Annotated in this window: 46 protein-coding genes and 1 tRNA gene; 35 read left to right on the top strand and 12 right to left on the bottom strand. The window is 44.4% G+C overall.

All coding sequences use genetic code 11. The annotated features are described in order from the left end of the window. The 13 genes from AB6D07_RS15530 to AB6D07_RS15470 form a co-directional block, all read left to right on the top strand. On the top strand, nucleotides 1-961 hold a 961-nt coding region (locus AB6D07_RS15530; protein WP_371692852.1), incomplete at its 5' end, for a chemotaxis protein CheW. A 70-nt stretch (nucleotides 962-1,031) separates the two neighbouring features. Next, nucleotides 1,032-1,526, top strand: coding sequence for a chemotaxis protein CheW (locus tag AB6D07_RS15525; RefSeq protein ID WP_009848530.1), 495 nt, complete (start codon nucleotides 1,032-1,034; stop codon nucleotides 1,524-1,526). Beyond that, nucleotides 1,526-2,038 (top strand): DUF2802 domain-containing protein, encoded by a 513-nt coding sequence (locus AB6D07_RS15520; RefSeq protein ID WP_009848529.1) that lies wholly within the window; start codon nucleotides 1,526-1,528, stop codon nucleotides 2,036-2,038. The genes AB6D07_RS15525 and AB6D07_RS15520 overlap by 1 nt, the downstream gene beginning before the upstream one ends. 278 nt (nucleotides 2,039-2,316) lie before the next feature. Next, nucleotides 2,317-2,934: a cytochrome c biogenesis heme-transporting ATPase CcmA gene (ccmA, locus tag AB6D07_RS15515; RefSeq protein WP_009848528.1), complete on the top strand. Its 618-nt coding sequence runs from the start codon at nucleotides 2,317-2,319 to the stop codon at nucleotides 2,932-2,934. A gap of 1 nt (nucleotide 2,935) precedes the next feature. Then, nucleotides 2,936-3,604 carry a heme exporter protein CcmB gene (ccmB, locus tag AB6D07_RS15510; protein WP_009848527.1) on the top strand — a complete coding sequence of 223 codons (669 nt, stop codon included), beginning with the start codon at nucleotides 2,936-2,938 and terminating at the stop codon, nucleotides 3,602-3,604. Between the two features lie 174 nt (nucleotides 3,605-3,778). Continuing rightward, nucleotides 3,779-4,519 carry a heme ABC transporter permease gene (locus AB6D07_RS15505; RefSeq protein WP_009848526.1) on the top strand — a complete coding sequence of 247 codons (741 nt, stop codon included), beginning with the start codon at nucleotides 3,779-3,781 and terminating at the stop codon, nucleotides 4,517-4,519. Between the two features lie 14 nt (nucleotides 4,520-4,533). Further along, nucleotides 4,534-4,740, top strand: coding sequence for a heme exporter protein CcmD (gene ccmD / locus AB6D07_RS15500; protein ID WP_009848525.1), 207 nt, complete (start codon nucleotides 4,534-4,536; stop codon nucleotides 4,738-4,740). Then, nucleotides 4,737-5,219 carry a cytochrome c maturation protein CcmE gene (ccmE, locus tag AB6D07_RS15495; protein ID WP_009848524.1) on the top strand — a complete coding sequence of 161 codons (483 nt, stop codon included), beginning with the start codon at nucleotides 4,737-4,739 and terminating at the stop codon, nucleotides 5,217-5,219. Before ccmD ends, ccmE begins: the two co-directional genes overlap by 4 nt. Beyond that, nucleotides 5,216-7,186, top strand: coding sequence for a heme lyase CcmF/NrfE family subunit (locus AB6D07_RS15490; RefSeq protein WP_017104009.1), 1,971 nt, complete (start codon nucleotides 5,216-5,218; stop codon nucleotides 7,184-7,186). Before ccmE ends, AB6D07_RS15490 begins: the two co-directional genes overlap by 4 nt. 5 nt (nucleotides 7,187-7,191) lie before the next feature. After that, entirely contained in the window at nucleotides 7,192-7,743 is a 552-nt protein-coding gene (locus AB6D07_RS15485) for a DsbE family thiol:disulfide interchange protein (protein WP_009848522.1), read from the top strand. Next, nucleotides 7,740-8,228, top strand: coding sequence for a cytochrome c-type biogenesis protein (locus AB6D07_RS15480; protein WP_009848521.1), 489 nt, complete (start codon nucleotides 7,740-7,742; stop codon nucleotides 8,226-8,228). Before AB6D07_RS15485 ends, AB6D07_RS15480 begins: the two co-directional genes overlap by 4 nt. Then, on the top strand, nucleotides 8,228-9,448 hold the full coding sequence (gene ccmI / locus AB6D07_RS15475; RefSeq protein ID WP_012603452.1) for a c-type cytochrome biogenesis protein CcmI: 1,221 nt from the start codon (nucleotides 8,228-8,230) through the stop codon (nucleotides 9,446-9,448). Before AB6D07_RS15480 ends, ccmI begins: the two co-directional genes overlap by 1 nt. A 118-nt stretch (nucleotides 9,449-9,566) precedes the next feature. Beyond that, the gene (locus AB6D07_RS15470; RefSeq protein ID WP_009848519.1) at nucleotides 9,567-10,352 is read left to right on the top strand and encodes a VacJ family lipoprotein; all 786 of its coding nucleotides are present in this window, start codon (nucleotides 9,567-9,569) and stop codon (nucleotides 10,350-10,352) included. Nucleotides 10,353-10,474: 122 nt separating this feature from the next. On the opposite strand, the gene AB6D07_RS15465 is transcribed toward AB6D07_RS15470, so the two are convergent. From AB6D07_RS15465 to AB6D07_RS15450, 4 genes are all read right to left on the bottom strand, one after another. Further along, nucleotides 10,475-11,749 (bottom strand): outer membrane protein transport protein, encoded by a 1,275-nt coding sequence (locus tag AB6D07_RS15465; protein WP_029223117.1) that lies wholly within the window; start codon nucleotides 11,747-11,749, stop codon nucleotides 10,475-10,477. Between the two features lie 296 nt (nucleotides 11,750-12,045). Then, complete coding sequence (locus tag AB6D07_RS15460) at nucleotides 12,046-13,314, bottom strand: outer membrane protein transport protein (protein ID WP_017099182.1); 1,269 nt, start codon at nucleotides 13,312-13,314, stop codon at nucleotides 12,046-12,048. Nucleotides 13,315-13,611: 297 nt separating this feature from the next. Then, nucleotides 13,612-14,340 carry a DUF3379 domain-containing protein gene (locus tag AB6D07_RS15455; RefSeq protein ID WP_017104011.1) on the bottom strand — a complete coding sequence of 243 codons (729 nt, stop codon included), beginning with the start codon at nucleotides 14,338-14,340 and terminating at the stop codon, nucleotides 13,612-13,614. Next, nucleotides 14,333-14,881 (bottom strand): sigma-70 family RNA polymerase sigma factor, encoded by a 549-nt coding sequence (locus AB6D07_RS15450; protein WP_029223118.1) that lies wholly within the window; start codon nucleotides 14,879-14,881, stop codon nucleotides 14,333-14,335. Before AB6D07_RS15450 ends, AB6D07_RS15455 begins: the two co-directional genes overlap by 8 nt. 559 nt (nucleotides 14,882-15,440) lie before the next feature. Here AB6D07_RS15450 and fadI point away from each other — a divergent pair. Both fadI and fadJ read left to right on the top strand, forming a co-directional pair. Then, a complete protein-coding gene (fadI, locus tag AB6D07_RS15445; protein WP_017104013.1) occupies nucleotides 15,441-16,748 on the top strand; it encodes an acetyl-CoA C-acyltransferase FadI in 1,308 nt (435 codons plus the stop codon). Beyond that, complete coding sequence (gene fadJ, locus AB6D07_RS15440) at nucleotides 16,748-18,994, top strand: fatty acid oxidation complex subunit alpha FadJ (protein WP_017104014.1); 2,247 nt, start codon at nucleotides 16,748-16,750, stop codon at nucleotides 18,992-18,994. The genes fadI and fadJ overlap by 1 nt, the downstream gene beginning before the upstream one ends. Before the next feature lie 316 nt (nucleotides 18,995-19,310). On the opposite strand, the gene AB6D07_RS15435 is transcribed toward fadJ, so the two are convergent. Next, nucleotides 19,311-22,088, bottom strand: a complete 2,778-nt coding sequence (locus AB6D07_RS15435) for an insulinase family protein (RefSeq protein WP_017104015.1) — start codon at nucleotides 22,086-22,088, stop codon at nucleotides 19,311-19,313. 304 nt (nucleotides 22,089-22,392) lie between these two features. Here AB6D07_RS15435 and sixA point away from each other — a divergent pair, with 304 nt between their 5' ends. Further along, nucleotides 22,393-22,857, top strand: coding sequence for a phosphohistidine phosphatase SixA (gene sixA, locus AB6D07_RS15430; protein WP_012603460.1), 465 nt, complete (start codon nucleotides 22,393-22,395; stop codon nucleotides 22,855-22,857). A 135-nt stretch (nucleotides 22,858-22,992) separates the two neighbouring features. Here the strand turns inward: sixA and smrB are convergent, their stop codons facing one another. Then, nucleotides 22,993-23,523 (bottom strand): endonuclease SmrB, encoded by a 531-nt coding sequence (gene smrB, locus AB6D07_RS15425; protein ID WP_009848510.1) that lies wholly within the window; start codon nucleotides 23,521-23,523, stop codon nucleotides 22,993-22,995. A gap of 62 nt (nucleotides 23,524-23,585) precedes the next feature. Between smrB and prmB the strand changes: the two genes are divergently transcribed. From prmB to hflX, 10 genes are all read left to right on the top strand, one after another. Then, nucleotides 23,586-24,518, top strand: coding sequence for a 50S ribosomal protein L3 N(5)-glutamine methyltransferase (gene prmB / locus AB6D07_RS15420; RefSeq protein ID WP_009848509.1), 933 nt, complete (start codon nucleotides 23,586-23,588; stop codon nucleotides 24,516-24,518). 274 nt (nucleotides 24,519-24,792) lie between these two features. Next, nucleotides 24,793-25,434, top strand: coding sequence for a LysE family translocator (locus tag AB6D07_RS15415; RefSeq protein WP_009848508.1), 642 nt, complete (start codon nucleotides 24,793-24,795; stop codon nucleotides 25,432-25,434). Nucleotides 25,435-25,950: 516 nt separating this feature from the next. Then, nucleotides 25,951-27,408 carry a protein adenylyltransferase SelO gene (locus AB6D07_RS15410; protein WP_017104016.1) on the top strand — a complete coding sequence of 486 codons (1,458 nt, stop codon included), beginning with the start codon at nucleotides 25,951-25,953 and terminating at the stop codon, nucleotides 27,406-27,408. A gap of 157 nt (nucleotides 27,409-27,565) precedes the next feature. After that, nucleotides 27,566-28,294, top strand: coding sequence for a response regulator (locus AB6D07_RS15405; protein WP_017104017.1), 729 nt, complete (start codon nucleotides 27,566-27,568; stop codon nucleotides 28,292-28,294). 72 nt (nucleotides 28,295-28,366) lie between these two features. Continuing rightward, complete coding sequence (locus AB6D07_RS15400) at nucleotides 28,367-29,812, top strand: ATP-binding protein (RefSeq protein ID WP_017104018.1); 1,446 nt, start codon at nucleotides 28,367-28,369, stop codon at nucleotides 29,810-29,812. 110 nt (nucleotides 29,813-29,922) lie between these two features. Then, the gene (locus AB6D07_RS15395; protein ID WP_012603467.1) at nucleotides 29,923-31,170 is read left to right on the top strand and encodes an ABC transporter substrate-binding protein; all 1,248 of its coding nucleotides are present in this window, start codon (nucleotides 29,923-29,925) and stop codon (nucleotides 31,168-31,170) included. Between the two features lie 144 nt (nucleotides 31,171-31,314). Beyond that, nucleotides 31,315-32,253 (top strand): carbohydrate ABC transporter permease, encoded by a 939-nt coding sequence (locus tag AB6D07_RS15390; protein WP_009848503.1) that lies wholly within the window; start codon nucleotides 31,315-31,317, stop codon nucleotides 32,251-32,253. After that, nucleotides 32,250-33,107, top strand: coding sequence for a carbohydrate ABC transporter permease (locus AB6D07_RS15385; protein ID WP_009848502.1), 858 nt, complete (start codon nucleotides 32,250-32,252; stop codon nucleotides 33,105-33,107). Before AB6D07_RS15390 ends, AB6D07_RS15385 begins: the two co-directional genes overlap by 4 nt. Before the next feature lie 6 nt (nucleotides 33,108-33,113). Further along, nucleotides 33,114-34,226, top strand: coding sequence for an ABC transporter ATP-binding protein (locus tag AB6D07_RS15380; RefSeq protein ID WP_017104019.1), 1,113 nt, complete (start codon nucleotides 33,114-33,116; stop codon nucleotides 34,224-34,226). 279 nt (nucleotides 34,227-34,505) lie between these two features. Continuing rightward, nucleotides 34,506-35,873, top strand: a complete 1,368-nt coding sequence (gene hflX, locus AB6D07_RS15375; RefSeq protein WP_012603471.1) for a GTPase HflX — start codon at nucleotides 34,506-34,508, stop codon at nucleotides 35,871-35,873. A gap of 95 nt (nucleotides 35,874-35,968) precedes the next feature. Here hflX and minE read toward each other — a convergent pair whose 3' ends face one another. From minE to minC, 3 genes are read right to left on the bottom strand one after another with little or no spacing between them, the layout of a single operon-like run. Continuing rightward, complete coding sequence (gene minE / locus AB6D07_RS15370) at nucleotides 35,969-36,232, bottom strand: cell division topological specificity factor MinE (RefSeq protein WP_009848499.1); 264 nt, start codon at nucleotides 36,230-36,232, stop codon at nucleotides 35,969-35,971. A gap of 6 nt (nucleotides 36,233-36,238) precedes the next feature. Further along, nucleotides 36,239-37,051 carry a septum site-determining protein MinD gene (gene minD / locus AB6D07_RS15365; RefSeq protein ID WP_009848498.1) on the bottom strand — a complete coding sequence of 271 codons (813 nt, stop codon included), beginning with the start codon at nucleotides 37,049-37,051 and terminating at the stop codon, nucleotides 36,239-36,241. 22 nt (nucleotides 37,052-37,073) lie between these two features. Further along, entirely contained in the window at nucleotides 37,074-37,736 is a 663-nt protein-coding gene (gene minC / locus AB6D07_RS15360; RefSeq protein WP_009848497.1) for a septum site-determining protein MinC, read from the bottom strand. Between the two features lie 219 nt (nucleotides 37,737-37,955). Here minC and AB6D07_RS15355 point away from each other — a divergent pair, with 219 nt between their 5' ends. The 5 genes from AB6D07_RS15355 to AB6D07_RS15335 all read left to right on the top strand — a co-directional run bounded on the left by AB6D07_RS15355 (nucleotide 37,956) and on the right by AB6D07_RS15335 (nucleotide 43,753). After that, the gene (locus AB6D07_RS15355; protein ID WP_009848496.1) at nucleotides 37,956-38,246 is read left to right on the top strand and encodes a YcgL domain-containing protein; all 291 of its coding nucleotides are present in this window, start codon (nucleotides 37,956-37,958) and stop codon (nucleotides 38,244-38,246) included. 30 nt (nucleotides 38,247-38,276) lie between these two features. Next, the gene (locus AB6D07_RS15350) at nucleotides 38,277-39,275 is read left to right on the top strand and encodes a lytic transglycosylase domain-containing protein (protein ID WP_009848495.1); all 999 of its coding nucleotides are present in this window, start codon (nucleotides 38,277-38,279) and stop codon (nucleotides 39,273-39,275) included. A gap of 152 nt (nucleotides 39,276-39,427) precedes the next feature. Then, complete coding sequence (locus AB6D07_RS15345) at nucleotides 39,428-40,348, top strand: LysR family transcriptional regulator (RefSeq protein ID WP_081324625.1); 921 nt, start codon at nucleotides 39,428-39,430, stop codon at nucleotides 40,346-40,348. Between the two features lie 205 nt (nucleotides 40,349-40,553). After that, nucleotides 40,554-41,753, top strand: coding sequence for a NupC/NupG family nucleoside CNT transporter (locus AB6D07_RS15340; protein ID WP_009848493.1), 1,200 nt, complete (start codon nucleotides 40,554-40,556; stop codon nucleotides 41,751-41,753). Between the two features lie 185 nt (nucleotides 41,754-41,938). After that, nucleotides 41,939-43,753: a sodium:proton antiporter gene (locus AB6D07_RS15335; RefSeq protein ID WP_017104021.1), complete on the top strand. Its 1,815-nt coding sequence runs from the start codon at nucleotides 41,939-41,941 to the stop codon at nucleotides 43,751-43,753. Nucleotides 43,754-43,908: 155 nt separating this feature from the next. Here the strand turns inward: AB6D07_RS15335 and folD are convergent, their stop codons facing one another. Continuing rightward, complete coding sequence (gene folD / locus AB6D07_RS15330; protein WP_017104022.1) at nucleotides 43,909-44,766, bottom strand: bifunctional methylenetetrahydrofolate dehydrogenase/methenyltetrahydrofolate cyclohydrolase FolD; 858 nt, start codon at nucleotides 44,764-44,766, stop codon at nucleotides 43,909-43,911. A 211-nt stretch (nucleotides 44,767-44,977) separates the two neighbouring features. On the opposite strand from folD, the gene AB6D07_RS15325 reads away from it, so the two are divergent. Continuing rightward, a tRNA-Arg gene (locus AB6D07_RS15325) sits at nucleotides 44,978-45,054 on the top strand. Between the two features lie 113 nt (nucleotides 45,055-45,167). Here the strand turns inward: AB6D07_RS15325 and AB6D07_RS15320 are convergent. Further along, entirely contained in the window at nucleotides 45,168-45,671 is a 504-nt protein-coding gene (locus tag AB6D07_RS15320; RefSeq protein ID WP_029223119.1) for a GNAT family N-acetyltransferase, read from the bottom strand. Nucleotides 45,672-45,968: 297 nt separating this feature from the next. Between AB6D07_RS15320 and aroC the strand changes: the two genes are divergently transcribed. The 3 genes from aroC (at nucleotide 45,969) to AB6D07_RS15305 (ending at nucleotide 48,153) form a co-directional block, all read left to right on the top strand. Next, a complete protein-coding gene (gene aroC / locus AB6D07_RS15315) occupies nucleotides 45,969-47,054 on the top strand; it encodes a chorismate synthase (protein WP_004734182.1) in 1,086 nt (361 codons plus the stop codon). Nucleotides 47,055-47,167: 113 nt separating this feature from the next. Then, nucleotides 47,168-47,770 carry a hypothetical protein gene (locus tag AB6D07_RS15310; protein ID WP_017104024.1) on the top strand — a complete coding sequence of 201 codons (603 nt, stop codon included), beginning with the start codon at nucleotides 47,168-47,170 and terminating at the stop codon, nucleotides 47,768-47,770. Then, on the top strand, nucleotides 47,767-48,153 hold the full coding sequence (locus AB6D07_RS15305) for a hypothetical protein (protein ID WP_017101983.1): 387 nt from the start codon (nucleotides 47,767-47,769) through the stop codon (nucleotides 48,151-48,153). Before AB6D07_RS15310 ends, AB6D07_RS15305 begins: the two co-directional genes overlap by 4 nt. A gap of 93 nt (nucleotides 48,154-48,246) precedes the next feature. Here the strand turns inward: AB6D07_RS15305 and AB6D07_RS15300 are convergent, their stop codons facing one another. After that, nucleotides 48,247-48,870, bottom strand: coding sequence for a trimeric intracellular cation channel family protein (locus tag AB6D07_RS15300; protein ID WP_004734183.1), 624 nt, complete (start codon nucleotides 48,868-48,870; stop codon nucleotides 48,247-48,249). Nucleotides 48,871-49,013 lie beyond the last annotated feature (143 nt).

The raw sequence follows: 49,013 nt of genomic DNA, 5'->3' as shown, positions 1-49,013 counted from the left end.
AGAGCCAGAGCCAGAGCCAGAGCCAGAGCCAGAGCCAGAGCCAGAGCCAGAGCCACAATTAACGACAAGTCATTATTCAAGCTACGCCGAAATACGCGCTGCAGAATTTGAAGTGCCGAATCTTGAGGATGTTCAGAAACTTCTGAGTCGTTTAGAAGCGACTAATGTTGTCGATGAGCTGAATCTAGATGAGTTGATGGATCGGAACACACAGCAAATTGCTCAGCAGGCAGACATGCAAATGTTTGACGCTGCAGTAGAGTCTGTTCAAGTGTCTGTAGATCCTGAAATTCAAGATTGGGATCTTCCAGAACCTGATTTATCAATTGCTGTAGAGCCACCTGTTGAATCGCAGCAAATTGAAGAGTTACAAGCTGAATCGCTGGAGACGGAGCAAGTAGAAGTTAAGGCTACTGAACCCGATCTTGAATCTCCTCAAATTGAGCCATTTACCGAACTTGAAACTCAAGCTGGTGGAGCTGGTCAGTTTACATCATGGGAAACGACGGCTAGAACTGAAGATTTTCAAGTGCTGTATTTTGATGTGAACGGTGTGACGTTTGCTGTGCCACTTGATGAGCTCGGGGGTATTCATCGCCTCGAAGAGTTAAGTCATATTATTGGCAAACCTGCTTGGTATTTGGGGTTGCAAACTAATCGAGATAGTAAGCTAGACGTGGTTGATACCGCCAAATGGGTGATGCCTGAAAAGCTATTATGTGATGATTATAAAGAAAATTATCAATATATAGTCATGCTTGGCGAAAGCTTGTGGGGGCTTGCGAGCACAGAGCTTAAAGGTACCGAGCTGCTTAATACAGATAAAGTACGCTGGCGAGAAACGGCAGGGAAACGGCCATGGCTCGCTGGTATGGTAAAAGAAAAAATGTGTGCTTTGATCCATGTTGAAGCATTAACCGCCATGCTAAATGCAGGGCTAGACGTAAAAGCATTGGGCTAGTACTACGATTGGTACAATATAAGCATCAAGTTAACAACAGTGGTCGGTAACGACGGCAAGAGGATTATCTATGTCTCATATGAGTGAAGTTGAAGTAAGAAAAGATCAAACAAATGATGAAGTACTTCAATGGGTGACATTTCAACTAGAAGAAGAAACTTACGGCATCAATGTAATGCAAGTACGTGAAGTATTGCGTTACAGCGAGATTGCTCCAGTACCGGGTGCTCCAGACTACGTTTTAGGTATTATCAACCTGCGTGGTAACGTTGTTACTGTTATTGACACTCGTTCTCGTTTTGGTTTGATGCAAGGTGAAATCACAGATAACACACGCATTATCGTTATTGAGTCTGAGCGTCAAGTTATTGGCATTTTAGTAGATAGTGTTGCTGAAGTTGTTTACCTGCGTTCTTCTGAGATCGACACGACACCAAGTGTTGGTACTGATGAAAGTGCTAAGTTCATCCAAGGTGTTAGTAACCGTGATGGCAAGCTTCTTATCTTAGTCGATCTGAACAAGCTGTTAAGTGAAGACGAATGGGATGAGATGGCTCACCTGTAATGTTTGAAGCGCTTCCTTTAAACCCTATTGCTCTGATAGTCGGAGTTGGGGTTTTTACGTTATTCATCGTGATTTTGATTAGCAAAGTAAAAAGTGCAATTCAAAAGCAGATCGATACGTCACGCCTGCAAGTTCGTAACTTGGATAAAGAGCTTCAAAAATCGAGTAAGCAATTACTTGAAGTTCGCTCTGTTGTGGTTGGCCTTGGTCAGAAAGTGACGGAACAGCAAGATCTGATAAAACACTTGAATGAACGTATTGTTGAGTTGGAACATGCGGACACCGATGGGCGTTTGTATACACGTGCAACTAAAATGGTTCAGCTTGGGGCTGGGATAAACGAACTGATCGAAGAGTGTGAATTACCTAAGGCAGAAGCTGAGCTGATGATGTCTCTGCAGAATAAGCTCGCAGGTAAGGAAAAAATCCCTTCGTTAAGAAGTAATCCTTCATCGTATGATGAACAACCTGCATCCTCTCGTGATCGTAGAGACCCGACTCGACGTCGTTAAATTTAGCGCTTACTGCGTAATGTGCAATTGATGTTCATCACGCACACCTCTTAAAAGAAGCTTCGGCTTCTTTTTTTGTGCCTGTTATACCTATATAGAACGATGTTTATAAGTGTTTGTATCTAATGCAATATCTTGTTTGTTGATGAAAATGTGTAAATTGTGATGCGGTGGTAACAGTTTCTTACGGAGTTTGTTCTTTCGAAAACGCCTAGTCCTGTTTTGTCACCTTATTGGTGTGCTACTATAGCCCTCTCATTACTCGACTAAATTTACCTATGCTAGAAGTCTCAAATTTAACTGCTATTCGTGACGACAGGGTTCTGTTTGAATCGTTGTCTTTTCAATTGAAACCCGGCGAACTGGTTCAAGTTGAAGGTCGTAACGGTACTGGGAAAACGACACTCCTTAGGATTATCACTGGGCTAGGCGACCGCGATGACGGCACTATCTCTTGGGATGGTGAATCTATTGAGTCGAATCGAGATATGTATCACCAAAATTTGCTTTTTCTTGGTCACCAAACTGGCGTGAAACGCGAGCTCAGTGCCTATGAAAATCTGAGCTTCTATCAATCGATTCACAGCAGTGGAACGAGTAAGGAAGAACTTTACAATGCATTGGCTCAAGTGGGGCTTGCTGGTAGAGAAGACGTACCAGCAGGGCAACTTTCAGCGGGGCAACAGCGTCGTGTGGCATTGGCTCGTCTTTGGTTGAGTAAGCAAATGTTATGGATTCTAGACGAACCGCTGACTGCAATAGACAAGCAGGGTGTTAAGGTTTTGGAGTCTCTTTTTTCTCAGCATGCAGATAACGGTGGCATTGTGTTATTAACCACACACCAAGATATGTTTGCTGATAGCCCGAAACTAAGAAAAATAAAGTTGGGTGAGTAATATGATCTCTTCAATGACAACGATCATCCGACGTGAGCTATTGATCGCATTTCGTCGCCAAGCCGATATCTTTAACCCTCTGTGGTTTTTTATTATTGTCATCACCCTTTTCCCATTGAGTATCGGCCCTGAGCCAAACCTACTTGCACGTATTGCTGCAGGTATTGTTTGGGTAGCGGCTTTGCTTTCTGCATTGCTCTCTTTAGAGCGTTTGTTTCGTGATGATTTTCAAGATGGCGCGCTTGAGCAGATGATGTTGATGCCCATCCCGTTGCAGTTGGTAGTCTTGTCCAAGGTCATAGCGCACTGGTTATTGACAGGGTTACCATTAATATTGATCAGTCCGTTGTTGGCGGTACTGCTATCCTTGGATTTCGATACTTGGTTATCGGTAGTCTTAACGTTATCGGTAGGTACGCCAGCATTAAGCTTTATTGGTGCGATTGGTGTGGCTTTAACGGTTGGGTTACAAAAAGGTGGTGTGCTGTTAAGTCTGCTTATTTTGCCGTTGTATATCCCAATTCTTATATTTGCTACATCAGCGATTGATGCCGCAGCGCTAGGCGTTGCGTATAACGGACAATTGGCGGTGTTAGGGGCAATGTTGATGGGCGCGATGACGCTCACCCCATTTGCCATCAGTGCAGCACTGAGAGTGAGTGTTAACTAGTTAATTACCTGGTTAAGATTAACTAAGCACTCACCAGCACTTTGCATGTTCAAAGTGAACTATTTAAAGCCTTCAAACTCCTAGAGTCACTGAAAGAAGCAGTAAGCCAAATAAATTATAATAATTATAGCTGTGATAGCTGTAAGCAATATGAAGTAAGAGTGAGATTACAACATGTGGAAATGGCTCCATCCCTACGCCAAAGCAGAAACCTCTTATCAGCTTGCTGGTAAACTTCTGCCATGGTTTTCGATCCTAGCGCTATTGTGCCTATCCGCCGGTACTGTATGGGGGCTTGCATTTGCGCCTTCTGATTACCAGCAAGGCGATAGCTTCCGAATTATCTATATCCATGTTCCGTCTGCAATCTGGTCTATGGGTGTATACATGTCGATGGCAATTGCTGCCTTTATCGGTTTGGTATGGCAGGTAAGGCTGTCAGACATGGCTGCGTTGGCTATGGCGCCTATCGGTGCTGTATTTACCTTTATTGCGTTACTAACTGGCGCTGTTTGGGGTAAACCAATGTGGGGTGCTTGGTGGGTTTGGGATGCACGTTTAACCTCAGAGCTGATTCTTCTATTCCTATATTTGGGTGTTATTGCACTGCACCACGCGTTTGACGACCAAAAAACAGCAGCCAAAGCGGCAGGCATTTTGGCCATCGTTGGTGTCATCAACCTACCTATCATTCACTTTTCAGTAGAGTGGTGGAATACACTTCACCAAGGCGCAACAATTACTAAGTTTGATAAGCCTTCTATTTCAAGTGACATGCTATGGCCGCTTCTTCTTAACATCTTCGGTTTTGCCTTTTTCTTTGGTGCTGTGACTATGGTTCGTTTTAGAAACGAAATCATCAGTAAAGAGAGTCACCGTCCATGGGTTCGCAAGCTAGCGGCTAATAAAGCGTAGTAGGGTAGGTAATTATGTATTTTGAATCTCTGAGTGATTTCTTTGCCATGGGTGGCTACGCCTCATATGTATGGAGTGCATTTGGAATCACATTCCTCGCGATGATCATTTTACTGGTCGTAAGCGTTCGTCGTGGTAAGCAATTATTAAATGAAGTACAAGCTAAGATTGACCGTCAAGCTCGTATTGATGCAGCAAAAAATATGGAGAACACTCTATGAACCCAAGACGCAAAAAGAGGCTAGGCATTATCTTAGCGATCTTTTTTGGTATCAGTGCAACTGTTGGATTGATGGTTTATGCACTTAACCAGAACATGGATCTGTTCTACACGCCAACTGAGCTCGTCAACGGCAAAGATGGTAAAAAACCTGAAGTGGGTCAACGCTTACGTATTGGTGGCATGGTTGTAGTCGGCTCTGTAAGCCGTGACAATGAATCATTGCGTGTAAGCTTCGATTTGGCTGATGTAGGCCCTAAAGTGACGATTCTATATGATGGCATCCTTCCTGATCTTTTCCGTGAAGGCCAAGGTATTGTTGCTCAAGGTGTCCTTAAGGATGCAACGACAATTGAAGCGTTTGAGGTGTTGGCAAAGCACGATGAAGAATATATGCCTTCTGAAGTTGCTGAAGCAATGAAGAAAACTCATGAGCCTTTGCAATACACGACTGAACAAAAAGAAGGAAATGCTCAATGATAGCCGAGATCGGCCATTTTGCGATGATCCTGTCTTTGGGACTTGCACTGCTGCTAAGCGTGCTCCCACTGTATGGAGCCGCTCGAAATAACACATTATTGATGAACAGTGCACGACCGCTGTCGTGGGGTATGTTCGGATTCCTAGCGATTTCGTTCTTTATCTTGTGTTACGCGTTCTACACAAATGATTTTACGATTCAATACGTAGCAAGTAACTCGAATAGCCAACTGCCTTGGTACTACCGAATTACCGCGGTTTGGGGGGCTCATGAAGGCTCACTACTGCTTTGGGTTCTAATCCAAGCGGGTTGGACGGTAGCAGTTGCAACGTTTAGTCGTGGTATGCCTCAAGAGTCTGTGGCTCGCGTACTGGCGATTATGGGTTTGATTACTGTCGGCTTCTTGCTGTTCATTATCGTAACGTCTAACCCGTTTTTACGTACATTGCCTTTCTTCCCTGTTGATGGCCGTGACTTGAACCCACTACTGCAAGATCCGGGTTTGATTATTCACCCGCCAATGCTTTACATGGGTTATGTAGGTTTCTCGGTAGCGTTCTCTTTTGCAATCGCTTCTCTAATGAGCGGTCGTTTAGATACGGCATGGGCTCGTTGGTCTCGTCCTTGGACAATCGCTGCTTGGTTATTCCTAACAGTAGGTATCGCTCTAGGTTCATGGTGGGCTTACTACGAACTTGGCTGGGGTGGCTGGTGGTTCTGGGATCCAGTAGAAAACGCTTCATTCATGCCTTGGTTAGCTGGTACTGCACTGATGCACTCACTAGCGGTTACAGAAAAGCGTGGCACGTTTAAAGCTTGGACAGTCTTGCTGGCTATCTCTGCATTTTCACTAAGCTTACTAGGTACATTCTTAGTTCGTTCGGGCATCTTGGTATCGGTTCACGCATTCGCGTCGGATCCTGCCCGTGGTATGTTTATTCTAGGTTTCTTAGTGTTTGTTATCGGTGGTTCACTGTTGTTGTTTGCTGTTAAAGGCGCATCGGTTCGTGTACGTGGTAACTTCGATTTGGTTTCTCGTGAAAACGCGCTACTCGGCAATAACATCCTATTGATTGCTGCGCTTGTCGTTGTGTTAGTCGGTACGCTACTGCCATTAGTTCACAAACAGTTAGGCTTGGGCTCGGTATCTATCGGTGCACCATTCTTTGATATGTTGTTCTTCTGGTTAATGATCCCGTTCTCGTTCTTACTTGGTATCGGTCCTCTGATCCGTTGGAAACGTGACAACCTATCTAAGCTCGTTAAACCTATGATGATCTCAGGTGCATTCTCATTGGGCTTAAGTGTGCTAATGGTGACCATGCTGGCTGACCGTTTCAGCGGTACCGCTTTTGCCGGTTGGGTAATGGCATACTGGATTATCTTCATGCATGGCTTTGAGCTTCATGAACGTGCGACACACCGTCATACATTCCTGAAAGGCCTGACTAAGCTACCTCGTAGCCACTGGGCGATGATGTGTGGTCACATTGGTTTGGCCGTGACAGTGATTGGTATTGCGATGGTGCAAAACTACAGCATCGAACGTGACGTACGCTTAGCACCAGGTGAAAGCTACCAACTTGAAGAGTACAGCTTCCTGTTTACAGGAGTTCGTGACAAAGATGGCCCTAACTACGATGGTTACATTGCTGACTTTGAAATTACCAAAGAAGGCAAATACATCAACACGCTTCACGCTGAAAAACGTTTCTACACAACCGCTAAGTCGATGATGACAGAAGCGGCGATTGATCGTGGCGTAACGCGCGACCTTTACATCGCAATGGGTGAGCGTTTAGACGACAATAAATCTTGGGCTGTGCGTATCTACTACAAACCATTTGTACGTTGGATCTGGGCTGGTTCTCTGATTATGTCGATTGGTGGTGTTATTGCTATCAGTGACCGTCGTTACCGCTTCCGTAAGCCAACGAAAAAGTCTACTAAAGAGCAGGAGGCTTAATTCGAATGAACAAGAAGATTTTATTCATTCCATTGATTGCGTTCATGGTTCTAGCTGGAATCTTTGCGACTCAATTGATGCGTAACCAGTCGGGTGATGACCCGACTAAACTTGAATCGGTATTGATTGGTAAGCCAGTACCTGAGTTCGGTTTAGAAGACTTAGAGCAACCGGGTAAGTTCCATGATCAAGCTATCTTTAAAGGTGAGCCACTGCTTCTAAATGTGTGGGCGACTTGGTGTCCTACTTGTTATGCAGAGCACTCTTACTTGAATAAGTTAGCGGGTCAAGGCGTTAAGATTATTGGCCTTAACTACAAAGATGATCGCAATAAAGCGGTAGGTTGGTTAAAAGAGCTGGGCAATCCATACTTGATCAGCTTATTCGATGGTAACGGCATGCTAGGTCTTGACCTTGGTGTGTATGGCGCTCCAGAGACTTTCCTCATTGATGCTAACGGCGTAGTTCGTTACCGCCATGTTGGTGACGTGAACCCAACTAACTGGGCATCGACGCTTGAGCCGATGTACCAAGAGTTGTTGGAGGAAGCGAAATGATTAAGAAGACACTGATTGCTCTATTCGCTACATTTGCTATTTCGGCGACTGTTTCTGCTGCGCCTATCGAATTCCATGAATTTGATACCGTTGATCAAGAACAGCAGTTCAAAGAGCTAAGCAACACGCTGCGTTGTCCTAAATGTCAGAACAACACCATTGGTGATTCGAACGCAGAGCTTGCGGTTGATTTACGCCAAAAAGTGTATGAAATGACAAAAGATGGCAAGTCGAAGCAAGACATCATTGATTACATGATTGCTCGCTACGGTAACTTTGTTACTTACAACCCGCCACTCACATTAGCCACATCAATCCTTTGGGTTGGTCCGTTTGCGGTAGTCGTGTTTGGTTTCGGTTTGATCATTTTACGAAGCCGAAAGTCAAAGTCGAAAGCAGTAGAGTCAGATAAAGACTGGGATGCAGACAAAGAAGCTCGTTTAAAAGCGTTACTCGATGAAGAGAACGACGGAGATAAGAAGTAATGACTCTATTTTGGATTTCTACCATTATCCTTTCGCTAGCAGCAATTTTCTTAATTGTTCTGCCCTTCATTAATAAGAAGGCGAACAATGATGAAATGCTTCGCGACGAGTTGAACAAAGCATTCTATAAAGATCGTCTCGTTGAGCTCGAAGTGGAAGCAGAAGAAGGTCTTGTTGATAACCAACAAGAGCTGATCGCTGATTTGAAACAGTCTCTACTTGATGATGTACCTGCGCAGAAAGAGATGAAGAAGACCCAAATCTCAACATTGGGCGTCGTAGTACCATCTATTGTCCTAGTCGTGGTTGTTACATATGGTATGTACTTTCAGTTTGGTGCTCTGGATAAAGTCCAACACTGGCAAGAAGTGAGTTCAAACCTTCCTGAGTTGTCTAAAAAGCTAATGTCATCGGAAGGTGGTGCATTAACGGATGATGAACTAGAAGATTTGACTCTGGCACTTCGTACTCGTCTGCACTATCAACCAAAAGATTCGACAGGTTGGTTACTATTAGGTCGTATTGCATTGGCTAACCGCGACGCGGAAACTGCGAAAGATTCGATGCAAAGAGCTTACAAGCTTGAGCCAAAGAATGAAGATGTTCAGCTAGGTTATGCACAAGCATTGATGCTTTCACCTGATGATGCGGATCAAAACCAAGCTCGTTTAATTTTGAGCCGTTTGATTCAAAACGACTATGTTGATCTTCGTGTGTTCTCGTTGCTAGCGTTTGATGCGTTTGAGCGTCAAGACTACCCAGGTGCTGTTAAGTACTGGAGCATCATGCAACAGATGATTGGTCCACAAGACAGTCGCTATGAAATGTTATCGCGCAGTATTGAAAGTGCGCAGAAGAAAATGGGCAATGCTATGGGCGTTGACCAAGGTAAAACTGTTGCTGTAACGCTTGAGTTATCTGGTGATGTGAATGCTGCCCCTAGTTCAGTGTTAGTTGTATCAGTGCACAGAGCTGACGGCTCACCAATGCCGATTGCTGCGGCTCGTTATCCGCTAGGAACTTTCCCTCGTACTGTCGTTCTTGATGATGGCAACAGCATGTTGGAAGGGCAGAAGTTGTCCAGCCTTGAAACTCTAATGGTTAGAGCTAGGCTTGATACAGATGGTAACGTTTCAACTCGAGACGGTGATTGGTACGGTGAAAGTGAAGTGGTTGAACTGGGTGCCCCAGTTACCATTGATATCAATAAGCAATATTAATCATTACTTTGCATAGGTGTTAGCTATTCCGATTTATTAAAAAACGGTATAGACTTACGCAACCAATTGAGGCCAGCGATTGCTGGCCTTTTTTATTATTCCTTATGGAAAAGGTGATATGTCTATCAGTGTTTTAAGACTTTCGAGTTTACTCTTCATCGCAAGCTTAACGGTAGGTTGTTCGAGCGTACCAGATGAAAGCAATGGCGGTGATAACCTCGAAACCTCTGAATATGTCGAAGAGTCCCATCCGAACGACCCTTTTGAAGGTTTCAACCGAGCGATGTGGGATATCAACTACGAGTATCTCGACCCTTATTTGGTTCGACCTGTTTCTCTTGCCTATGTTGACTATACCCCTGTACCAATTCGCTCTGGTATTTCCAATTTTTTAGCCAACTTAGATGAGCCATCAAGTATGCTCAACAATCTCATTATGGGTAATGGTGGGAAAGCGCTTGATCATTTCAATCGTTTTTGGATTAACTCTACCTTTGGTCTTCTTGGTCTGATTGATATTGCTAGCGAAGCGGGGATCACCAAATATGACGAAAAGTCGTTTTCTGATGCGATTGGTCATTATGGGGTAGGGAATGGACCGTATTTTATGCTGCCGGGATATGGCCCTGTGACGACCCGACAAGTAACAGAGCAAGTGGATAGCTTATATGTACCTTTGTCTCTGTTTACCTTTTGGGCAAAGTTAGGGAAGTGGGCCTTTGAAGGTATGGAAACACGTGCTCAGTTGGCCTCGCAAGAAGCCTTATTAGATGACTCTCCAGATCCATATGCTTTGACTCGTGATATTTACATCCAACGTCAAGATTTTAAAGCTGAGATCGAGCCAGAAGAGGTTGATCTTGAGGAGGAAGATTTCATTGATGAGTATCTCGAAGATTACTAAATACAAAGCTTAGATAAGCAGATAAGAGAAAGGCTCGATGTTAATTCAACATCGAGCCTTTTTAATGTTTTCTACTTTTCTACCTTTCGGTAAGAAGGTAAGTAGATAATTAGGTAACTAGTCTAGAAGCGGTAGTTAGCTTGGATACCGACTAACCAGATGCTGCCTGTCACTTCGCCTTCGAAGCTACCACCAAAGTAATCTGCTTTTGGATCTTTTTCATGCATTTTCGCGTCTTTCGCTAGAATGTAAGTGAAGCCAGCATCCAGAGTTAGCTGCTCAGACCATTGGTAGCCCGCACCAATACTTAACCAAGTGCGGTCTGTTTCTGGGATCGTCGCAGTACGGTGTTCTTCGCTTACCGCTGAAGTATCGTAGGCAATACCAGAACGCAGTGCTAATTTAGGTGTCATTTGATAAGTCGTACCGATTGCAAAACGGTAGTTGTCTTCCCAGTTCTCTTGCTTGATCTCTACGCTTTTCTCGCCAGGGAAATCAGCAACAAGTTCTTTAAAGCTGCTCCAGTTCGTCCAGTTAATACTTGCGTGAACCGCTACAGTGTCTGTCAGCTGGTGGAAGCTAGCAAGTTCAGCTGTTGCCGGAAGAGCGAGGTCCATTGAACCACTTTTGTGTGCTTCTGGTTTTGTTGGGTTGAAACCAAAGCCTTTTGCATAGCCTTCTAAAGTCAGGTCAACTTCTGATTTGTAGGTAAAGCCAAGGCGGTTGTCTTCATTAATGTCCCAAGCGGTACCAACTTGCCAACCCCATGCCGTGTCATCACCTTCCATGTATTTCAAAGAGGTACCAGACTTCACTGGAATAAGAGAGTTTTTAGTTGATACTGCACCAAAGCTACCTTCAGCCATGATGTAACGTACGCCACCACCAATAGAAACACTCTCTAGTACTTGATATGCAGCGTTCAAGTTCAGCTCCATAGTAGTCACACTTGCTTCGTTACCATGGTTTGCACCGCCGAAGTCTTTACCCAGGTCCGTAGCCATGCCGTAGTTAGTACCAGCGGCAAAGCCTAACGCAAATTTGTCATTGTACTTATGAGAAGCATAAAAGTTTGGAATAAAAGCACTGTGCGCGAAGTCACTAGAGTTAGATGTTGTTTTACCGCGCGGAGTTGTAGAAGTCCCTTCAATATCAATGTTTGGGTCTACGTAGATACCACCAACAGAAACCTGTGTGCCTTCTAGGTAAGTCAGCATAGCAGGGTTACGCCATTGCGTGTCTGCACCGTCAGCCATTGCTGCTTCACCAGCGTAAGCACGACCTAAGCCTGTTGCTGAGTATTCTGCTAGTTGAAAACCTGCCGCGTTAGTTACGGTAGAAGTCGAAAGTAATCCTACTGCCACTGCAGCAGATAGAAGAGTTTTATTCATTTTCATTATTATGTTCACTGAATCATAAGTATTTAGTGGCGTGATTCTACTTTTAGAGTTATTACTTTAAAAATGAAATTCGAATAAAACAGTGTTTTAGGGATTAAATGAGCAAATGTGTTTAATTATTAGAGAAATCATCTAAATGTTTCGGCTGTGTTGCGAAGTTTGAGCGTACACCTGTAGCTGTATATTTGCTCTGCAGGCTACAGTTGTAAGCTTAAATTTAGGTTGGTCAGTGGTTTAGGAAAACAAAAAAGGGTCGCACAATGCGACCCTTTGGGGTTATAGCTAACTTTATATTAGAAGCTGCGGCTGTACTGAAGACCTAATAGGATTGCATCAGCATGTGTCGTCGCTGTTAGTGGTGTACCTGAAGAGGTTTCTGAAACCTTCACATCGTCACCTAACAAGTATGTAAAGCCGAAGTCTACGTTTGAAGCAGTGTCAATGTGGTAAGTGAAACCAGCAGAGAACCACTGACGGTCTGAATCCGGAACAGAGATAGATGTCAGTTCGTCTTGCGCACTGGTGTCATACATGTAACCGGTACGTAGTGTCCATGTATCGTTTAGGTAGTAAGTACCACCAATTGCGTAGTGCCAACCATCTTGCCATTTGTATTCTTTATTGTAGCTACCATTTGCCCCACCAACTGGTGATGTTGCTAGATCTAAGTTTCTAAATTCGATCTGGTCGAAGTCACCCCAGCCGATCCACTGCACAGAGTAGTGAACTGCGAACTTAGTATCTTCAATTTTGTGGAAACCAGAGAATTCAGCGATGTCTGGTAGTGGTAGCGTGATTTCTTGGCCCTTGTCATCTTTAGCGGTGATTTCAGGGCTATAACGGTACGCTAGACCAAAACGGTTGTTTTCATCTAATTCGTAAACGGTACCAACATTAAAACCAACAGCCCAACCATCAGCTTTGTCGACGTTTAATAAAGAGGTGCCTGCCGGTGGAATTCCCTTAGATGGATTTCCTTTACCAAAACCAGCACCAGCGGTACGTTTCATCGTACCTTGACCATAAATAAGGTCTAAACCTGCACCGAAGCTCCATTGGTCGTCTAGTCGGTAAGAACCTGCAAGACCAAAGTTGACGCTCTTAACATCCGTTAAGCCACCGTATTCAGCTGCCGGGTAGTTGTCGTCAAACTCTGTTTTAGTACCGAAGTTTGAGTAGGCATTGATACCCCAAGCAAATTTATCATTTACTGGAACGATAAGGTGGATGTTAGGCGCGATTGATGTGTCACCTACATCATCAGTATTATTTACCGGAACTTTGCCACCAACGTAGTTAACGTCGTTGACTTCAATCATTGAAGTGATGCTTTCAAAACCAAGAGATAGCTCAGTTTTATCAAATAGTGCCATTGCTGCAGGGTTACGTGCCATTACTGACGCGTTATCTGCGATTACTGCATCACCAGCAAAAGCACGGCCGATGCCGGTTGCTGATTGTGCGTTAAGTTGGAAACCTGCTGCCATCGCTTGCGAAGACGCCAGTGTAATTGTTACTGCTAAAAGAGACTTTTTAAACAGACGCGTGTTGTTGGTAGTCATTCATTTATTCCTTTATATATCCGCCTCTACAGGGCGATTAATTTGAGCAATTGCTCAATGGTGGCTGATCCTATTCGGAAGTATACGATATACAAATCCGACCATTGGAAATTTTGAGGGTAAAATTATGGAAATGACGCCTATCTGGCACGAAAATGGAGAGAAATGCTGTTTTTTAGAGTTTTAACTCTAGAGGCATTGGTGTGGTGAATGGTTTTTTGGATTATTGATAAACAAAGCCCAGCAATATCAGTAGTATACTTGCTGGGCCTTTTGTTACGGGGCTTTGAGAGCAAATTAGCTCATTGGTTTGATCATTTTTGTCAGCTTTTCGGCGATTTTAGAGACATCCTCGCCATCTTCCCCTACAAGGATCAAACTGCTGCCATCGATCGGTGTTACCGAGCCTGACATGCCTTTTTCATCAAAGTCGATAGACTTGTCAGTCGGAATGCCAGTTAAAAACAGCGTGACTTTGCCTTTTTCGCCTTGGAAAACCATGTGCATTGCGTTGGATTTGCCAAAACCACAGTGGTTCAGGTAATAGACGTGGTAAGGGAAGGCTTCATCAAACTGAAAAGCAAACGGGTTCATTTTTGCGTTGATTTGTTGAGATGATACATTTTCATCAAGTGCACTAACGAAGCTCTTTTCATCAACAACATGTTTCATTGCAGTATCCGCCAAGCTTGCTTGAGCTGGAGATACCAACGCGTTGCCCCAGTTGACTTGACCAACCAATAAACCTGCAACAAATGCCACAGAAGCAGCCATTGCCATCGCTCGTCGAGCAAACGTAGGCCTTACTACTTTGCTCTCTTCGCTTGAGGTCTGATTGAACAGGATACGATCTGCCAGATCGTCTGGTACATCCACATTCAATGCTGAATGGATCTGTTTATCAAGCGATAGTACATCGTCTAAGAAATTACTATTGGCTTCACTATTCGCTGCTGCATCAATAATGTCTTGTGTACGTTGCTTAGGTTCCGACAATACACGACGACGAAATTCCAAATCATCCATTATGTTGCCCCCTCTCTGCCTCTTCTGTATCCAGCATCTCTTTCAACTGATTTCGAGCTCTGAATAAACGTGTCATCACCGTATTTTTGTTAAGATCGAGAATATCGGCGATCTCATCACCACTAAAACCACCAATCACTTGTAAGAAGAGGGGTTCACGGTATTCGACTTCAAGTTTCATGATCTGCGCTTGCAACCATTGGTGTTGATGATGTGGGTCATCACTGATGCTAGCATCGTTACCATGATCGTCGATATCAACTAGATCAAATTGTTTCCGTTCAAAACGTCGAGCATTCTCGCGGCGCAAGATAGTAATCAGCCATGACTTTGCGGCTTTTTCATCTTGTAGGCTATCGAGTGACTTCCATGCACGAAGGCAGGTTTCTTGAACTAAATCTTCGGCAATGCTTTTGTCTTTGCATAGCCAATAGGCATAGCGAAAGAGGTCACGATGATAGGCGCGCACGAGTGCTTCGTATTTTCTTTGTTTGTCCATATCAGAGTTGACCGGACGCTTGGCTGTTTTCTTTCCAAACATTTTTATTATTGACACACGAGCCTCCATAATTGCTCTGCGTATAGCTGTCTTCTATACGTTGTGCTTCGTTATATATGCTGTTTCGTTTTTAGGGCTAACGTCGGCAGGAAGTCGTAAAATCACATTAAAATTGATCTACTTCAAAATTTAAGCCCTCGAAAACGCTATAGTACACCTTGTCGTCTAGTTAGTCATTCGTGGCTAGCATGTTGAGCAAGACGACACTTCCTTTTGAAGGCTGACTTTACTTTCTCCTAATCAGGAAACTGATTATTTCAATTGGCGTTAAGTTAATTGCTTTATATACATTCCGACCACACAGTTTTGTGTGGTTTTTTTTTGCCTTAAGAAAAACATCCCTTACATAGCGATAACAGCTTTGCTTGCAATAGTTTAGTATCTTACGACAACCTTTCCCTCAAAAAGGTTCGCCTGAATGTTCAGTTAGATTTTCAAGCAGTGGGATACTCGTATCACGTTTATTTAAACGCCTGTTTGATTTAATTAACAACTTGTTTACAATACTTCAGGTCAGACCTCTTAACCTTAAGGAGAAACCATGGGCAAACAGGAAGTCAAAACGCGTTCTGGAGAACGTGTTGCCGTTGTCGCTGGACTACGAACCCCATTCGCTCGTCAGAGCACAGAATTTAGCCAAGTGCCTGCGGTTGACCTAGGCAAAATGGTGGTGAGCGAAATGCTTGCAAGAACTGATGTCGATCCTGCGCTTATCGAACAAGTCGTGTTCGGCCAAGTAGTGCAAATGCCAGAAGCACCGAACATTGCACGTGAAATCGTGCTGGGTACAGGTATGGACATTAATACTGATGCCTACAGTGTGACGCGAGCATGTGCGACTAGCTTCCAAGCTGCAGTCAACGTGACCGAGAGCATTATGGCTGGCACGATTGATGTTGGTATTGCGGGCGGCGCGGATTCTTCTTCTGTATTGCCAATCGGTGTTTCGAAAAAGTTAGCGGCGAACTTATTAGCACTGAGTAAAACGAAAACCATAGGTCAAAAACTGAAGATTCTTAAAACATTTTCAGTCAAAGATTTGATGCCAGTACCACCAGCAGTCGCAGAATACTCGACAGGTTTGTCTATGGGACAAACTGCTGAGCAGATGGCTAAGACACATGGTATTACTCGCGAAGCTCAAGATGCACTTGCTCACCGTTCTCACTCTTTGGCTTCTCAAGCATGGAAAGAAGGCAAGATTAAAGACGAAGTGATGACGGCATTCCCCGCGCCTTATAAAAAGTACCTAGCAGAAGACAACAACATTCGCCACGACTCGACGGTTGAAGGTTACGCTAAATTGCGCCCTGCATTCGACAGACAATACGGCAGTGTAACGGCAGCCAATGCCACGCCTCTTACCGATGGCGGTGCCGCAGTGATGTTGATGCGCGAAGGAAAAGCGAAAGAGCTAGGCTTAGAAGTGCTTGGTTACATTCGTGGTTACGCGTTCTCAGCGATTGGTGTTGAAACGGATATGCTGATGGGGCCGACGTACGCGACCTCTCAAGTATTGAAGAACACAGGACTAGAATTATCAGACCTAACACTTATCGAGATGCACGAAGCGTTTGCAGCTCAAGTTCTGGCTAACGTCAAAATGTTCGCAAGCGATGAATTTGCTCAGAAGAATCTTGGCCGTGACAAAGCGATCGGTGAGATTGATATGGAGAAGTTCAACGTGCTGGGTAGCTCAATTGCTTACGGACACCCGTTTGCAGCGACTGGCTCGCGTATGATGACTCAAACACTGCGTGAACTTAAACGTCGTGGTGGTGGCCTAGCATTGAATACTGCTTGTGCGGCTGGTGGCTTAGGTGCAGCAATGATCTTGGAGGTGGAATAATGTCTACGACTCTTGATGTGAAAAAAGAAAAGAAAGCAGTCAAAAAAACGGATTCAAAGCCAGTGACTGTATCTAAAAGTGACAAGACGGTTTCAAACGATGAAGCCGTAAAACTGGCGACCGCGTTTTCTTTAACTATCGATGACCAAGATATTGCATGGCTTGCGATCGATGTACCAAACGAAAAAATGAACACGCTACAAGCGGCGTTTGCCGAAGAAATGAAAGCAATCTTCGAGCAGTTGAAGGAAAAGCAAAGCCGAGTTAAAGGCTTAATCGTTCATTCATTGAAGCCAGATAATTTTATTGCTGGCGCTGATGTTCGAATGCTTGATGCCTGCAAAACGGCTGATGAAGCACAATCTCTCGCTCGTCAGGGGCAAGAGATGTTCCAAGCGCTTTCTGATTTGCCTTATCCTGTTGTTGCAGCGATTCACGGCCCATGTTTAGGTGGTGGCTTAGAGCTGGCACTATCGTGTGATTACCGCGTATGTACTGATTCAGATAAGACTCGCTTAGGTCTGCCAGAAGTCCAACTTGGTCTGTTACCAGGATCTGGTGGTACGCAACGTCTTCCTCGTCTTATCGGTTTACTGCCTTCTCTTGACCTTATTCTTACGGGTAAGCAACTGCGCGCTAAAAAAGCGAAATCGCTAGGTGTCGTGGATGCTTGTGTGCCAGAAACTATCTTGCTGGAAGTGGCTAAGAGCTTTGTTGAAAAGAACTCAGGCGGGAAAAAAGGTAAGCGCTTGGCGTCTAAAAGCCAAGCTTCGGCCAAAGAAAAACTAATTTCACGTACGGGTCTTGGTCGCAAGGTTATTTTTGAACAGGCTTCAAAGAAGACCAATCAGAAAACACGCGGTAATTACCCAGCCGCTGATGCGATTCTTGATGTGATTCGTTATGGCTTAGAGAACGGCTTTGATAAAGGTCTTCAGTACGAAGCGAAGCGTTTCTCTGAACTGGTAATGACTTCCGAATCTAAAGCCCTTCGTTCGATTTTCTTTGCAACGACTGAAATGAAAAAAGAACACGGAGCAGACGCAGAACCGAAAGCGGTTAAGCGTGTTGGTGTGCTAGGTGGCGGTCTAATGGGCGCTGGTATCAGCCACGTCAGTGTTGCTAAAGCGAAAGTACCGGTTCGTATTAAAGATGTATCTAATGAAGGTGTGCTCAATGCGCTTAACTACAACTACAAGTTGTTCGATAAGCAGCGTAAACGTCGTATTCTGAGCCGAGCTGGCCTTGAAAGTAAGATGCTTCAGCTTTCTGGTGGTATCGACTTTACAAGCTTTAACCATACTGATGTTGTGATTGAAGCGGTATTTGAAGATCTCGACCTTAAGCAATCAATGGTTGCAGACATTGAAGCCAATGCCAAGTCAGAGACTATCTTTGCGACCAACACGTCTTCACTGCCAATCCATAAGATTGCAGAGAAGGCGCAGCGACCAGAAAACGTAGTCGGTCTTCACTACTTCAGCCCAGCAGAAAAAATGCCACTGGTTGAAGTTATTCCTCATGAAACAACGTCAGAAGAGACGATTTCGACGGTTGTTGCATTAGCGAAGAAGCAAGGTAAAACACCGATTGTTGTTAAAGATACGGCTGGCTTCTACGTAAACCGTATTCTTGCTCCATACATGAATGAAGCTGCGCATCTGTTATTGGCAAATGAGCCGATTGAAAAGCTCGACAGCACGTTGCTGGACTTTGGTTTCCCGGTTGGCCCAATTACTTTGTTAGACGAAGTCGGTGTTGATATCGGTGCGAAGATCATCCCGATTCTAGTTAATGAATTAGGCGAACGTTTCCAAGGCCCTGATGTGTTCGACATTCTTTTGAATGACAACCGTAAAGGCCGTAAGAGTGGCAAAGGTTTCTACACTTACAAAGGTAAGAAGAAGGAAGTCGATAAGTCAGTTTACAAACTGCTTAAGCTGCAACCTGAACCTAAGCTAAGCGATAACGACATCGTAATGCGTTGTGTGTTACCGATGCTCAACGAAGCGGTTCGTTGTTTGGATGATGGCATTATCCGTAGCCCGCGAGATGGCGATATTGGTGCTATTTTCGGTATCGGTTTCCCGCCATTCCTAGGTGGTCCGTTCCGTTATATGGATCAAGTGGGTATTAAGTCATTGGTCGAAATGATGAACGACTTCGCTAAGAAGTACGGTGATCGTTTTGCGCCATGCGATGGCCTACTGACACGTGCTGGGTTAGATGAGTCTTTCTACAAGTAACTATTTCTATTAGTAATTTTCTAGCACTTTGATTATAAAGCCCGTATCAAGCAATTGATGCGGGCTTCATTTTTATGGGAGTATTCGAGAGGCAGGAGATTCCCGATTCAGTCGCTCCTCCTTCTCGGGAATGACGATAGAGATGTAACAAGTAAGCTCTTGTGTTGATTAGGAAGGTGGTCAACACACCTCAATCAAACTACCGTCATCTCCTAAAGCGACGAAGGAGCGTAATAGGAGATCTGCTCTTGTGCTGCATTCAATAAAAAAGGTTGATGCTTTCACATCAACCTTCTGATCTTTTTACTAAGAACGACTAACCAAGCTCACAGTCTTTAGGACGCAACTGAAACTCATCAATTGAGCCTATCTCAACACCTGCCGACAACTTCTCTTCTTCATTATGAGCATTGCCGTGGGCATGCATAATCAGACGATTCGCTGTACGAGGTTTTAGTTGGCTAACTACAAAGCGCATCATGTCTGAGCGAGTCAGACCTTTGAGCTCTTCTAACACGCGATCCCTCTGATTGAATTCCAAATCCTTATTGCCTATCGCAACCCATAAGCGTTGAGCGCGACCACGCAAGGTGGTATCTGGCGTTGAAATTTGATTCCAAAGACCGCGTTTACTGCTGTGCCATTGATAGTCGTTAAGCTCTAGCAATACCATGTAAAAGGCATTGAGGAACTCGTCTATTGAAGCCAACAGATCTGCAGGGGCTGCATTAGGCGATTGCACATACAACACAATACCTGGGTGTCGGTTAAGCGGCATATTACCAGTGCCGACCATATAACCTAGCTGCTGCTTGGTACGAATCTCGTGGAAGAAAGTGGCTGACATCAAGTGGTTGGCCAATGAATACAGCGCAATATTTGTAGGTGATATATCTGAACATTGGTAGTAAACCACGATGGCTGAATCATCTTGATTACACACCACTTCGCGTTGGAAACTACCGTTATCACCCAGCATGATTAAAGGGCGCAGTGACTCTTCGTAAGCCTGATCTTGAACACGCAATGCATCTTTTAGCGTTTCAGCCATCTTGTTCGCATCGGCTTTTTTCCAGTCACCATACACAAACATTTCGACATGCAGTTCGGCCAAAATAGCTTGAACAAAAGAAGAAAGCTCGTCGACTTCTATTGTTTCCAGCGCTTCAATTAAAACGGAATAGGGCGGGTTATTTGGCTGTAAGATTCCCGTCATCGCATTGAATAGCTGCGAGATAGGACGGTCTTGCGATGCGTTATTCCAGTTTCTGAGCAATTGATGCTTAATCGTTTCGAATCGTGTTGAACTAAAGTCGCGTGCTTGGAAACGTTCAAGAATCATATTGAGCAGCTGTGGCTGTTTTTCGCTAAATCCAGACAGAGTAAGTGTGACACCACCTTGATGGGTATACATGTTGTAGCCCATGCCAGCAATCTCAGCTTGATACGTATCTTTTTCAAGCGAGTCTAAGAACATCTCTACACACAAGCGTGTTTTAACGATGTTTCTCGGGGTGGCAACTGAGTGTGGGCTATCTATAGCGATATACACCACACCTTTAGGAACTCTAAATTGATGGTCTTGGAGGTGCCATAACTTAAAGCCGTCCAGCTCTTCTAACAGTTGTGGGTGCTTAGCGTTACCTTCGAGTTCAGCAGGGTCTAAGTCGTAGCAAATAAACGGGTTTTTGCTTGGGAGCTCAAACTGCCAGCCGGGGTTGATGCATGTAAAGCATTGAATTTGCTCAGCGCTAAATGGTGTGAGCGAATAGGGCGTAAAGTACCATTTCGCTTCTCTGTCATATTCGAACCCTTGAGCAACAACGGTGACCCGCATGTTGTCGACGGTTAAGTAAGGAAGCAGAGAACGTTGTAACTCTTCGTCGAAGTGCGACATTTTGTAATCGCCATACACCACATCTTGCTCTCGGTAATGCTGCATGTTGATAACGAGATGGCTGACGACATCAAGTGGTCTTGAGGGCTCTTGAAAGCGGAAGGCTGATTCCAAAACAGCCCGTTTTTCGAGGTAACGCCACTCTTCAATACCTTGTTGTTCAATCAACTTAATGTACTGAAACACCGCTTGGATGATGTTATCGGTTTTGGTTAAACCTTCGATGGTTAATGAGCAACTGACTGTGAAATCACGATAGTTACTGCCACTTGCGCCGCCACCGGCCGAGAGGGAAGTAATCCAGCCTTTCTCTTTGAGTTGCATCATCAAACTGCCTTCGCCTTCGTAACCGATAAGGTGTGCAAAGAACGATAATGGTTTAATACCGTAGTGTTCATCCATGCTTGGCATTGGGAAGGTTAAGATAAGTTTGCGCACTTCTTTGATCGGTTTTACGTGTACTTGTACCCCCGTGCTTAATTCGCCAACAATCGGTACTTCAACCTTCTTGCCTTGTAGTTTGTGGTTGGTAATCGAGCTAAAACGCTCCTCAACCCAACTTTGCATCTCGTCTAATGATTGATTGCCAGACAGTGTCAATGTCATTAAGTCTGAAGAGTACTGCTGCTGGTGGAAAGCCAAGATCTCTTGTCGAATCGTCTCGCCGTTTCGGTCACCCAACGTATCGATATTACCGACAGAAAACTTCGAGAATGGGTGATTGTTATTCACCAGCTCTTTGGTCACTTGGTACAAGCGCCGCGAGTCGTCGTTGAGTTTCATTTTATACTCTGAATCAACGGCTTGACGTTCTTTGTCTAAGGCTTCTTCGTTGAACAGGGGGGCAGTAAAAAATTGGCTGAAGCGATCGAGTGCATTTTCAAAGGCATTCAATTCAACATCAAAAAAGAAGCAGGTGTGTTCGGTTCCTGTCCAAGCGTTGTTGCTACCGCCATGCTGGCTGATAAAACTTTGGAACTCTCCGACCTTTGGATACTTTTCAGTTCCCAAAAATAGCATATGCTCTAAGTAGTGAGCTAAACCCTCTCGGTCTGTAGGGTCATCAAAATGCCCGACATTAACGGCGAGTGCGGCTGCAGCTTTTTGAGCGTTCTGATCGTGAACTAACAGTACTCTCAACCCGTTATCTAATGTTACGTAACGGTATTGATGTTCATCATTAGGGCTTAAATGCACAGATGCATCTCCAGAGAAGGTGGTTTTTAAATTATGTACGCGATGATTTAAGGTGCAAACCTCGCGATCATATTTTGGGATATGAAGTGCTTTTTGGCGACTTCTAAATCACTTTTATCGATTTTTATCAGTGATTTATTTTCTTTTAATAAGATTGTTAAGAAAGTCGAACTCTTTAGCAAGTGACTTGATATAATTATTTATATAGACTGCGGTTTCTCTAGTTTGAGAGCCAAACGCTAAGTAGCGTATCGCTGATATGGGATATATCGACTTTCGAAATGTTACGTAGACAGGACTGAACATGAAAATATTCATAATGCGCCACGGTGAAGCAGAACATTTTGCTAACTCGGATGCAGAACGTGCGTTAACGAAGCGCGGTAAAATGGCGTCTCTTGCGGTAGCTCAAGCTGCAAATGAGCAAGGGTTTAGCCAGTTCGATAAAGTGCTTGTGAGCCCATACTTGAGGGCACAAGAAACGTGGTTAGAAATCTCTCAAGCGTTTTCTGGAAAGAAAGTAGAAACCTGTGATGACATTACGCCTTACGGAATGTCTGACGATGTGTTTGATTTGACCATAGCAATGGCTGAAGTAGAAAAGCTAGAGACCATTTTATTTGTTTCTCATTTACCTCTAGTGGGCTATTTAACGGCTGAATTTGCGACGGGCATGGCGCCACCTATGTTCCCAACCTCAGGGCTAGCGTGTATTGAATTCGACCTTGAAAAACAAAAAGGCGAGTTGCTTTGGAACATTAATCCATAGCTGAGACCGTTTTCTCAAGATAAATAAAAGGGCACCTCATGATTATTGAGATGCCCTTTGTTGTTTCTAACGGACTATTTTTACCTAACGATAAGATGCTGGACTTACTTTTTAGAATAAAGAGCAAGTCGATGGCTATTTATCTGGGATAGCAAGTAAAACCAGTAGCGCTCCATGGCCGCCAAACTCTAAAGGCGCTTGGTGAAAGGCCATTACGTCTGGGTGCTGTGCTAACCACAAAGGCACTTTCTGTTTAAGGATGTGTTTACCAATGCCGTGCTGTACACAGGCACAAGCTACGCTCTCTTTCACGCAGTGCGCAATCATCGCGCCAAGTTCACGTTTGGCTTCTTGTTGAGTCATACCGTGCATATCAAGATACACATCAGGTACGTAGACACCACGACGTAAGCGCTTCACCTCATACTTAGAGACATCATCACGCGCATAACGTGTTGGGCCTTCTTCGCTAAGATGCGGAATGAACTCATCCGAGAAATAAAACTCGCTATCACTGGCTTGTCTTGCCGTTCGAGTAATTTCTTTTTGCTTGGCATTTCTTTTTGGCTGCTGGACTATGGTATCCTGTTGCAACTTTTTAACGCCCTTTACTGCATCGTTGAACAGGGCGAAATCGTCATCGAAGTCGGTGTCTTTTTTGCTCATCAGGTTATGAATTCTAATTAGAAACGTAATTAGCAGTATTGTAGCGCTTTTCGGAGACAATTTTGGATAAGATTTTTGTAGAAGAAGCGGTATCAGAACTACACACGCTTCAAGATGTGATTCGTTGGACTGTTAGTCGCTTTAACGCAGCGGGCCTATTTTATGGTCACGGCACTGATAACGCGTGGGATGAGGCGGTGCAACTAATTTTACCTACTCTTTATCTACCGATTGATGTTCCTTCGCATGTGATGAACTCTCGTCTAACAAGTAGCGAACGTCTGCGTATTGTTGAGCGCGTGATCAAGCGTATCAATGAGCGTACACCAACGGCTTACTTAACCAATAAAGCTTGGTTCTGTGGCCTTGAGTTCTTCGTTGATGAGCGCGTTCTTGTGCCTCGCTCTCCAATTGGTGAGCTGATCGAAGCTCAATTCCAACCTTGGTTAATTGAAGAGCCAACTCGCATCATGGATATGTGTACAGGTAGTGGTTGTATTGCTATTGCTTGTGCTCATGCATTCCCTGACGCAGAAGTAGATGCGATTGATATCTCTACAGATGCATTGCAAGTTGCAGAGCAGAACGTCCAAGATCACGGCATGGAGCAGCAAGTGTTCCCAATCCGTTCAGATCTTTTCCGTGACTTGCCAAAAGAGAAATACAACCTGATCGTATCTAACCCACCTTACGTGGATGAAGAAGATATGAACAGCCTGCCAGATGAGTTTACTCACGAGCCAGAACTTGGCCTAGCAGCGGGTACAGACGGTCTGAAATTGGTTCGTCGTATCTTAGCTAACGCACCTGACTACCTAACTGACGACGGTATTCTTATCTGTGAAGTGGGCAACTCAATGGTTCACATGATGGATCAGTACCCAGAGATTCCATTCACTTGGATTGAATTCTCTAACGGTGGTCATGGCGTATTCATGATCACTCGTGAGCAGCTTGTTGCTTGCGCGGATGAGTTCTCTATCTACAAAGACTAGGTTACTGTTAGTCGTTAGCTTAGGGATTTGGCTTAGAGATTTAGCTTAGAGGTTAGGCTGGAAACTTAAGGTTAGAACCTGATAAGACGTTCTATTTGAAACGTTTGAATTTAAACGCCATGCAGTAATGCATGGCGTTTTTTATTGCCGAAATTTAATGGATAAGTAAGCAACACAGAGTGAACGTGCTCAATATTTAGTTGCTTAATATGAATAGCTACCACATATTGGTGCTCAATATTTAGTCGTTTTAGTGAGTTAAGGAGAATTCGCGATGACCTTTGATACATGGATTTATTATTTGCTAGCGGTGTTGATCTTAACGGCATCACCAGGGCCAAGCTCTTTGTTGTGCATGACTAAGGGTGTGCAATCTGGCTTTAAGTTATCGATATTTACCGCATTGGGTAGCGTGACTGCCATTACCGGAATCCTTACGTTATCTTTTACCGGTTTAGGGGTGATCATTGCTTCGTCAGAAGTGGTGTTTAATATCATTAAGTGGACGGGGGCTGCTTACCTTATTTATCTCGGTTGGAAGTCGTTACGATCGAGTCAGCAAGATTACGACAAGTTATCGAATCAACAAGCAGGCTCTCAACCTGTTAAAGAAAGCGCTGCACAACATTATGTCAGTGGCTTTATTGTTGGTGCGAGTAACCCAAAAGCTATCCTGTTTTTTACCGCACTTTTTCCTCAGTTTATTGACCCATCGATAGCGCTATTTCCTCAATTTTTGGTGTTCGCTTTGACCTTCGTTGTGATGGAGTTGTCTTGGTTACTGGTTTATGCCTACCTAGGTGCGAAATCATCAAATTGGTTGTTTGCTAAAGGTAGAGCCAAGGTTTTTAATCGTGTGACTGGTGGTGTCTTTATCGGTGCTGGGGCGCTGCTTTCTACTACAAGCAGAGCGTAATTTTCAATTTATCAAAGGCCTGAATAGTTACAGAAAATTATTCAGGCTGTAATAAAAGGTTAATATTAATGTGCTTGCTGATATCGGCATAAAGTCGATATATTGGTGTTACACCATCACATTCTCAGGAGAGATATATGCAGCATCAAGAAATGATTCAACACAGTAATTTTGGCGTAATCAGTCGTACTTGGATTTTCTCTACCCTTTCTCTTCTGGGTATTCTTGCTCTAATGTAGTCAGCTTCATGGCTCTATATTTTCAGTTTTATTATGAATATACTTTTCAAAAAGTCTTCAAAGTTAGAACTCTTACACTCGTAAATGTGGCTCTTCTCATCAGGCTAGCCACTTAACCTTTTCTTAGCTGTACCTTCCTCTCAGTAACCTTTTTCTCTGAATAATCTCTTTGTCTCATTAACCCCTTTATCTCAATAGACTCACTGCATAACCTGATCTGAAGTTGTTATCAAACTGTGATAATCTTAAGTTATCTTTTATCTACAGTGTATCTCTCATGTCTGTCTGGGATTCTATTTCATTTAACAATCGATTTACTGCATTACCTCGACTGTTCTATACCCCAATTCAACCTACACCGCTCAGCAATGTCCAATGGCTCGCATGGAACCATAAGCTTGCGAATGAACTCGGATTTCCGCTATTTGAAGGTGCCTCAGAGGAATTGCTTGAGACGTTATCTGGCAATGTTGAGCCTGAGCAGTTTTCGCCTATAGCAATGAAATACGCAGGCCATCAGTTTGGCTCTTATAACCCTGATTTAGGTGATGGAAGAGGGCTGTTATTAGCTCAAGTTGTCGCGAAAAGCGGTGAAACGTTCGATTTACACCTTAAAGGTGCGGGTAAAACTCCATATTCTCGTATGGGCGATGGACGTGCAGTTATTCGATCAACGGTTCGTGAGTACTTATGTAGTGAAGCGATGGCAGGGCTTAATATTCCAACCACTCGCGCGTTGGCGATGATGACCAGCGATACACCCGTATATCGAGAGAAGCAAGAGTGGGGCGCATTGCTGGTGCGTGCTGCTGAGTCACACATCCGTTTCGGTCACTTTGAACATCTGTTTTATACCAATCAGTTGGCTGAGCATAAATTATTGGCCGACAAAGTCATTGAGTGGCACTTCCCAGAGTGTCTCGATGAAGAAAAGCCATACGCTGCCATGTTTAATCAGATTGTTGATCGCACTGCGGAAATGGTCGCGCTGTGGCAAGCGAATGGTTTTGCTCACGGAGTCATGAACACCGATAACATGTCGATCATAGGGCAAACCTTCGATTATGGCCCGTTCGCCTTCTTAGATGAATATGACCCTCGCTTGATCTGTAATCACTCCGACTATCAAGGTCGTTATGCCTTTAATCAGCAGCCTAGAATTGGATTATGGAATTTGTCGGCACTGGCTCATTCTCTTTCGCCGCTGGTGGATAAAGCCGATTTAGAGGCCGCGTTAGAACAGTACGAACCACAAATGAACGGTTATTTCAGTCAGCTGATGCGCCGTAAGTTAGGATTGCTTTCGAAACACGAAGGTGACAGTCGCTTGTTTGAATCGTTGTTCGAGCTGATGTCGCAAAACAAAGTCGATTACCCAAGATTCTTTAGAACGCTATCGAACCTAGATACATTGCTGCCGCAAGACGTGATTGATTTGGTTATCGACCGCGAGGCCGCAAAGCTATGGGTGGATAACTACTTGCAACGCTGTGAATTGGAAGAGAGTTCAGTGGCCGAGCGCTGTGAAAAGATGCGACAAGTAAACCCGAAATACATCCTCAGAAACTACCTAGCCCAGCTTGCGATAGGTAAAGCTGAGCGCGGTGATAGCAGCGATATTGATGCACTAATGGTGGTGCTGGCAGACCCTTATGCGGAACATCCTGACTACGAACATCTTGCTGCCTTGCCGCCTGAGTGGGGCAAAGCCATGGAAATCAGCTGTTCCTCTTAACCCTCTATGATTCTTTGAGTCGCTAAGTACAGGTAGAGGTCACTAAGATGTGATCTTTATCTGTTTGTTCGTCTAACTTTACAAACATGTCAATAATCAAATAATCGGCCAGCCTATACACTATGTGAATAAGTTGTAAATTTAATAGGTTTGGGCGATGCCAACAAATACTCGAATTCTCGTGGTGGATGATGATCAAGAAATCTGCGAGCTGCTGGAAGAGTACCTCACAAAATCGGGTTTCGATGTTTCTTCGGTGGGAGATGGTGTTGAACTCGAAACTCATCTGCAAAACAATGGTTATCCAGACCTGATTCTGCTTGATGTGATGCTACCCGGTGACGACGGTTTTACCTTGTGTCAGCGAGTCCGAAAACAATCCAATGTGCCTATCATTATGTTGACAGCGGTATCGGATGAAACCGATCAGATTATCGGCTTAGAAATTGGTGCAGATGATTACATCGCGAAGCCGTTTAGCCCTCGTCAGTTAATGGCTCGAATCAAAGCGCTATTACGCCGTGTTCAAGTGGTGGACGACAAGCCAAGTGATGCACTGCCAAAGCAGATTATTTTTGGTGATTGGACGCTCGATACGCTCGCGCACCGAATCTATCACAACGAAAATTCAGAAGAGATGGACTTGTCGGGCAGTGACTTTTCTTTGTTGATGTTGTTCTTAACTCGTCCTAACGAAGTTCTCGACCGTGACACAATATCTTTCGCTACCAGAGGCCGTGAAGCGCTGCCTTTTGAACGTGGCATTGACGTACAGCTTAGCCGCCTGAGAAGCCGACTGGGCGACAGTGGTAAATATCCTCACTACATCAAAACCATGCGCGGTAATGGCTACATTCTTGCTGTGCCGGTTCAGTATGAACACTAAGCATGACCTACTGTTAATCAAGTAACGCAAATAAAGTATTTCCAATGAAGTATTCTGGATGAAATATCTCGTATGAACTGGATGAGTTGGTTGAAACCAAATTCGTTAGTCGCAAGAACCTTATTGTTGACCCTGTTAGCCGTGGTAATAGCTCAGGGCATCGCAACGTCTATATGGTATAGCGAATCAAAACACAAAGAGCTGGAAGGGATTCGTTCTGCTTCGTCGAGTATGGCGAACATGTTTGCTTCAACGGTGACTTTTTTTCAATCTCTACCCGTTAAATATCGTCATATCGTGTTGGATCAAATCCGCAATATGGGTGGTACGCGTTTCTTTGTTTCTTTCAATAAAGAGGCTTTGATTGTCGAACCGATCCCGGATACCCGACTAAAAACCGCATCGATAGAAGCGATAGAAAGTGTTTTAAGTAGCAAGCTCAATAAAGTCGAATCAGTTCGGGTGGATTTCTCTCGCCCTGAACATCTTCGCTTGCTTAAAAATGACATCTACTTGAGCGATCTCCCGCGATCGTGGGCACATCATACTTTAACGTTAGAGCCTCTTAATCCGCCAATTCTGGTTGTTCAAATAGAATTAACCAGCCACGAATGGGTTTATATCGCTGCGTTGTTGCCAGCGCCATATGTAAAACTCGACGATACGATTCTCGGTCGTGAGCAAGTAATTTTCTTAGTTTCCTCGACACTCATTCTATTGGTTTTGACTTATTTGATGATTCGTCGTCAAGTACGTCCTCTTAAAAAGTTAGCAAGAGCGGCTAATGAGATGAGCATGGATATTCAGCAGCCTCCGCTAAACGAAGAAGGGGCGACTGAACTGGTCACCGCAACCCGAGCCTTTAATCGCATGCAGCAACGGATTCGTCGCTATGTTGCCGACCGAGAGCACCTTTTTTCTGCGATCTCCCATGACTTAAAGACACCAATCACACGTCTAAGATTGCGTGCAGAGTTGTTGGAGAGTGAAGTAAAGAAAGACAAATTTAATAAAGATCTCGATGAGCTTGAGATGATGGTTAAAGGTGCTTTGCAAGCAGTAAGAGACACCGATCTACACGAGAATAATGCCATTATTGACCTCAACGAAATGGTACTTTCTGTGATTGAATCTCATAACCAGTACCAAACGAAGGTAGAGTTCGAGCCAGTCGTCATTGAGCCATTAGTCGCGAAACCACTGGCGATTAAGCGTGTACTGACCAACTTAATTGACAACGCGGTTAAGTATGGTTCATCAGCTGTCGTGGAAGTTAGTGGTGATGAGCTTTGGGTTGTCGTGACTATTCAAGACCGTGGGAATGGCATTCCTGAAGACAAGTTAGAGATGGTTTTTGAACCCTATTTTAGGCTAGCAACGGATGATCAAGGACACGGACTTGGCCTCGGGATCTGCCGAAATATCCTGCACGGACACGGTGGAGATCTCATTATTCGCAACTCCTCTCAAGGTGGCTTGGAAGTCAAAGTCTATATCCCAACAGGCTTAGAAGTGTAGTGTAACAATCCTGTTACATTGGGCTTACCTTTTGTTTCAATCTTATCAGTCAGAATAAGTAGACTCTTTAATGAACCGGACGTCGAGTCCGCTAAACATGGAAGATAATAATGAAAATCAATAAAACCCTACTTACTCTATCTCTTCTTGCTGCCTCAACATTTTCTCAAGCTGGTGAAGTGGAAGTGCTCCACTGGTGGACTGCCGGTGGCGAAGCGAAATCCGCTGCCGTACTGAAAGAGATGATTGAACAACAAGGCCATACTTGGAAAGACTTCGCAGTTGCTGGTGGCGGCGGTGAAAGTGCGATGACTGTTTTGAAAACGCGAGCAGTATCGGGCAATCCACCTTCTGCCGCGCAGATCAAAGGTCATGATATTCAAGAGTGGGGTGGTTTAGGTTTTCTAACGTCTCTCGATGCGACTGCTAAACAAGAACAATGGGATGAGTTACTGCCAGAGGTGGTGACTAAAGTGATGAAGTGGGATGGCGAATATGTGGCAGTTCCTGTCAACGTTCACCGTGTTAACTGGCTTTGGGCTAACCCTGTTGTTTTAGAAAAATCAGGCGTGACGGTTCCAACTACGTTAGATGAGTTCTTTGTTGCTGCAGACAAGATTAAAGCGGCTGGCTTCATTCCACTGGCTCACGGTGGCCAACCTTGGCAAGACGCAACCGTATTCGAAGCGGTGGCTCTTGATGTTCTAGGCAGTGAAGATTACAACAAAGCGTTCGTTGATCTTGATATGGACGTATTATCGGGCGACAAGATGGTGGAAGTGTTCACCAAGTTCAAAAAGATGCGTGACTACATCGACAGCAACTCTCCAGGTCGTGATTGGAACGTCGCAACTTCAATGGTTATCAATGGCGAAGCCGCGATGCAAATCATGGGCGATTGGGCGAAAGGTGAGTTTACTGCTGCAGGCAAAGTGCCGGGTAAAGATTACATCTGTGCACCAGCTCCAGGTACTGACGGCCAATTTACCTTCAATATCGATAGCTTTGCGTTCTTTGAGTTAAGTGACAAAGAGAACCAAAAGGCGCAGCAAGACCTAGCGAAAACCATTCTTACCAAAGATTTCCAAGAAGTCTTCAACCTTAACAAAGGTTCAATCCCTGTACGTCTCGATATGGACATGTCTAAATTCGACCAGTGTGCGTTGGATTCAATGGCTACCTTCAAAGCGAGTGCTGAATCGGGCGATCTTGTTCCGAGTATGGCTCACGGCCTAGCGACAACAAGCTACGCTCAAGGCGCTATTTATGACGTGGTGACCAACTTCTTCAACGAGAAAGATGCCGATCCGAAACAAGCGGCAGCCAAGTTAGCAAAAGCAGTGAAAGCGGCTATCTAATCTAACTTGGTCTAACACCAAACCCCCAGGGTGGGTAGGCTCGTAGGGAGCCTATCTACTCTTCACTCCCAATTCTGATATGCGTGATGCTGATGTGGTGCCGAAAGGTAAGCCATTGGCTCGATTGTGCAACAAGGATAAGTTATGGAGCATGTTTTGACTGAGTCGACTCCAAAACCCACAAGGAGCCAGCCTGCACCGAAACCGAGTTTTGCTGACAGGTTGCAACATTGGTTACCTAAAATAGTACTGGCGCCGACCGCGTTAGTGACCGTGGTGTGTATCTACGGCTATATATTTTGGACGGCAGCGCTGTCGTTCACCAACTCTCGATTTCTGCCGAGCTTTAACTTCGTTGGTTTAACCCAATATGAAAAGCTGATGGATAACGATCGTTGGATCACCTCAATCACAAACCTCGGTGTGTTTGGTTTTCTATTCATGGCGATTGCCATCTTGCTTGGTGTTGGTTTAGCGGTATTGCTTGACCAGAATATCCGTCAAGAAGGGGCGATTCGTACCATCTATCTCTACCCAATGGCGCTGTCATTCATTGTGACGGGTACGGCGTGGAAATGGATTCTTAATCCGGGTCTTGGCATTGAAAAGCTGATGCAAGATTGGGGATTTACTGACTTCAAATTTGATTGGCTAGTCGACTCCGAAATGTCGGTGTATACCTTGGTTATCGCGGCACTTTGGCAGTCTTCAGGGTTTGTAATGGCGATGTTCTTAGCAGGTCTGCGCGGTATCGATTCTTCAATCATCAAAGCGGCGCAAATTGATGGGGCAAGCTTACCTACTATTTATCTCAAAATCATTCTGCCTTGCTTGCGCCCTGTGGTTTTCAGTGCGGTGATCATTACGTCGCACATTGCGATTAAGAGCTTCGACCTTGTGACCGCAATGACGGCAGGTGGCCCGGGTTATTCATCGGATCTTCCAGCGCTATTTATGTACGCACACTCCTTCACTCGCGGACAAATTGGCCTTGGTGCTGCCAGTGCCATGATGATGCTTGCCGGTATCTTAGCGATTCTCGTGCCTTATCTTTACTCTGAACTTAGGGAGAAAAAGTCATGATGAATAACATCAACTTTGCTCGAATCTTTATTTATTCAGCACTGCTTTTCTTCTGCTTGGTGTATTTGATGCCATTGTTCGTCATGGCGCTGACGTCATTCAAAACTCTGCCAGACATCAAGGCGGGGAACTTGATGAGCCTCCCGAAAGAGTGGGTGTTTGATGCTTGGTATAAAGCGTGGGACACCGCTTGTACGGGCGTGAAATGTGAAGGCATCAAAGGTTACTTTTGGAACTCATTCCAAATGGTGATACCTGCGGTTGCGATCTCAACATTGCTCGGTGCATTCAATGGCTACGTGGTAACCAAGTGGCAGTTCAGAGGTTCAAATCTGTTCTTTAGCTTGCTGTTGTTTGGCTGCTTTATTCCGTTCCAAGTTGTGCTGCTTCCAATGGCAACCATGTTAGGAAAAATGGGTTTGGCTAACACAACTATCGGCTTGGTGATTGTGCACGTTATCTACGGCATGGCGTTTACCACACTGTTTTTCCGTAACTTCTACATCTCGATTCCTGATGAATTGATCAAGGCGGCAAAGCTCGATGGTGCTGGCTTCTTTACGATTTTCTTCAAGATCTTATTACCGATCTCGACACCAATCATCATGGTGACGGTGATCTGGCAGTTCACCGCGATTTGGAATGACTTCTTGTTCGGAGTGGTCTATTCCGGCTCAGAGACTCAGCCGATCACCGTGGCATTAAACAACCTAGTCAACACCAGCACTGGCGTTAAAGAATATAACGTCGACATGGCTGCCGCGATCATCGCTGCACTGCCAACGCTGTTGGTGTATGTCTTCGCAGGAAAATATTTTGTTCGTGGCCTAACGGCAGGATCAGTAAAAGGATAATTACCCATGGCAACATTAGATTTAAAACAGATCCGTAAAACCTATCGCAACGCGGACAACGAAACGTTAAAGGGCATCGACATCAGTATCGATTCGGGGGAATTTTTGATACTTGTCGGCCCTTCGGGGTGTGGAAAGTCCACCCTAATGAACACCATTGCTGGGCTCGAAAATATTAGTTCGGGTGAAATCGTGATTGATGGTGTTGACGTGGCTCAGGTTGAACCTAAAGACCGCGACATTGCGATGGTATTCCAGTCTTACGCGCTTTATCCCAATATGACGGTACGCGGCAATATCGCTTTCGGTTTGAAGATTCGTAAGATGCCGCAACAAGAGATCGATGCAGAGGTAAACCGAGTAGCGGAAATGCTGCAAATCGAACAGTTGTTGGATCGTAAACCGTCGCAGCTTTCTGGTGGTCAGCGTCAACGTGTCGCGATGGGACGTGCTCTAGCTCGTCGTCCTAAGCTGTATCTGTTTGATGAGCCGCTTTCCAACTTGGATGCCAAGCTGCGTGTTGAAATGCGCCATCAGATTAAACGTCTCCACCAGAAGCTGAATACCACAATTGTTTATGTAACCCATGATCAGATCGAAGCTATGACTCTTGCGGATCGCATCGCAGTAATGAAAGACGGTGAACTGCAGCAGCTAGGTACGCCACAAGAGATCTATACCAAACCCAACAATATGTTCGTAGCGGGCTTTATGGGCTCACCATCAATGAACTTCATTAAAACCATGGTGGACTTGGATGAGGACCAGAATCCGATCATCAAAGTAACTGGCACGGCGGAGCAAGAACACCACATTCGATTGCCTCAGAGTATGCGTGACCAAGATGGCAAGGAGTTGGTCATTGGGTTGCGTCCTGAACACATTACTGAGCAAGAAGGTGATGATGTGTCGGCAACTACAAAGCTAGACTTACAATTAGAGGTATTGGAACCGACAGGACCAGATACTATTGCGATGGTTAAAGTGAACGACCAAGAAGTCGCGTGTCGTTTATCGCCAGAATTTGAAGTGTCGGTTGGGCAAATGGCACCGCTTCATTTTGACTTATCAAAGGCGGTATTCTTCGATGCTCAAACCGAAGCGAGAATCGACTTCTAACTTCTAGTTATTGAGTTAGTTTAACAATCAAAGTTCATGTCTAAATCAAAGGCAGTATCACCAACTAGTAATAAGTAAGGTGGTGCTGCCTTTTTCGTTGGCTATACTTGCTTTTTATCCCTTATAAAAACAGAGGGATAAACGATATATATGCTTCTACTGCAATAATATCGTGATTTAGTATCCCTTAGCTCTATAAAGCTGACGTAGAAACGCGTAGGATCACACTACTTTAGACCAGAAACTAGGCTGCACCTTGGTGCATAAACAGAAGAATACATGAAACTAACAGCAAAACCAGCGGCGAATAACGCTTTACTTATTTCTATTACGACACCGGATTTTAAAGGTGACGAAGCAAAAGAGTCTCTTGCCGAACTTGCTCGCTTAGTGACAACCCTAGGTTTTAAAGTCGTCGGTACACAATCGCAACACCACAGTTCATCTCAAAGACAGAATGTGTTGGGTGCGGGTAAGCTTGCCGAAATTGCACATCTAACTGGTTACCAAGGCTCTATTGAAGAAGCTGAAGATGAAGACTTTCTTGATGAGTCGGGTTTGTTTGATTCTGAAATCGATGAGCTAGATTTTGATGATCTTCCAACGGGCAACTTCCAATACGGTGCCGCTGATGTTGTGGTATTCGACTGTGATTTAAGCCCATCTCAAATGCGTACTGTTGAGGCGAGTTTGGGTGTGGAAGTATTTGACCGTACTGGCATTATCATCGAAATCTTCAGCCGTCACGCTCGTACTCGTACTGCTCGTCTGCAAGTTGATATCGCTCGTCTAAACTACTTAGTGCCACGACTTCGTGAAACGGCTGAGGGTGATAAAGAGCGTCAAATGGGTCAGGGCGCCGGTGAAACTTCACTAGAGCTAGACCGTCGTAACGTACGTGACCAAATTGCTGCGCTTAAGCGTGAGCTAGTAAGCGTACAAGATGAAATGAAGACCCGACGCACAAGACGCGCGGAGCTTTTCACTGTTGCTTTAGTTGGCTACACCAATGCCGGTAAGTCTTCGATGATGCGTGCAATGACCGCAACCGAAGTGGTGGGTGAAGATAAACTGTTCGCAACGTTAGATACGACGGTTCGTGCGCTTCAGCCGATTACTCAACCGCGTATTCTGGTTTCAGATACAGTGGGTTTCATCAAGAAATTGCCACACGATCTGGTTGCATCATTCCACTCAACGCTAGCAGAAGCGCATGATGCTTCATTGCTGCTTTATGTGGTTGATGCTTCTGACGTTTCATTCCGCGCACAACTTGATGTGGTACACGACGTATTAGCTCAAGTGGGTGTAGAAGGCAGCGAGAAACTATTAGTTCTGAATAAGTGCGATAGATTGACTGAAGAGCAGCAATTAGAGCTGATCGAAGAATTCCCAGATGCGATGCTAACGTCGACTCGAGATCCGCTGGATATCACGAAACTGCACAAGTACATCGTTGGTGTTGCTGAAGAAGGCATGATCGAAGAAGAGATCACCATCCCTTATTCAGGACAAGGCATCATCGGAGAGATTCGCTCAAACATGAGTGTGGTTAAAGAAGAGTACGATTACGAGTGCATTAAGTTGACCGTTCGCTCTAGTGAAATTGACTTAGCTCGACTGAAAAAGCGTATGCAGAATTCTTAATATTTTATAGCGTTTAGACACAAGTTAAAATACCAAAAAAGAGAGCCTAGGCTCTCTTTTTTATTGAATCGTGATAAGCACCGCTCGAGCTCTGCTTATCGGTCTTCTTCTGGAAGTTTGACGTTCAGCTCTAATACTGAGATGTCGTCATCTTTGTGTTCGAAAGTCAGATCAACCATTGATGGATCGACGTCAACGTACTTCGCAATACACTTCAAGATGTCTTCTTTTAGTTGCGGCAGATAAGACGGCGCTGGGTCGTCATGGCTGCGTCGCTCGGCAACAATGATCTGCAAACGCTCTTTAGCTAGGTTTGCGGTTGTCTTTTTTTGTGGTCTAAAAAACTCTAGTAATGACATTGCGAATTAGCCCCCGAACAGTCTTTTGAAGATGCCTTTCTTCTGTTCCGTTAAGAAACGGAAGTCCACTTGGCTACCCAGTAGTCGTTCTACAGTATCATTGTAAGCCATACCTGCATCGGTTGCTTCGTCAAAAATAACTGGAACACCTTTGTTCGACGCGTTCAGTACTGCTTGGCTCTCTGGGATGACACCCAGTAGAGAGATGTGAAGAATCTCTTCAACGTCTTCAACACTTAGCATCTCACCTTGAGTTACACGTGCTGGGTTGTAGCGAGTCAGTAAAAGGTGCGTTTTCACTGGTTCTAAGCCATCTTCTGAGCGACGAGATTTAGAATCAAGAATACCGAGAATACGGTCTGAATCGCGTACAGAAGAAACTTCTGGGTTAGTCGTAACAATCGCTTCATCAGCAAAGTAAAGCGCCATCAGAGCGCCTTGCTCGATACCTGCAGGAGAATCACAGATGATGAAATCAAAGCCCATTTCATCTAGTTCATCAAATACACGACGAACACCATCTTTTGTTAGTGCATCTTTATCACGAGTTTGAGAAGCCGGAAGAATGAATAGATTCTCTGTGCGCTTGTCTTTGATCATCGCTTGGTTCAGTGTCGCTTCGCCATTGATAACGTTAACGAAGTCGTACACAACACGACGCTCACAACCCATGATTAAATCTAGGTTACGCAGACCGATATCAAAGTCGATAACTGCGGTTTTCTTCCCTTTTAAAGCTAAGCCTGAGGCAATAGCTGCACTGGAGGTCGTTTTGCCTACCCCGCCTTTACCTGACGTTACAACGATAATGCGTGCCATTTAGTTTTCCTTTTTATTTCTCTTATATTGCGAGGACATCAACGTGTAATACATCGTTTGCCATACTGAACATGGTTTTCTTCTGCCAGTACTCGCTTTCAATTTGATCGCTGAGCCAGTAATTTCCAGCAATGGAAACCAGCTCGGCTTGTAAATCATTACAAATTATTTTTGCTTCAGTTTGACCACTCGCGCCTGCAATCGCACGACCGCGTAAAGTACCATGGATATGGATGCTGCCATCGGCTATGACTTCTGCGCCGGCACTCACATGGCTGAGGATCAATAGATCGCCATCTTTTGCATACACTTGCTGACCAGAACGAATAGGCGTTCTCACCACTTTTATCGGAGCCATCTTCGCTGGAGCTTGAGAAGGTGATTTACTGGCTGTCATCACTGCAAAACCAGCTTCTTTCGCTAGGTTCTGCATACGTTTATCCGAACAACCAGCCACACCTACTGGGATCATGCCCGCTTGAGATATACCCTCTTTCAGTTGCACAAAATCGATATCACCCGCGACTTTGCTAATATTGATAACAACAGGCGCAGCAGCGAAAAAAGTGGGAGCTTGGTTTACTTTTTCTTGAAGAAAAGACACCGCATTTTCGACTTGATCATCGGATAAGTGCAAAACAGATAGCGTAAAACTGCTACCTTTTAGATCTGGATTACTAGACATCGAAAACTACAGGACCTCAATAGCGGATTGGTACAATTTCTTTATCAATAAAATAAAGGGCGTTGCCTGAAACTTGGTTTATCATGTTATATTCCCAAACCAAGCACAGCAAGTAATCTTGTTGTCAAATGAACGTTTTGTTCCCAATATTTCCCTTAACATAAACTATTGATCTCGTAAGTGAGAGTTTTGTAGTCATAAACAATAAAAAGGTTTGTCATGCTGTGTTCTATATATAAAAGTTCAAAGAAAGAAGGAACATACCTTTATATCCCTAAGAAGGATGATTTCTCACAAGTTCCTGACGCATTGATGCAAATGTTTGGTAAACCTAGTTTTGTAATGGTAATTAAAATGGATGGCCGTAAACTGGCGCAAGTGAACATCGATAAAGTGAGAGAATCACTGAACACCGATGGTTTCTTTTTGCAGGTTCCGCCACCACCGGTTAATGAACTTGAACTTCATAAAGAGCGTAAAGCTCAGCAAAACGTTCAAGACGAAGAGTGATAGCTACCTTAATTCAGGGAGGAGTGATCGTTGAGTAAATTTTCGAAAACCATATTGGCTGTGTCGGCATTACTATTGGGTAATAGCCTGACGATTGGTTCAGTTCAGGCTGAAGAGCTGAGCTTTGAGCAATATGTAGAGAAACTAAAGCAACAAGGCCGTGCAGAAGGCATCTCTGAAACGATCATTGATCAGGCCTTTGATGGTGTGACGTTTAAGCCAAGAGCGGTGAAAGCCGATAAGAATCAACCTGAGAAAAAACTGACTCTGGATGAATACATTCCACGCGCGGTTCCAGATTGGAAAGTGAAGCAGGCGAGATCGCTTTATAAGAAGCATTATTCAGCGTTGAAGCGCATTGGTGATGAATATGGTGTTCAACCAAGATTCATTGTCGCGCTATGGGGTGTTGAGAGTAACTTTGGTAAGTTCACGGGTAACTACAGTGTTATTGATGCTCTCACGACTATGGCCTATGAAGGACGTAGAGAAGCCTTCTTCCGTAGCGAAGCGATGGCGGCGTTGAAGATTCTTGATCAAGGCCATATTGCACCACAAGAGATGAAAGGATCCTGGGCTGGTGCGATGGGGCAGCCTCAGTTTATGCCAAGCTCATTCTTAGCTTATGCCGCTGACGGTAACGGCGACGGCAAGAAAGATATTTGGGGTACTGAAGAAGATGTATTTGCTTCAGCGGCGAATTATCTCAGCCAATCGGGTTGGGATGACAAATATACTTGGGGCCGTCAAGTTCACGTACCGTCGACTGTGTCTATTGAAATGCAAGGCCGAGGCGAAGACAAAGCGAAATACTTAAAAGAGTGGTCTGAACTCGGTATTAAGCGCTTTGACGATCGCCCACTACCAACGCTTGATGAAGATATTAAAGCTTGGCTAATTATGCCAGACGATGAAACTGGCCGTTCTTACCTCATTTACAACAACTACAATGTGTTAATGAAGTGGAATCGTTCTTACTACTTTGCTTTGGCAGTTAGCCACTTAGCAGACAGAATTAAGTTTGATTAATCGACCTAATTTGATTAACAGATTTAGGTCGCTTTGAATAGCATTTGGCCTACCATAGGCAGAACGAACTAAAGGACTCTTCGGAGTCCTTTTTCTTTTATATTTCAGAGATTTTTAAAGGTGGCCTTGTGCTAACAGATAGAGCCGCACAGATGGTGATATTCCATGCGTTAATCAAGCATGAAGGCTTTACCAGTGCAGCAAAAAGTTTGAATGTGTCGGTGTCTCACATCAGTAAGCAAGTTGCTTTGCTCGAGGATTCGATAGGTATCAAGCTGGTGCAAAGAACCACACGCAGCCTGACACTAACTGAAGCAGGGGAAGTGTTCTATCAGCATTGTGAGCAGCTGTTCAATACGGTGAAAGCGGCTCAAATGGATATGGATAGCCAGCGTGACGACATTTCTGGAATATTCCGCATAGGCTTGTCTCAGTCATTTGGCACACTGCATATCATTCCAGCGATTGATCAGCTCAGACAGCTCTATCCGCAGCTGAGAATTGAAGTGCATTTGTTCGATTACAAAGTGGATATGATTGAGGAGCGCTTGGATCTTTGGATCACCAATAATGAAGACCTGCCAGAAGGTTATATAGCGCAGCGTTTAGCCGACAGCCAATTTGTGGTAGCCGCATCACCGGATTATCTGATTAAAGCTGGCACTCCTCATGTGCCATCTGATCTGATTGACCATAATTGTCTTATCTATCGCAGCCGTGAACGAGACTACACGTCATGGGCGTTTGATAACGGGCAAGAAAACCTCAGTGTCAAAGTGGCGGGCGATTACTCGGTGGATTTAGCTGAAGCGGTACGAGACGCGGCAATATCTGGGTGGGGTGTTGCTTATTTGGCGACTTATTTAGTCAAAGAGGAGTTTAGAACAGGCAAGTTAATCCAAGTATTACCAGAATGGAGAGCCAGTCAGTTGATGCCATTCTATGCCGTCTATCCGAGTCGAAAGAACATGCCAAAGAAGCTTTCAGCAGTGATTGAGTTCATCAAACAGCATGTTGGTTCGCCGACGTATTGGGACAAAAACCTCAAAACTTGCGTTGAGCTGCATCGTTAATTGTTTCCTAATTCATAAATATAATTTCCATATGGAAAAAGTATGCTTTTTGAACAAGTTAATCCATTAAAATTCAACGCTTTAATCTAACCTTGGGCAAGTTGCTGATAATCCCAACATCACATTAACAACCGCACCTTGCCGCAAACGATTTCCTCTATACAATGCGTCGCCTTTCCTACCTACAACTTTTAGGTTGACGCATATGGCTTCCCTACTTGGAATTATCACTATTTTAGTAGCCGCTTGGTTACTATCTACGGACAGAAAAAATATCCCGCTAAGAACTGTCTCTTTGGCTTTCTTACTGCAAATCTCATTCGCGCTATTGGTTCTTTATGTGCCAATGGGTAAAGAAGCGCTGAATGCAGCTACTGGTGCGGTGTCTAGCTTGATCAACTACGGTCAAGAGGGGATTAACTTCCTATTCGGTGGCCTAACGAATAACGGATTTGTTTTCGCTATTAACGTTCTCGGCATCATTATCTTTTTCTCTGCATTGATTTCAGGTTTGTATCACATCGGCTTTATGCCAAAGGTGATCAACATAATCGGCGGTGCTTTGCAGAAGTTTCTAGGCACAGGTCGTGCGGAGTCACTATCTGCAACGGCAAACATTTTTGTTGGCATGATCGAAGCGCCATTGGTGGTTAAGCCTTACCTAAAACATATGACGGACTCACAACTGTTTGCTGTGATGGTATGTGGTTTGGCTTCTGTTGCTGGCGGCACGCTAGTGGGTTATGCATCGCTGGGTGTTGACCTAAACTATCTGATCGCTGCGGCATTCATGTCGGCACCAGCCGGTCTATTGATGGCTAAAATCTTAGTACCAGGCAGCCCAGAGGATGTTCAAGAAAATATTGAGTCTGGTGTAGAGATTCCACGAGCAACAAACGTAGTTGAGGCAATGGCAGATGGGGCTATGTCTGGACTTCGTATTGCCGTTGCGGTGGGTGCGACACTTCTAGCCTTTATCAGTGTGATTGCGATGCTGAATGGCTTGTTAGGTATTGTTGGTGGCTGGTTTGGCGTAAACCTAAGCTTCGAACTTATCCTAGGTTATGTGTTCGCACCCGTTGCATGGCTGATCGGTGTACCGTGGTCTGAAGCTGTGGTTGCAGGTTCGCTGATCGGTAATAAGATTGTTGTGAACGAATTTGTGGCTTTCATCCAGTTAATGGACGTAAAAGATGCACTGAGTGAGCACTCAAAAGCGATCGTTACTTTTGCACTATGTGGTTTTGCTAACATCTCTACCATGGCGATTCTGATTGGCGGTTTGGGTAGCTTAGTTCCAGAGCGTCGCTCTTTCATCTCACAATATGGCTTCAAAGCGATTTGTGCGGGTGTGCTTGCCAACTTAATGAGCGCTGCGATCGCTGGCGTGGTGCTTTCTCTGTAGCTAGATAATAAGTACAGAGTGGATGAGTCAGTCACTTTATTTCCCCTATAGTAAAGTGACTGATTAATCACACTAATATTCGGTTAGCACGAAAAAGAGAGCCTATAGTTTAATGACATAGGCTTTCTTGTTTCAGCAAATAGGTTTGTATCACAAGGTGTGGTGCAAACCTTTTAGGGGCACAAATGGATTTGTCGATTACTTCTTCTTTGGCATTAATTGGACTGCTGTCTTTAACGTGTCAATTGTTAGGCTGGCGCTTACGTCTTCCTGCTATTCTTCCTCTTCTTATTGTCGGCCTACTTTTAGGTCCCGGTCTTAACATCCTTAATCCCGATGCCATTTTTGGTGAGGTGCTATTTCCGCTGATTTCATTAGGGGTCGCTATTATTCTGTTTGAAGGTGCATTGACCCTGAATTTCAAAGAAATCAGAGGCCATGGTCGTATGGTGACGCACCTAGTGAGTATCGGCATGTTGATTACATGGGCGTGCATTGTCGTTGGTGCTTATTACTTTGTGGACTTCAGTTGGCCATTAGCCGCGCTGTTTGCTGCCTTAGTGGTCGTGACGGGGCCAACCGTTATTGTTCCCATGCTACGCAGCATTCAGCCCAAATCTTCGTTAGGGAGTATCTTGCGCTGGGAAGGGATAGTGATTGATCCGATTGGCGCGCTGTTTGCTGTTCTTGTTTACGAATACATTGTCTCTTCAGCCGATCCTACAAGCCATGTACTGTCGGCTTTGGGGCTGACTCTAGCCATCGGTTTAGGCTTAGGGATCATCGGTGGCTATTTGATTGCCAAGATGCTGAAAGGGCATTGGGTTCCGCATTATTTGCGTAACGTGGCAGTCCTAACGTTGATGTTGGCGGCGTTCTCTTTTTCTAATGATCTGAGTGAAGAGTCTGGCCTATTAACCGTGACCATCATGGGTATTTGGCTCGCCAACGTGAAAGGCTTGGATCTCGAAGATATTATTGAGTTCAAAGAAACCCTGACTGTGTTACTCATTTCTGCGTTGTTTATTCTGTTAGCGAGCAGGCTTGATTCAGGGACTTTTCTCTCGATAGGTTGGGGCGGTATTGGCTTATTAGCGGTCGTCATGCTGGTGGCTCGTCCTCTGAGTGTGTGGATCAGCGGGATCGGCACGGATCTTACTTCAGCAGATAAATGGTTTTTGAGCTGGATGGCACCTCGCGGGATCGTTGCTGCTGCAGTCTCTTCTCTATTTGCAATCAAGCTTCAAGAGAAGCAATTAATCGAAGGGGCTGACCTACTGGTGCCAATGGTTTTCTTGGTCATCATAGGCACGGTTGTGATTCAGAGCCTAACCGCGAGTTGGTGGGCTAGAAGGCTGGGTGTGACTCAAGAGAAGGCACAAGGGGTTATTTTCTTTGGTGCGACTCATTTTTCACGTCAGTTTGCCAAAGTGCTGGCGACACACAACATCAACAGTGTGCTTGCTGATACCAACTGGGAGAGCATTCGCTTAGCGCGCATGGACAACTTGAATGTCTATTTCGGTAATCCAGCTTCGAGCCATGCTGAAAATAATCTGGAATTGGACGGGATAGGGCGTGCCATGATCGTTTCGCCTTACCGTCAAACCAACCCATTAGTCAGTATGCATTATCAAGATGAGTTTGGTGAAAATAAGGTGTTTGAACTTGAATCCTCAGAAAATAAACATGAAAGGCATCAGGTGAGCCGCGATGGTAATAGAAGCCTGTTTTCAGAAGGGGTTACCTATTCCAAACTTAACTCCTTGATGGCTCAAGGCAGTCAAATTAAGAGCACGGGTTTGACCGAGGCGTTTGACCTTAATGAGTTTAATGCCCTGTACCCTAAAGCGATTCCACTGGGCGTGATTAATGACGGTGATTTCCGCTTAGTGACACAAGGTTCTGAATTGGAAAAACTCATATCAACGGAGTGTCAGGTCATTAGTTTATTGCCGCCTTCGGAAGAGATTGAAGTTATCGATACTCCAGATAAGTAGCGAGTGCTCTGTATTTAAAGCGAGTCGCTTTGTATCAAAAACGAATAGCTCAGTATCGAAAAAGCCGCAACGTTTTCACGCTGCGGCTTTCTAATTTTGCTCTAGGGCGAGGCAATTCATGCCCCCGGTATTACTACCTAAGCTCTCATTGCCGACTATTTCGAGTGAAATTGCTCACAAGCGATCATTGTATTCTCGATTAGGCTCGCCACTGTCATTGGACCTACACCACCCGGTACTGGCGTGATGAAGCTTGCGCTCTCTTTAGCCACATAGTATTCAACGTCGCCAACGAGCTTGCCAGATTCCAAACGGTTGATACCAACATCGACCACAACAGCACCTTTCTTAATCCAAGCACCAGGAATGAAGTTAGGCTTACCAACGGCAACCACAACAACGTCTGCTTGACGTACGTGACCTTCAAGGTCTTTGGTGAAGCGGTGGCATGTTGTTGTCGTACAACCTGCTAGAAGCAGTTCTAGAGTCATTGGGCGACCAACAATGTTTGATGCGCCTACAACAACCGCGTGTTTGCCGCGTAAATCGATGTTGTAACGGTCAAGCAGCGTGATGATGCCTTTAGGCGTACAAGAGCGTAGCTTAGGCATACGCTGAGCCAAACGGCCTACGTTGTATGGGTGGAAGCCATCAACGTCTTTTTCAGGTGTGATACGCTCAAGAACGTGAGTAGTATCGATACCAGCAGGCAAAGGCAGTTGAACTAGAATGCCATCAATCTCTGGGTCTTCGTTGAGTTGATCGACTAGCGTTAGCAATTCATGTTCGGTGGCAGTTGCTGGTAAATCAAAAGATTTCGAGACGAAACCAACTTCTTCACACGCTTTGCGTTTACTGCCAACGTAAACCTGAGATGCCGGGTCTTCACCCACTAAAACAACCGCTAGGCCCGGGGCACGTAATCCAGCTTGAGTACGAGCTTTTACACGTGCCGCAACTTCAGAGCGAACCGTTTGAGAAATTAGCTTTCCATCAATATTTTGAGCAGTCATGAATTTCCTTAGTATTGATATTCAAGTTAGTGGCTGATGTTTTTGGCGCATTATTCCAGAAAATCTTTTTGATTACCATCAAGCAAACGTTTGCTTTGTTCTATTTTCCAACACTTATAATCCTATTGCACTTTTTTTACTCACTTGGATCAGAATGTTACATAAAGCCGTTGCTTTACTGATTCGAATTCGTATAATCCTTCCCTGTAGCGCGCCCTTAGCTCAGCTGGATAGAGCACCTCCCTTCTAAGGAGGTGGTCGAAGGTTCGAATCCTTCAGGGCGTACCACTATTTAAAGAAACCCGATAACTCTCTGAGTTGTCGGGTTTTTTGCATTTCAGAACGACTTAATCTATCAAAACCATTTTTTGTATTTCGATGCCTCTGTCTTTTGTCTTTTGCTAAACGGCCACTAGCTGTGGGGTATATCTAAGACCTAACATACTGCACCCATCTTCCAAATAACTGTCGGTGACAACGTTGAATCCGAATTTACCATAGTAGTCTTTGAGATGTGCTTGTGCCGAAATAAAAATTGAACAGTCAGGGTACGCCTCGCGGGTTGCATCAAAGCTTACTTGCATCAGCTGATTACCAATCTGTTTACCTCGATAATCCTTTGCTACGATCACTCGCCCGATACAAACATCATCTGCATCAGAATCGAGCAAAGGGAGAACATCTACGGGGTATCCAAGCTTCTGAGCCATAATTCGACTGTAAGCTACTAGTTGCCCGTTCTCATAACCCATGACGTGATAGGTTTCTGGATGGCTACCTTTGCCGTCTAGATCACTATAGGGTGTGTTCATATCGACGATAAAAATATCGACTCTTTGCTGTAAGAAATCATAGAGCTCTTGAACAGACAGCTCCGAAAATTTTTTAACTCTCCACTCGATCATCACTTTTCTCCTTATTATTTTGGGCTACAACATAGATAGTATTCAAACCGAGTTCATTAACCTTTGTTAACTGGCCATGAAACTATTCAAAATCACCACTTTAAAGCACCACTCATTTCCCCTCGTTATTCATTTCATTCGGCTCATGTAATAGAAAGTTAAAATTGTTGGTTTTTTGGGGTTTACATCATTTGGTAATAAAGCCAATATGAATTCACGAAGAATAGACAAGTAAAGCTGTTAGCCCGTAGGTTTAGGAATCAAACCTTCTGCTCAATGGCTGATTTAGAGGAAGTAATGGCAGGAAACAGTATCGGACAACATTTCCGCGTGACTACGTTCGGAGAAAGTCACGGTATCGCACTAGGATGTATCGTAGATGGATGCCCACCAGGATTAGAAATTACCGAAGCAGACCTTCAAAGAGATTTGGATCGTCGTCGCCCAGGTACTTCTCGTTATACAACGGCTCGCCGTGAAGCGGATGAAGTGAAAATCTTATCAGGTGTATTTGAAGGCCAAACTACGGGTACTTCTATTGGTCTATTGATTGAAAATACAGACCAACGCTCTAAAGACTATTCCGAAATTAAAGACAAGTTCCGCCCTGGCCACGCTGATTATACCTACCATCAAAAGTACGGTGTGCGTGATTACCGAGGTGGCGGTCGCTCTTCTGCTCGTGAAACTGCAATGCGTGTTGCGGCAGGTGCGATTGCGAAGAAATACCTTAAGCAAGAATTTGGTGTTGAAATCCAAGCTTATCTTTCTCAAATGGGTGATATCTCAATTGATAAAGTGGATTGGAACGAGATCGAAAACAACGCTTTCTTCTGTCCTGATGCCGACAAAGTACCTGAATTTGACCAACTGATTCGTGATTTGCTAAAAGAAGGCAACTCGATCGGTGCGAAGATTCAAGTAGTTGCGACTAAAGTGCCTGTAGGCCTTGGTGAGCCAATCTTTGATCGTCTAGATGCAGATATCGCGCATGCTCTAATGAGCATCAATGCTGTGAAAGGTGTTGAGATTGGTGATGGCTTCGATGTCGTTAATCAACGCGGTAGTGAACATCGTGATCCATTAACTCCAGAAGGCTTCAGCAGCAACCATGCTGGCGGTATCTTAGGCGGTATTTCTACTGGTCAAGATATTGTGGCAAGCATTGCGCTTAAACCCACATCAAGCATTACCGTTCCTGGTGACACTATCACCAAAGACGGTGAAGCAACGCAGCTAATCACTAAAGGCCGTCACGATCCATGTGTTGGTATCCGTGCAGTGCCTATTGCTGAAGCGATGCTGGCTATCGTGTTGCTTGATCACTTACTACGTCACCGTGGTCAAAACTTTGGTGTGACAACTGAAACTCCCAAGATTTAAACGGTGAATTACAATCAATTACAATCAGTTACGTAAGAGCTAATTTTATTATGATAGTTTTTTAAAAGTACAGAATCTACTTTTAATGTCCTTACTGGTTGGAGTGATTATTTATGCTTAAAAAACTTCTCTTAGCAACGCTGTTTCTTAATGGTTGTGCTTCTGTAGATTATGACAGTGTTTACTACTCAAAGTGTGATTCATCATTAGAAGGTGAAAGATCACTTACATTTTATGTCAAAGGTGATACTGCCATTCTTTCTGGTGTGGTATGTAGCGGATCTCCTGATGCTTTTGAAGAAATGCTAAATCAGGCTCCGCAGGTGACCATGCTAGAGTTTAAGAATATCAATGGCTCTGCGGATGATGAAGCAAATACTGAGTTGGGATTAATGGTTCGAGAAGCGGGTATGAATAGCTATATCGGTTCATCAGGGCATATCGCTTCTGGTGGTACTGACTTGTTTTTGGCTGGCGTGCAAAGAACCGTTGAACCAGGTGCTAAGCTCGGAGTTCATTCATGGAGTTCAAGTGATGGCACTAACGGCTCACTATTAACTAAAGATCATTTTGAACATGAACGTTATTTGGATTATTACGAAGCGTTAAATATTGATACAAGTTTCTATTGGTACACATTGGAAGCAGCAAAACCGGAAGGTATGCACTATATGAGCCGAGAAGAGCTTGTTCAATATGGGGTTGCTACACAATGAAACGATTAGCTTTAGTATTACCCATTTTTTTTCTTATTGGGTGTACAACAGTAGAGAGCGAACAGGAAGTAAAGTTTCAGTGCCAACAACCAGCAACGCTAGAGTTTAACATCAAAGGGTTAAAACCAACGGTTGAAAGTGAATGTTTTTTGGGTGAGCTTTCGGGAATCGAAGGTAGCTTGGGTACGCATGAACTAGAATTTTGTGCGAATAATTCCAGCCAAGAATATGACTTTAAAGCCGAGTTTAATTCACAACCAAAGGTGTTTAACTCTCTTCGCTCTAGTATTAGTAAACGTGCAAGTATCTATTTTGTCGAAACGTTAAATTATATGCGTGAAGATATTTATATCGCGAACTTTGACGTCATTTGCGTTGAATAGTGGTGTGATGCGAAAGAGTTACATAGTTTAAAAAAGTAAAATGCCTCTCCTCTCATTTGCGCTCCTATCCGTTTTAGGAGCGCAGATTTCGAATTAGTGTACCGAACTTTCTGGGTCTAATTGGAACGAAGGCAAGCGCCATTTGAATCTCACTGCTGCCATGCGCAGTAAATAACCTACAACCAATGTCACGATCGTCGCGGTCACATCGTTTATGCCTAATTCAAGAAGACCTAAGTACAAGCCTGAAGCGACAAGGGCGACAGATGCATACAACTCTTCATGCAAGACTAGTGGCGTTTGACGACAGATAAGATCGCGCAGTAGGCCGCCAAACACGCCAGTCACTAATGCAGACACCATACAAATCATTGGGTGCAGACCCATGGTCATCGCTACTTTAGTACCAATGATACTAAATACGATAAGCCCCAACGCATCCAAACGAATGAACAAGCCTTTTAGCTTGATTACCCATTTGGCTAATCCCGTTGTGATAACACCAGCAATACAAGTGATCGCCAGATACTGGGGGTTTTCAACCCAGCCTAAAGGGTAATGGCCGAGCAAAATATCTCTTACTGTACCTCCGCCAATTGCCGTTGCACTCGCAACCAGCATTACACCAAACCAATCCATTTTTTGTTTGCCAGCACTGAGAGCACCGGTCATGGCTTCTGCCGTGATGCCAATGATATACAAAACACTTAGTAGCATTGCTGTAGCTCTATAATTTAGGTCTATAAATTGGTGTCTTATAGGCCATAGGGATATAAAAATGAAGCGCGAGTGTAGTAGTAAAAACGTAAGCGTGTCATGAACACCGCATTCTAATCTTTCAGCACGAAGAATAAGATCAT

It is taken from the genome of Vibrio sp. 10N.239.312.C11 (assembly GCF_041466065.1).
Classification (GTDB): Bacteria; Pseudomonadota; Gammaproteobacteria; order Enterobacterales; family Vibrionaceae; genus Vibrio; species Vibrio tasmaniensis_A.
The sequence above is the reverse complement of the archived record's forward strand: the minus strand, read 5'-3'. Positions and strand labels throughout refer to the sequence as shown.

Coding starts and splice junctions, on each gene's coding strand:
- AB6D07_RS15525 (WP_009848530.1), top strand. CDS start 1,032: ATGTCTCATATGAGTGAAGTTGAAGTAAGAAAAGATCAAACAAATGAT.
- AB6D07_RS15520 (WP_009848529.1), top strand. CDS start 1,526: ATGTTTGAAGCGCTTCCTTTAAACCCTATTGCTCTGATAGTCGGAGTT.
- ccmA (WP_009848528.1), top strand. CDS start 2,317: ATGCTAGAAGTCTCAAATTTAACTGCTATTCGTGACGACAGGGTTCTG.
- ccmB (WP_009848527.1), top strand. CDS start 2,936: ATGATCTCTTCAATGACAACGATCATCCGACGTGAGCTATTGATCGCA.
- AB6D07_RS15505 (WP_009848526.1), top strand. CDS start 3,779: ATGTGGAAATGGCTCCATCCCTACGCCAAAGCAGAAACCTCTTATCAG.
- ccmD (WP_009848525.1), top strand. CDS start 4,534: ATGTATTTTGAATCTCTGAGTGATTTCTTTGCCATGGGTGGCTACGCC.
- ccmE (WP_009848524.1), top strand. CDS start 4,737: ATGAACCCAAGACGCAAAAAGAGGCTAGGCATTATCTTAGCGATCTTT.
- AB6D07_RS15490 (WP_017104009.1), top strand. CDS start 5,216: ATGATAGCCGAGATCGGCCATTTTGCGATGATCCTGTCTTTGGGACTT.
- AB6D07_RS15485 (WP_009848522.1), top strand. CDS start 7,192: ATGAACAAGAAGATTTTATTCATTCCATTGATTGCGTTCATGGTTCTA.
- AB6D07_RS15480 (WP_009848521.1), top strand. CDS start 7,740: ATGATTAAGAAGACACTGATTGCTCTATTCGCTACATTTGCTATTTCG.
- ccmI (WP_012603452.1), top strand. CDS start 8,228: ATGACTCTATTTTGGATTTCTACCATTATCCTTTCGCTAGCAGCAATT.
- AB6D07_RS15470 (WP_009848519.1), top strand. CDS start 9,567: ATGTCTATCAGTGTTTTAAGACTTTCGAGTTTACTCTTCATCGCAAGC.
- AB6D07_RS15465 (WP_029223117.1), bottom strand. CDS start 11,749: ATGAAAATGAATAAAACTCTTCTATCTGCTGCAGTGGCAGTAGGATTA.
- AB6D07_RS15460 (WP_017099182.1), bottom strand. CDS start 13,314: ATGACTACCAACAACACGCGTCTGTTTAAAAAGTCTCTTTTAGCAGTA.
- AB6D07_RS15455 (WP_017104011.1), bottom strand. CDS start 14,340: ATGGATGATTTGGAATTTCGTCGTCGTGTATTGTCGGAACCTAAGCAA.
- AB6D07_RS15450 (WP_029223118.1), bottom strand. CDS start 14,881: ATGTTTGGAAAGAAAACAGCCAAGCGTCCGGTCAACTCTGATATGGAC.
- fadI (WP_017104013.1), top strand. CDS start 15,441: ATGGGCAAACAGGAAGTCAAAACGCGTTCTGGAGAACGTGTTGCCGTT.
- fadJ (WP_017104014.1), top strand. CDS start 16,748: ATGTCTACGACTCTTGATGTGAAAAAAGAAAAGAAAGCAGTCAAAAAA.
- sixA (WP_012603460.1), top strand. CDS start 22,393: ATGAAAATATTCATAATGCGCCACGGTGAAGCAGAACATTTTGCTAAC.
- smrB (WP_009848510.1), bottom strand. CDS start 23,523: ATGAGCAAAAAAGACACCGACTTCGATGACGATTTCGCCCTGTTCAAC.
- AB6D07_RS15415 (WP_009848508.1), top strand. CDS start 24,793: ATGACCTTTGATACATGGATTTATTATTTGCTAGCGGTGTTGATCTTA.
- AB6D07_RS15410 (WP_017104016.1), top strand. CDS start 25,951: ATGTCTGTCTGGGATTCTATTTCATTTAACAATCGATTTACTGCATTA.
- AB6D07_RS15405 (WP_017104017.1), top strand. CDS start 27,566: ATGCCAACAAATACTCGAATTCTCGTGGTGGATGATGATCAAGAAATC.
- AB6D07_RS15400 (WP_017104018.1), top strand. CDS start 28,367: ATGAACTGGATGAGTTGGTTGAAACCAAATTCGTTAGTCGCAAGAACC.
- AB6D07_RS15395 (WP_012603467.1), top strand. CDS start 29,923: ATGAAAATCAATAAAACCCTACTTACTCTATCTCTTCTTGCTGCCTCA.
- AB6D07_RS15390 (WP_009848503.1), top strand. CDS start 31,315: ATGGAGCATGTTTTGACTGAGTCGACTCCAAAACCCACAAGGAGCCAG.
- AB6D07_RS15385 (WP_009848502.1), top strand. CDS start 32,250: ATGATGAATAACATCAACTTTGCTCGAATCTTTATTTATTCAGCACTG.
- AB6D07_RS15380 (WP_017104019.1), top strand. CDS start 33,114: ATGGCAACATTAGATTTAAAACAGATCCGTAAAACCTATCGCAACGCG.
- hflX (WP_012603471.1), top strand. CDS start 34,506: ATGAAACTAACAGCAAAACCAGCGGCGAATAACGCTTTACTTATTTCT.
- minE (WP_009848499.1), bottom strand. CDS start 36,232: ATGTCATTACTAGAGTTTTTTAGACCACAAAAAAAGACAACCGCAAAC.
- minD (WP_009848498.1), bottom strand. CDS start 37,051: ATGGCACGCATTATCGTTGTAACGTCAGGTAAAGGCGGGGTAGGCAAA.
- minC (WP_009848497.1), bottom strand. CDS start 37,736: ATGTCTAGTAATCCAGATCTAAAAGGTAGCAGTTTTACGCTATCTGTT.
- AB6D07_RS15355 (WP_009848496.1), top strand. CDS start 37,956: ATGCTGTGTTCTATATATAAAAGTTCAAAGAAAGAAGGAACATACCTT.
- AB6D07_RS15345 (WP_081324625.1), top strand. CDS start 39,428: ATGGTGATATTCCATGCGTTAATCAAGCATGAAGGCTTTACCAGTGCA.
- AB6D07_RS15340 (WP_009848493.1), top strand. CDS start 40,554: ATGGCTTCCCTACTTGGAATTATCACTATTTTAGTAGCCGCTTGGTTA.
- AB6D07_RS15335 (WP_017104021.1), top strand. CDS start 41,939: ATGGATTTGTCGATTACTTCTTCTTTGGCATTAATTGGACTGCTGTCT.
- folD (WP_017104022.1), bottom strand. CDS start 44,766: ATGACTGCTCAAAATATTGATGGAAAGCTAATTTCTCAAACGGTTCGC.
- AB6D07_RS15320 (WP_029223119.1), bottom strand. CDS start 45,671: ATGATCGAGTGGAGAGTTAAAAAATTTTCGGAGCTGTCTGTTCAAGAG.
- aroC (WP_004734182.1), top strand. CDS start 45,969: ATGGCAGGAAACAGTATCGGACAACATTTCCGCGTGACTACGTTCGGA.
- AB6D07_RS15310 (WP_017104024.1), top strand. CDS start 47,168: ATGCTTAAAAAACTTCTCTTAGCAACGCTGTTTCTTAATGGTTGTGCT.
- AB6D07_RS15305 (WP_017101983.1), top strand. CDS start 47,767: ATGAAACGATTAGCTTTAGTATTACCCATTTTTTTTCTTATTGGGTGT.
- AB6D07_RS15300 (WP_004734183.1), bottom strand. CDS start 48,870: ATGCTACTAAGTGTTTTGTATATCATTGGCATCACGGCAGAAGCCATG.